The sequence below is a fragment of the Shewanella sp. 5_MG-2023 genome (assembly GCF_030547465.1).
Classification (GTDB): Bacteria; Pseudomonadota; Gammaproteobacteria; order Enterobacterales; family Shewanellaceae; genus Shewanella.
In genome coordinates this window covers 1-57,671 of record NZ_JAUORC010000010.1, presented here as the reverse complement: position 1 = coordinate 57,671, position 57,671 = coordinate 1, and the positions used below count along the sequence as shown (strand labels likewise).

Genomic DNA, 57,671 nt, shown 5'->3' with positions numbered 1-57,671 from the left:
CGTTAACGCTTTAGTGGTGTATTTAGGCTGGTGGCCTGAGGTGTTTAAGGTTGATGTGATTGATCTGTGGTCGCTGCTGGGGATTGTATTGATTGTTGGCGCTGTGTTTACCATGCAACTATGGCCCTTGTATGTGGGCAACAAGCAAAAGCGGCAAGCCCATGTCGAAGGCGAAAGCGTTTAAGACCAAAGCGTTTATCGCAATAACTTTAGCGTTATTAGTGCTTGTAGGATGAGTTTTATTTCAGCCATATAAAATGGAGCCACAAGGCTCCATTTTTATGCGTTAAACCAACGTTAGTTGGACTGCAAGTATTTACTCGCTGTCACGTGGCTTACGTGGACGGTCGCTACGAGGGCGGTCACTACGTGGACGATCACCACGAGGGCGGTCGCTACGAGGACGGTCACTACGTGGACGACGTGGTGCTTCAGCTGGGAAAGAGGCATCACTCGCTTCACGAATGTTTAATGCTTTACCACAAACACGTACTTTTCTTAAGTGGCCTAGTACATCTTTTGGCATGCCGTCTGGCAAGTCAATTGAAGTAACTTGATCAAATAATTGAATTTGACCAATGAACTGGCTGTCAATGTTTGCTTCGTTAGCGATGGCGCCAACGATATTACCTACACCAACACCGTTATCACGACCTACATCGATTACGTAACGGCACATTTTAACATCAGGCTTATCTTTCAGGCCTTCAGCGCTACCAAAGCTTGTTGGCAATGGACGGCTGCCGCGTGAATCACGACGAGGACGCTCACGACCAGCGTCGCGAGGACCACGATCATCACGGTCACGTGAATCACGTTGACGCTCTTGAATCGCAGGAAGTTGTAATGGACGCTCAGCCTGTACTTGTTGAAGTAATGCTGCTGCGAGTAAGTCAGTGTCAATTTCAAGCTGCTGACATAACTGAGCCACTGCATTTTTCATGAAATCTAAGTCACCGTTAACGGTTTCTTGGATTTGCTCACCTAAGCGTGATAAACGACGCTCAGCAACAGTTTCAGGGCTAGGTACTTTCATTGGCGAGATACGGCTGTTCGTTGCACGTTCGATAGTGCGAAGCATACGCATTTCACGGTTGGTAACGAAAAGAATTGCCATACCAGTACGACCAGCACGACCTGTACGGCCAATACGGTGTACATAAGCTTCTGAATCATATGGGATATCGTAGTTAACTACGTGACCAATACGTTCAACGTCAAGACCACGGGCCGCAACGTCAGTAGCAATTAGGATGTCTAACTTGCCGCGTTTAAGTTGGTCAACAGCACGTTCACGAGCTTGTTGGTTCATATCACCGTGTAATGGTGAAGATGCATAGCCACGCGCTTCAAGTTTTTCAGCAAGTTCAACACAGCTGTTACGGGTACGTACGAAGATGATAATACCTTCAGTATTTTCAACTTCTAAAACACGTACTAACGCTTCAAGTTTGTTGTGTTGTGATACTTGAACATAACGCTGATCAATTGACTCAACAGTAGTATGGCTAGCAGCAATACTAATGTGAACAGGGTTGTTTAAGTGCTTGTTCGCAACGCGCTTGATTTGCTCTGGCATAGTCGCAGAGAAAAGGGCAAGTTGACTGTCTTTTGGTTTGTGCTCAAGAACCCATTCGATATCATCGATGAAGCCCATTTTTAGCATTTCATCAGCTTCATCAAGAACAAGTGCTTGTAGTGCATCAAGTTTAAGAGTGCCACGACGCATGTGGTCCATTACACGACCTGGCGTACCAACAACAACTTGTGGGCCACGACGTAGCGCACTTAATTGTTGATGCATGCTTTGACCACCATAAATAGGTAGTACATGGAAGCCTTTCATGTGTTTAGCGTAGCTACCAAATGCTTCAGCAACCTGAACAGCAAGTTCACGTGTTGGTGCAAGCACTAGGATTTGAGGAGCATTCAGCTTTTGGTCAACATTACTTAGTAAAGGCAGTGCGAAAGCACCTGTTTTACCTGTACCTGTTTGAGCTTGGCCTAAAATATCTTTACCTTCCATTAAAGGATCGATACTAGCAGACTGAATTGGAGTTGGTTTTTCGTAACCTAGATCGTCAAGGGCACGAAGCAAATTCTCGGATAAACCAAGTTCGCGGAAAGTTCTTTCATCGGATGACATTGAGTTGTAGCCTTGTGGATGCGTACGAAGTTATTGGCATTCGTACTAGAGTTTCACAGACAGAAAATCAACCCCGTGTCGATTTCCCGCGTCAAAGGGGCGATATTATAGCAAGCTTTGGCCTCGTTGACTATCTAATTTTAACAAATAACTAAAATTGGCCTGATTATTGTAGCGCTTACTGAGCGATTAACTAAGTAACTTTTGACGTAATTAAATCAGAAACGGTTATTTTATGGCCGTGATTCATTTAATCCATTTTTTTATAGCGGATAAACAAGCCTTTTCGCAAATGCAGTTGCAGTAATCGCCTTAGTGCTCAATTTCTAGCGCTTTACAATGATGCGCTGTTTATCCAGTTTAAGTAGCGTGAATGCCGTTTCAGTGACTGCTGCTAAAAAGTTAATATCGATAGTATCTAAGGTGTCTTCAACAGTGTGATATTGCTTATGGGTTGGCACGCCTAAATAGAGCCAAGGAATACCAGCTTTGTGGAACGGGTAATGATCTGATGCTCGCAGCCAATTAATTTTGAGCATACTGCCATCATTTAGCCTTGAACGACTCTGTCTCACACATAGATTATTATAGTCTTGGAGCTGGTGTTTTATCTGCTTAAATTGAGATACATTTTGCTCCCCTTCAATATAAATGGCTTTGGGTCTAGAAGGGTGGCCAATCATGTCTAAGTTTAGCGACATTTCTAGCTGCATATCTGGCAGTGTTAACAGTTGCTGAACTAGCGCGTATGAGCCAAATAACCCCGGCTCTTCAGCATCGGTGGCAACTAGCATTAAGTTAACCGCCGGATCGCCATCTTGCTGCCATTGCTTTGCAATCGCTAACATTGCAGCAATGCCTGAAGCATTATCATCAGCCCCAGCAAAGACTTTACTGCCACGACTGCCTAAATGGTCATAGTGGGCGGTAATAATGCGCCAGCGCTGGGATGCTTGCTTTGATTTAATCGTGGCAATGAGGTTAATACCCTGTTTATCAGCAAAGTTTTGCCGATAAACAAATGGCAGCATAAATTCTTTTTGCCAAGGTGATAACCCCAGTTCAATAAAGCGCGCACTTAGGTATTGGCGGGTTTTTTCTGCACCTATGGTATTGGTTTTACGGCCAGCCAAATCATCACTGGTTAATATGCGAATATCTTCGATGAGTTGATTTTTATCAGCCCATTGACTGGAAGTGTCATTTCCACAGTTTTGCGAAGCGCAGCCGCTTAGCAAAAAACACAATGCCACTGGCGTCAATCTAATCGATACAGTGAAACAGGGTGGTTTTTGAACATGATATTTTTGCAGAAATGATGCTAATACCGAGGATAAATAAGCCAGAGTATTTTGGTAAAATTCCATTTATATCCCTCTGGCTTGATGAGTAAACTAACTCAATGGTGCGCATACCGCAGCAGGTGTATTCTGTGCAATTACTAACAGTGTAATCGCTATTTGGCTTTAGTGGCCTTCTTTGCTGGAGTTTTCTTCACGCTACTTTTATTGGTGACACCTTTATTAGCGACACCTTTTGGGGCCGCAGCCTTCCTGGTCAATAGCGGCTTTAAAAAGCGTGCAGTATGGGAGGTTTTATGTTTTGCCACCTCTTCAGGGGTTCCGCTTGCCAAAATAGTGCCGCCGCCGGAGCCGCCTTCAGGGCCTAGATCCACTAGCCAATCTGCCGTTTTAATCACATCAAGATTATGCTCAATGACCACTATGGTGTTGCCTTTGGCTTTTAAGCGATGCAGTACATCTAGTAGCAGCTGAATATCAGCAAAGTGCAAGCCTGTAGTGGGCTCATCAAGAATGTATAAGGTTTTGCCGGTATCACGTTTGGATAACTCTTTTGCTAACTTCACTCGTTGAGCTTCACCACCGGACAGTGTTGTCGCACTTTGACCTAAACAAATATACGCCAAGCCTACATCCACTAAGGTTTGCAGTTTTCTTGCGATCGCAGGGATTGGATCAAAGAAAACACGCGCTTCTTCAATGGTCATTTGCAGCACTTCGTGAATATTTTTGCCCTTGTATTTAACATCTAAGGTTTCGCGGTTATAGCGTTTACCTTTACAGGAATCACAAGGCACATACACATCTGGTAAAAAGTGCATCTCAACCTTGATTAAGCCATCACCCTGACAGGCTTCACAGCGGCCACCTTTAACGTTAAAAGAGAAGCGACCCGGTAAGTAACCGCGGCTTCGAGACTCTTGAGTTGCAGCAAATAATTCACGAATAGGGGTAAATATGCCGGTGTAAGTAGCAGGATTTGAACGCGGTGTTCGCCCGATTGGGCTTTGATCAATATCAACCACCTTATCGCATTGCTCCATGCCGGTAATGCTTTTATGGGCTGCTGGCTCATCAATGGTAGCGCCGTTTAGCATTCTGTGGGCAATTTTATAAAAGGTGTCGTTAATTAAGGTTGATTTACCCGAACCTGATACCCCAGTAATACAGGTAAATAAACCAATAGGAATGGTTAAGTCGACATTTTTAAGGTTATTACCAGTGGCGCCGCATAGCTCAATGACTTTTTTCGGATCCATTGGGGTGCGTTTATCACTAATGTGGATTTGCTTGGTGCCAGAAATATATTGGCCAGTGACAGACTCTTTACAGTCGAGAATGGCCTGCAGAGGCCCAGAGCAAATGATTTCGCCGCCGTGAACGCCTGCGCCGGGGCCAATATCAATCACATGATCAGCCATGCGAATTGCGTCTTCATCATGCTCAACCACAATCACGGTATTACCGAGATCACGCAGGTGTATTAGCGTTTGCAGTAAACGTTCGTTATCGCGCTGATGCAAGCCAATTGAAGGTTCATCCAGCACGTACATTACGCCCACAAGGCCGGCACCAATTTGACTGGCTAAGCGAATACGCTGGGCTTCACCCCCTGATAAAGTATCTGCTGAGCGGTCTAAGCTTAGGTAGTTAAGGCCGACATTGACCAAGAAGCCTAAACGATCGCCAACTTCTTTAAGAATTTTTTCAGCGATCTGCGCTTTTTGCCCTTCGAATTTAATCTCAGTGAAATAGCTCATGGCTTCACCGATGGACCACTGAGTCAGCTGCGGTAAGTTTAACTCGCCAATAAATACGTTACGGGCTTCTTCACGCAAACGCGAGCCGTCACAGCTTTTACAGGATTGGGTATTAATAAACTTTGATAGCTCTTCACGTACCGAGTTACTTTCAGTTTCGCGGTAGCGGCGATCCATATTATTGAGGATCCCCTCAAATGGATGATTACGAATAACCACATCACCACGATCGTTAATGTACTTAAAGGCAATGTTTTGCTTACCTGAGCCAGATAGAATAATTTTTTGTACTTTAGCGCTTAACTGCTCAAAGGGGGTTTCGACATCAAATTTATAATGTTCAGCTAAGGAGCTGAGCATTTGAAAGTAATAGAAATTACGTTTATCCCAGCCTCTAATCGCCCCGCCTGCTAATGACAGCTCGCTATTGGCAATCACTCTTTCTGCATCAAAGTACTGCTGCACACCTAAACCATCACAGGTTTGACAAGCGCCAGCGGGATTATTGAATGAGAAAATACGTGGCTCAAGCTCTGCCATGGAGTAGCCACAATATGGACAGGCAAAGTTAGCCGAGAACATCAACTCGTCTGCTTCTCCGGCCATGTCGGCAATAATAGCAATACCGCCTGATAACTCTAACGTCGTTTCAAAAGACTCTGCTAAGCGCTGCTTTAAATCATCACGCACTTTAAAGCGATCAACCACCACTTCAATGGTGTGTTTAACATGTAGCTCAAGGGTTGGCGGATCGGATAAATCACAAACCTCACCGTCAATTCTGGCGCGCACATAACCTTGAGCAGCCAAACTTTCGAGTAATTTTACATGTTCACCTTTACGGGCTTTGACCACGGGAGCTAATAGCATTTGGCGACTGCCTTCAGGCAGTTCCAATACTTTATCTACCATTTGGCTGACCGTTTGCGCGGTTAATGCTTGGCCGTGGGTTGGGCAGCGCGGCTCACCAACACGGGCAAACAGCAGTCTAAGATAATCATAAATCTCAGTGATGGTACCCACGGTTGAGCGTGGATTATGGGATGTGGATTTTTGCTCAATTGAAATTGCAGGACTTAAGCCTTCGATATGATCCACATCAGGCTTTTCCATCAAACTTAAAAACTGGCGCGCATAGGCTGATAGTGACTCAACATAACGGCGCTGGCCTTCGGCATATAAGGTATCAAAGGCTAACGATGACTTACCTGAGCCAGATAAACCTGTGATGACAATAAGTTTGTCTCGGGGGATGGTTAAATCAAAGTTTTTAAGATTGTGGGTTCGTGCACCGCGAATTTCAATGGTATCCATTCATCACTCTAGAGGTTGTTTTAGCTACCTTGTCAAAGTAGCAAAATTTGAGTTAGCTTAGTAAATAGCCGTTAGTGTATCGTTAATTAACTAGCTTATACAGTGTTTTATACAGTGTTGGTGACACTAAATGTACCCAGGGAGCCAGACTAATAGCGGCTGAAACCATAAAAAAACGACTGGGATATAAAACACATTATAACCTGTTTGTTTAACCTTATTAACAAATACGACAAACAGTTGCCTGTTGGTTCATTATTCCTTTTGAGCTAAATTAGAACGCTGTGATAATATGCGCAACTCGCATTTTTCTATAGATACACAATTTAAGGGCAACTGAATGGCCAACAATGGATTATCAGGCATTGAGAAGAAAGTCGCGTTTTCGTTAGCCAGCGTGTTTGGTTTACGAATGATGGGCTTATTCATGATCATGCCCGTATTCGCGCTTTACGGCCAACATTTAGAGGGTTTTTCACCTCTATGGGTGGGTATCGCTATCGGTGCTTATGGCTTGACCCAAGCGGTGTTACAAATTCCCATGGGCATGTTGTCAGATAAATATGGCCGTAAGCCGATTATTTTGGCTGGGCTGGTGGTGTTTGCTATAGGTAGCGTGGTTGCTGCAATGTCAGATCATATTTATGGGGTTGTGCTTGGCCGAGCCATTCAAGGGATGGGTGCCATTGCCGCTGCAGTGTTAGCGCTGGCCGCCGATTTAACCCGCGATGAGCAACGCACTAAAGTGATGGCTATTATTGGCATGTGTATTGGTTTCTCGTTTGCATTGTCATTGCTTGCAGGGCCGATAGTGGCCCAATATGCAGGTTTAGAAGGGCTATTCTTTTTAACCGCTATCTTAGCGGTAGTGGGCATGATCATTGTGCAGGTGTTGGTACCTAACCCAGTCTCACAAGCGCCCAAAGGCGATACTGTTGCTACGCCCACTAAATTAAAGCGTATGTTAATGGACCCGCAACTGTTCAGACTCGATGCAGGGATTTTTATTTTGCATTTAGTGCTTACCGCCGTATTTGTGGCCTTGCCATTAGATTTAGTGGATGCAGGTTTAGTAAAAGAAAAACACTGGATGCTGTATTTCCCTGCCTTTATCGGCGCGTTTTTCTTAATGGTGCCGTTAATTATTATTGGTGTTAAACGTAACAACACTAAAACCATGTTCCAAATATCACTAATGATCATGATGCTGGCATTGGCAGCTATGGGATCTTATGCTGATAACCTCTGGGTATTAAGTGCCGCTGTGGTGTTATTTTTCACTGGTTTTAATTATCTTGAGGCGTCATTGCCTAGTTTAATTGCTAAATTTTGTCCGGTGGGCGATAAAGGCTCAGCTATGGGCGTTTATTCCACTAGCCAATTTTTAGGGGCATTTTGTGGCGGTATGCTAGGTGGCGGAGCTTATCAGCTGGTTGGCGCTGCAGGGGTATTTTATGTGGCACTTGGACTGATGTTTATTTGGTTATTATTAACCATAGGCATGGAAAAACCCGTACTGCTAAAAAGCTATACCCTTGAGGCACAAGTTAAAGATAGAAATCAGGCGAAAGACATGGCAACCCAGCTATCACAGCTATCTGGGGTAGCAGAAGCCATTGTCGTCATGGAAGAGAGAGCAGCTTATTTGAAAGTTGATGATCAATTCGATTTGAGTGAAGCGCGAGCTGTGTTAGGCTCTGTCAATTAGATCGTTTTGATCGCTCAGTTTTGTAATTTAGATTAGATAATAGATAAAATCGCAGGAGATTTTCGATGGCCAGTCGTGGTGTAAATAAAGTAATTTTGGTTGGTAATTTAGGTAAAGATCCTGAAGTTCGTTACATGCCAAACGGTAATGCCGTAGCCAACTTTACTGTAGCTACAAGTGAAACTTGGAAAGACCAACAGGGTCAGCAGCAAGAGCGCACCGAGTGGCACAATATCGTCATGTACCGTCGTTTAGCTGAAGTTGCTGGCGAATACCTAAAGAAAGGTTCTAAAGTTTATTTAGAAGGCAAATTGCAAACCAGTAAATGGCAAGATCAGACTACAGGTCAAGATCGCTATAAAACTGAAATCAATGCGATGGAAATGCAAATGCTTGATAGCCGCGGTCAAGGTGGTGGTCAGCAAGGTGGCATGAACCAAGGTTACGGTAACGCGCCGCAACAAAGTGCTCCTCAGCAAGCTCAAGGTGGTTATGGTCAGCAGCAACAAGCTCAAGGTGGTTTCCAACAACCAGCTCAAGCGCAAAAGCCTGCTTACACGCCTAAGCCTCAAGCGCCAGCTCAGCAGCCTGCCCAACAAGCACAAGGTGGCTTCCAACAAGCGCCAGCTCACCAACCTGCACAAGGTGGATATCAGCAAGCTGCTCCTGCGCAGCAGCAAGGTGGTTTTCAACAACCAGCTCCAGCACAGCGCCCAGCGCCAACGCCACAGCCACAAAATACTACACCTGATTTAGGCGGTGATTGGGATGATGATATCCCGTTCTAATTCACAGTAAATGTAAAAGTGTTAAATTAAACACGTATTTTACGAATTATTATGAGGAACCCAGCATTTTTGCTGGGTTTTTTATTGGCTGCGATAGCTATTTAGAGGTGACGAGTCACAATCTTGAGTGATCAACTGGCATTGTTAACCATGCCTTTTAAGACAATATTGTTATAGGTGACAAAGCCAATAATATTGCCTTGTTCAATGACAGGAGCTTTGTTGATCTGGAATTGATCAAATAAGCGGGCGGTATAGCGAATATCCATATCTGGGCATACTGACATCACAGGCTTTATCATGATTTCATAAACATTAACCCGCTCTGGTGACTTATCAGTGGCTAATACTTTTCTGGCAATATCACTGAGTAACAATATGCCGTATTCATCATGCTCATGGCGTTTGTTAATCACTAAAATAGTGACGTTTTTTGCCATCGCAATATTAATGGCTTCACTGACGGTAAGTAGGCCATCAATCATGGCGTAATCATTCATCAAAATATCACGGTTTTTTATTGGCGTTGATGGTTTCATATTTGATCCTTTATATCATCAGTGAGTTTTGCAACTTGGTGAGCAACACCAACGGCATCTTCAACATCAATTTGAATTGCTATTCCTTGACCTGGGTGAGTATTAAAGCCGCCCACCTCACAGATCGTTTCTAAAATATGTCGGCTCATATGCTCTTCAACTAGCCATAAAATGACGTCCCGTTGTACATCTAAGCCTAGCCCCATGAAGGTTTTCTTTTTAGTTAGTCCTTCACCGCGAGCATGGTTAATTACAGTGGCACCTGTGGCACCAGCTTCTCTGGCGGCATCCAGTACCGCTTCAGTACTAATATCATCAACAAAAGCGACAATTAATTTAAATCGCATGGGTTACTCCTTGGCGGATTTTCGTTGGTCAACAAAGGCTACGATTTGGGCGTAGCTCATGACGGCAATGATTGGAAATAAGCTAGCAAAGGCAATTAAGCCAAAACCATCAATAAGGGGATTGCGGCCTTCAACATTAGAGGCAAGCCCTAAACCGAGTGCGGCCACGAGGGGCACAGTCACGGTAGAAGTGGTGACGCCGCCGGAATCATAAGCTAAAGGAATAATCGATTTCGGCGCGAAAAATGTTTGAATTACAACTACCACATAGCCAGCCATGATGTAGTAGTGAATAGGATCACCAACCACAATACGAAAACAACCTAGTGAGATCCCAAAAGCGACCCCAATGGCCACAGAAATTCTCAAGCCTTGAATACTAATGGTGCCACCAGAGACTTCATTGGCTTTTATCGCCACCGCAATTAATGACGGCTCAGCAATGGTGGTACTAAAGCCAATGGCAGCTGCAAACACATAAACCCACAGGTAATCTTGCCAAATGAACGGTCCAGCGGAGCCATCAGGGTGCAAAATACTGGGGGAGGTGAGTTGATCCGCTAAGTTTTCACCAATGGGAAATAGCGCTAACTCTAAGCCGACCAGGAAAAAGCTTAAGCCTAAGATCACATACACAAAACCTAAGACCACGGTTTTCCAATTGGCAATGGGACGCTTGAGTACACCCAGTTGAAAGCCAAATAAAATTGTCGCAATTGGCACCACATCACGCATGGTAAGCAGTAAGGTTGCCAATAGCTGGTTAATCCACTCCATAATACTCCTTGTAGGCGCAGCTTTGATTTATTACAACGTCAGCTAAAACAGGGCTGTTGCGGAATGTCATTACAGGATCATCCCGTAAAGCAGTACAAAAATAACTGGGGTTAAACTGGCAAAGGCAATCAGCCCAAAGCCATCAAGCATGGGATTACGTCCTTTAATCACAGTGGCTAAGCCAACGCCGAGAGCCGTTACCAGCGGTACAGTAATGGTTGACGTGGTGACGCCACCAGAGTCATAGGCGATACCAATAATATTTTCAGGGGCAAAGCTGGTGAGCACCATCACTATGATGTAGCCGCCAATGATCAAATAATGAATTGGCCAGCCTTTTACAATGCGAATAACCCCTAATAAAATCGCTAAACCTACTGACACCGCTACGGTTAATCTCAGTCCCATCGCATAGCTGTCCATGGCAGCCTCAGTGGCCTTGATGGCGCCACCATCTGCTGCAACTTGGGCTGCTTCAGCGGCGACAGCGGTTAAGGCGGGTTCTGCTAAGGTGGTGCCAAAACCTAATGAAAAGGAGAAGGTCACCAGCCAGAAGGTACTGCCTTTACGGGCGAGTGCGTGTGCCAATGATTCACCAATGGGGAATAAGCCCATTTCTAAACCAAAGACAAAAAAGGTTAGCCCAAGAACAATAAATACTAAGCCTACAAGAATGGAAAATAAGTTATCGGGTGCTTGTTGGAGGATAAATATTTCAAAGAAACTCACCACGACTATGATGGGAATAAGATCTTTAAAACTGCCGAGCATGGATTGTAAAAGCTTAACTAACCCTGTCATTCCTTCTCCTTTGATTGCTAAATACTAACCGCCAAACAGCGTGTTAACTTGCTAGCCTAAAAGGTTTATTTATTGCTTTTAGCTAGTTCCAGTTTGCCTGTTTATAGTTGTAAGGCAACATTAAATTAACACAAGTTACAATATCTTTGAGCTAGATCAATTTGTCTAAAAAAGATCCTAGTAGGAGAGGATTAAAGAGGGACTTTTTAAGGGTTATAAACTTTTTTAAGGCTAAAGAGTTTCTTTTCTACCAATAAAAAAGAGACCATATAGTCTCTTTTGTCAGCGATTAATATGTCAGTGTTGCGTGCTGCATAAGGCCTAGCAGATCCACTTAGGCGACATCTGTGTCTAATGCTAAGTGTTGCCATTTGTTATCGGTGCTGATATGCATTACTTTGACTTGTTTGTTGTGCTCAACATTAATATTGCTCAATTGGCTGGGACACAATGTTAACTGATTGGCGATTTTGATGTAAAAGCCCACCGACTTGGGATCGTTGCCGATAACGCTTTTTGCTAGCGTGGTTTGTTGGTAAAGCCATAGGTAGTCACCTTTGATTTCACAATTTAGGTATTCAAGCTGCAATAATTGCTGATTGTTATCTGCAATGTGAAAGTTTGTCTGCACGTAGTCAGCAAACGCTTTTCTGCTTTGTGGGTTTTTGACTAAATCGCTATCAGCCCCAAGGATGCGTTTAGCTGTTTGCTGGGCATCAGCTAAATAAAAGCAGTGTTGAATAGCGACATTCCCGCTTTTGGCATTAAACAGCACATTGGTATAGCTTTCTTTTTTTCTATTAGCAGAAGCCTGAAAATTAAATAATAACAAGCCTGCAAGGGTGATAAACCATATTAGAGCAATAATTATCCAAAACATTATTATATTCCTTTATTGCTAGCTGTTTAAAAAGCAGTGTTGAGCTGCTGCATGATTTGAGCCTGTTGGTAATTAATAAATATTGATACGCGGAAAATAAGCTGGCATTAACAGCAAATACTAATTAAATACCATAGGTCAATATATAGTATTAGTAAAATCTATTATCAAAGTTTTTAATGTTAAATAGGAGGTTAGGCACAGCTTGAACGCGGTTATCGCGAATTGATTATCTGACTATGATTGAGGCTCATGGCCGGTATTGACTCGGGCTAATATAAGCTGAATGCTTATTGGTGAATGTCTAAGTATATGGTTTATAAAGTATGTTGTTTAAATGGCTTTGGTTAAATTTAATCATTAAAGGCCTAATGGCGGCATATTTTCAGGTGCTTTAATTTGGTATTTATCTAAAATTTGTTGAAACTCACCAGAGCGCTTTAATTTAGCAATACCTTGAGCATACACATCTGCGATACGGCTTTGATTAGGATTAAAGCCTACATATAAAGGCGTTGGCTCACCATATGAACCGGCGTATTTGATTTGATTAGCTACATCATTTTTGTATGCAGTATATTCAATAGCGACTTTATTACCCAGTATCACATCAAATCGACCATTTACGAGGCGCTTAATGTTCAACATCATGGGTTGCTCTCCCGTGGCGGCGTAAAAGTCGGTTGAACGGCTAATTTTATCATTGAGCTGCTCGCCGTAGTCATAACCTCCGATAATCCCCACTAGCGCACCATCAAGACTGTCTAATTGCTGAAATGACCATGAAGCGTCTGCGCGAGTATAAAAATCCGTGCTGGTATAGCCAACAATCAGTGTGTCGGTATATAAATTAAATTGTTCAATATGGGTTGGTGTAACTGCAAGAATGGCATCGATATTACCAATTTTAACTTCCTTTAAAGCGCGATTAAAAGGTACCGCAATAAAATGCACCTGTTGATCCATGACTTCAAATGAGCGCCGAGTCAGTTCAGTGACATAACCGGTGTGATCTTGGCAAATATAAGGGCACCAAATATCCGATGCGATCAATACAGGCTTGGCTGCAAGGGATGAAGAAACCAGTAGTAGTAGAGAGATAATATATTTCACGGTAGTGTTGGCCTCAATAGAATAAGTGCTAATGGCGCAGCCTTACTTAGCTAGTTTTCACCGCACTATGCTCCGCTATTAAACCTAGTGCTTGCTTAAATTCAGTTAGTTGAATTAAATCTAGCCACTTTCAGTAAATATAGTAACCTAAAACGACAGTTTGCTAGCGAAAAGTTAATTTTTTTGTGACGCAATAAATAATATGGACGGGCCAAATGATCGTAAACAGCATAAAGCATGTGATTTACAATGAAACGGGCGCAGCTGAAGTGATGCGCTTTAACCATTCAGCATTACCTAGGCTTAAAGCTGGGCAAGTGATCATAAAAGTACATGCTGCAGGGGTTAATGGCCCAGACATTAAGCAGCGAGAAGGCGCATATCCGCCGCCAAAAGGTGCTAGCCCGATATTAGGCTTGGAAGTGGCAGGGGAAGTCATTGCAATGGCTAAAGATGTCACGCAATGGCAAATCGGCGACAAGATCTGTGCCTTAGTGCCTGGCGGTGGCTATGCAGAGCAAGTGATCACTTACGCCTCACATTGCTTACCGCTCCCCAAAGGCTACAGCTTTGTACAAGCGGCGGCCTTACCGGAAACCTGTTTCACGGTTTGGGGAAACTTGGTTAATCGCGCCAAGCTTAAAGCCGGTGAAACAGTGCTGATCCACGGCGCCTCTGGCGGTATTGGCACCACCGCCATACAAGTTGCCAAAGCCCTAGGCGCTAAAGTGTTTGTTACCTCAGGTAGCGATGAAAAATGCCAATATTGTCTCGACCAAGGGGCGAGTATGGCGGTTAATTACCATAAAGATGATTTTGTTGAGCCTATCCTTGCTGCAACACAAGCTGAAGGGGTCAATGTGGTGCTAGATATTGCGGGTGGTGATTTCATCAACCGCAATTTAAAGGTATTGGCTTTTGATGGCCGCATGGTATCAGTGGCAACCCAGCGCGGCGCTAAAGCAGAAGTGAATATTTTTAGCATTATGGCCAAACGCATTCAATGGACTGGCTCAACGCTTAGGCCGCAAAGTGTCGAGGCTAAGGCTGACATCGCCGCTGGATTATTAGCACAGCTATGGCCATTACTGGATGCTAAACAAGTGCAGATCCGGGTTGATAAAGTGTTCCCGTTTGATGAGGTCGTAAAAGCGCATCAATATATGGAGTCAGGTCAGCATAGAGGCAAGATTATTCTGCAGCTAGGCGAAGCCTAAACCTAAATGAGCAAAACCTAAACAAGTAAGATGTAAACAAACAAGACCTAAGCAAGAATTAGGCAATAGTAAGGCATCAAATTCAAAACAGTCTTTTTATCATAGCTGACTTGAAGGCTGTCATATTTGAACTAAATTAGAGCTTGCAGCGCCGCTAAATTACACTGGGTGCATAACACCTTGGGAAAATCATAACTCAGATGATTTGCAGCATAAGACGATGGCGATATGGCACTGGCAAAAAATGGCAAAAATATAAAAAACTTCATTAATAATATATTGATTTTTTCATAAGTTTTTGATTAATTATCCTCAATAATCATGCGCGTTGCGTAGAGGTTAGTAAATAAACTGTGTGCTGCTAAAATGCACATTTTTTAGGTATGTGTTGATTTAAGGGCATTAGCATATATGTATAACACTGCAAAAAAACAAGTTTGGTATGGTGAGCTTCGTACTCCACGTGGCACCTCAATTGTCGTCCATGACAACCGACTCCCCGATGCGTCTCCCGGTCGAATCTACTTATTTAATGTTAGTCGTAACACGATTGGCGAGTACGTAGAGGATATCGTTAAGGTTAACCTGCATGAGCTGGAACCCCAGCAGTTAACAGCCGCCAAAGCTGAGCATGAAGCAGCATGGCTTGCTGCTAGAGCTGAGTTTATGGCAAAACATGAAGCGCATATCGAATTATCTTCAGTGCCAGACTCTGCGCCAGCCTCAAAAGCCAAAAAAGTTGCAGCGGTGGATGAGATTATCGATGTCGATGACAGTGAAATGGAATTTGAAGATGCTGATGCCGACTTCGGTATCAGTGATGACAGTGACGATTAGCATAAAGCGCTAAAGACAAAAAATGGAGCATGATAATAAATCATAGCTCCATTTTTATTGGCTGTTTATTAGTAAATCAATCGCTCAACAGTAATCGCTTAGGCTTAAATCACCCCAAACTCGTAACGGCTCACATGGCGATAAACTTGTCCTGGCTCTATCCAAGGCTTACCGGGTAAATCGGCTTGATTAGGTGAGTCTGGCAGCATTTGTGGTTCAATACATACCGCTTGGTGAGACTGGTAAATACGGCCGTCAAAGCCTTTTACGCCTTCAAGGAAGTTAGCGCCATACAGCTGCACCCCAGGTTGATTGGTGTAAATCGTCATGGTGCGGCCAGTTTTAGGGCTTGAAAGACAACCAAATCGACAGACTTGCTCAGCATTGTTAAGCACATAACAATGATCAAAACCATTGGTGGCAGCAAGAGCAGGTCGCTGAGTTTGCACAGCAAATGCAGTGGCTTGGGCTAAATCTAAATCGCTGCCAGTGGTCGCAGCAATTGAAGTTGGAATACCCACTTCATTCATTGGCAAATATTGCTTGGCATCCACTTGGATCAAATGCGCTGCATTAGTTAAGCTATCAGCGCCTTCTAAATTAAAATAACTGTGCTGGGTGAGGCTAATAGGGCAGGCCTTATCGACACTTGCTTGCATTTCAATGAGTAAACTATTGTCAGCCAAGCGATAATCTAATTGCACCGTACAATTACCCGGAAAGCCCATATCACCATCTGGGCTATCAAGGGTTAATCTCACCCCGTCTTCAAGGGCTTGCATATGCCAATGCTTTAAATGAAAACCTTCAGCGCCACCGTGTAAGCAATTGGTCGCTTGGTTTATATCGAGCTGATAGTGGTTGCCTTGATACTGCAACTGACCATTAGCAATGCGGTTAGAGTATCGCCCTGCAATGGCGCCTAAATAAGCCGGCTGGTTTAAATAATCGCTGACGCTATCACAGCCTAAAACGATGTTATCTCGCTGGCCTTGGTTATCTTCAGTCCATAAGGCGTTTATAATTCCCCCTAGACTTAACACTTCAATAGCAACCTTGCCGTTGTCGACTCGAATACGTTCTACCCATCCTCCGCGAGGATCTTGCCATGGTTCAAGTGTGGTGATTTGTAACATTAATGCCTCTTATAGCAATAGAATTGCTTATTCAATTCTGCCTGCGCCGCCACTGGCAGAGCATAAATAGATAATTGGTTCTAAGGATGTTTGTTGTGGATATAGCTGCTCAACGGCATTGACCACAGCATCGGTTAGCTCATGATCAATAAGTGCTACCACGCAACCATCACTCATTCTTACGCCGCCTTTGGTGCCAATGATATCTTTAATTATTTTCACTAAGGCATCAATCTCAGGGGTGCTGATGTCAAAATCATCGCGCATGGATTGTTGTGATTGGGCCATTAATTGGCCGAAACGGGCAGTATCTTGTTGCTCTAGAGCGCGGGCGGCATTCACAGTGCGTTGGTTTTCAGTTAATACATGCTTAGCTCGATGATAAAGTTCATCACCTAAGCTAGCTTTCGCGCTGTTTAGCTGGCCAAGGCTGACTTCCCTTAGTGACTCAACTCCAAGCAATTCATTAATCTGATGACATTGCAGTTTACGGGCATCAAAGCGGTCAATTAACAGCTGGCGATCGATGCTAGGATCGACAATCAGCAAACTTAAGCTGTCAGGAATCGCTATTGCGCGGCCGTCTAACTCTAAGCAGTCAATCAATAAGGCGTGATCGGCCACCGCCAGTGCGCTAATGGTTTGATCCATAATGCCAGATTCTGACTTTATGAACCTGTGCTCTCCACGTTGGGCAATTTGTGCAATGGCTAATGGCGATAAATGCAGTTGGCTGGCGTAGCTAATGGCAGTGCCAAAGGCCACCTCAAGAGCTGCTGATGACGACATGCCTGCGCCCAGTGGCACATTGCCGACAATGGCAATATCCATGCCTTTAGCTTTAAGCCCAGATTGAGCCATTGAGGCGGTAAAGCCTTTTAGGTAATTTCCCCAACTGCCTTTATCTTCAATGGCGTTTTCTTCACCAAAACGCCATTGTTCGATTTGCCCAGCAAAGGCATCAGTCACGGCTCTAAAGGTGTTATCACTACGATGTTTAACCGCAATAACAGTGTGAAAATTAATTGCAGCGGGTAAAACGAATCCTTCGTTATAATCCGTGTGTTCGCCAATAATATTGACACGACCTGGTGCTTGATACAGGTCGTCAGCCGTAGTTCCAAATGTTTGTACAAACAACTTCATGGCTTTTTGAGCAGGATTTGACATACAGTTATAGTTCCAAAGAATGTCTAGATACGAACTAACCTTCGAGATATACAAGAGCTGCATATTTAAATGACAGTGTGATTTATATCACGACTTGCTATTGGCTGTAACTAGTGAAGACTATTTTGATTCAATTAGCTGGTTTAGGTGAGGAGTTTTTAACTAAACGTATGTTTATTGCAGGTTTTTATACCTCAAAAGAGGTATTAGATCGACCGTTAACTTAGCAGACTGTTTTAAACAACGAACAATATTAGCATTTCATTATTCATCTTTTTTAGTGATACGTCGGCTTAGTGCCGATTGGCTAATACCTAACATTTGCGCTGCCGCTGTTTGGTTATTTGCGGTTCGATTCATCGCTTCATTAATCAAGGCTTGGCTCATATCGGCTAGTGTCGGCAGTTGCTGAGGGAAAATAATGCCGTTTTGGCTGAATTCTGCCCGCGCTTTATGTTCCTTTATTGCCTCCATAAAAGGCGATATGTTGAGTTGAAAACCGTCGCTACGACTTACAGCATCAAAAACCATCCCTTTCAGCTCATGCAAATTACCTGGGAAGTTGTAATCTTTTAATTGTTGAGCAAGATTTGAAGGGCACAGCGGAACTGGCAAATTCATTTCGTCTGCAGCAAGGGCGATAAAGTGATTAATTAACATGCCAAAGTCCAATTTACGCTGACGTAGTGGCGGTAAATTAATTTTGTGCGCCCGCAAGCGATACAGCAATTCACGCCTAAACTTGCCTTGTTGGCTGAGTTTAAGTAAATCTTCTTCAGTTGACGCGACAATGCGGCAGTTCACTGGATAAGCTCGGTCGCTGCCTACGGGGTAATATTGTTTATGCTGCAATATGTCGAGCAGTTTGGCTTGTGATACCAAAGGTAAATCAGCCACTTCATTGAGATATAATAAGCCGTTACCGACTTGGTGCAGGGCGCCAGCTTGGGATTTACCCGGTTCAAGACTCAGTAAGCCAAACAGTTGCAGTTCAAAGGCACTTTCGCTAATACCTGCAAGGTTGATACTAATAAAAGCTGCATCAGGGCAGCATAGCTGGTGGCAACTTTTAGCAAATTCGGTTTTACCGGTACCGCTTTCACCAAGCAGTAGAATCGGTTCTGGACTGAAGGCAATGGCTTCGAGATAACGAAATTGATCTAACAGATTAGGCTCGCAAGTGAGAATATTATTAAACGCATTGGGCTGAGTTAGTGTTTTACTCAAAAAGCTTTCTTTAATGCGTTGATAATTACGCTCAAGCCCCACAACCTCAAGTGCTTGCCTAACGGTTAAGGCCAAATCTGCGACGTCATCTGTTTTAATGAAATAGTTATAAGCGCCATGTTTAATGCAGCGTACTGCGGTGTCGACTTCATTAACGCCAGTGACAATGATGACGCGAGTATTGGGAAAGTCTTTACGAATTAACTCCAGCAAGTCTTCACCGGAATGAAAAGGCATGGTTAAGTCTAATAATACCAAGGCATAGTCGGTTCCCTCTAAGCGATTCATCACTTGGCGGCTATCAACACAAGAGTCAATTACCGCTTCAGGGACTAAGCGATTAAGGGTTACCGATAAGGTTCTAAGCCAAGAGGCTTCATCATCCACTAATAAAATATTACGTGCTAACTTCACTGGTTACTCTCCGCTGAGTTTGATCTCTCAATGCTTGTTGCTAATTTTAGCTCTTCATTTATCAGGCTAAACATCAATACAAACTGGCTACCTTGATTCAGGGTTGAGCTAATTTTCATCTCACCATGATGCTCTTTCAAAATTCGGCTACATACTGATAAGCCTAAACCGCTGCCGCCATGGGATCGCCTGGTGGTAAAAAAGGGTTCAGTTATGCGTTTTAAGGTGGCGCTATCCATGCCGCTACCGTTATCAGAGATGCTGATGTAAGCGGCTTTTTTATCTGAATACGTGCTGATTGTAATGATGCCACTGCCAGATTCTATCGCATTACAGGCGTTTTGAATCAGGTTTATCATCACTTGATGCAGCTGCTGGGCGTCACCATTGATAATGGGGCTAGGCTCTGCCAGTGATAACTCAACTTGAAAACGCTTTAATTGGTTTGATGTTAATCGCAAGGCAACGTTTACCACCTCATTAAGATTGGTGGCTTGATGGTGGCTTGATAAATGTGGCAATGCATAGCGTTTTAAGTCGTTTACAATTCTTGAAATCCGCTTAGCGCTTTCTTCAATCACTTCAGTGCTGTGCACCATTTCTGCTACTGCAGCTTTAGACTCTAGCCCCGCGATTAACCAAAATGGATTTTGTTGTTGGTAGTACTCTGCGGCGGGTTGTAAATCTTTCATCGCTTCAGCAAACAAGGCGATAGAGTGGATGATAATTCCGGTCGGGTTATTGATTTCATGGGCAATACCGGCAGATAGTTCACCGAGCGAGGCTAAGCGACTGGCTTCATCATTGGCGCGGCGCAGGTGTTGTTGCTCAGTGTTTTCTTCTAGTATCACCACTGCTTGGTTGTCGGCGATGGGGTGAATTTGCACTTGCCAGTACTGGGCTAGATAGCCCATATCTGCGATCATCGATTTTTGATTTTTTATGACGGCTAATACCCGCTCAGACAAGGTAAATTCAGCGCCATCAAGTGACTTAAACTGGCTGTTAGTGAGTAGCTCATTATTATCATTACTCCACAAACACTGCATATTATTGTCATAAATGGTCATGCCGTGGGGGATACCATCTAATACAGCCTGAAACTGCTGTGACAGTAGCGAAATCTTGTTCTCTGCTTCTTTACGTTGTTGTAATTCCAGCACTAACGCTTCTGAACGATATTTCAAATTGCGACTGACCGAGAAGGTATAGAGCATGCCTATAGCGGAGATGATTGAGATGACAATCGACAGTAACAGCATTTTTTGTTGAGTACTGGTGATATCGACTTTTTCACGGCCCATGCCAAACCACTTATTCACTAAGCGATCATATTCACCCGAAATTTTTAATTGTCTTAAAGCGTCGTTAATCTGTCTGAGCTGTTCAGCATTTTTAGGGTTGCTGACAAAGGTGAATGCACCGAAAATTAACGCATCACTGGCACTACGAACCGAAGGGTATTTGGGTTGTAATCGGCGGGCAACAAAGTTTTCAGCCAGTACCACATCCACTTCACCACTAATAAGCATTTGAAAGCCGGTTTCATATAAATCGACAGTGACTTGGGTAAAGTCCTGTGGCTGCCCAGCTAGAAACACATCAACAAAGGCCTCATTCTTTACGGCAACACGCTTACCTGCCAAATCAGACCAATCATCAATGAAGTCTTTGCCTTGCAGAGTATAAGCTTTGGCGTGGGTAGCATAAATGGGATCAGATTGAGTCAGTCTTCGGCGGACATTGGTTGGGCTAACAACAGCAATGACATCGATATCCGTGTCTGGTTGATGGATATCGGTGAGTAATTTCTGAAAGGTTTTACGCCTAACAACAATGTCTTTATCTAATAACAGACCTATTTGGCCAATCAGTTCCACATGAAAACCTTGATCAACACCATTATCTCGCCACTCTAATGGCGCCGTTGTTGAGTGAACACCAAAGACGATGGTGTCTTTTGCCATTAATGGAAAGCTGAGTAATAACAGCACGAATAAGAGTATTTTCATTAATTTAAAATCAGCTTTTTATGTTGAGACGTTAATAGTCAGTGCGATTGACCCTAGCGGCAAGTATAGGAACCTTAGCAAATGTTAATTTTGTTAACTGTGGCATTGAGCGTAGTTATGAGATAAAAATCTGAAAAATGCTCTTTTTGAAACCGCTATGAGATGAATTTTTGCCAAGATTTCTTGCCATAATCGAATGTGATCTTACTCACCTAGCGCTATGCAAAAATGCATAGCGCTAAGTTAATCCATGCAGTTTTGCATAGCTTAAAAATACAGATGTGATCAGCCTGTAAGTTTGCCAACCTCCTACTCATGTTCGATTGCGAAGGAGAGTGTTTAGCGCCAAAATTTTAATAAATCAGGTTCAGTAGCAATGTGATGTTCAAATAAATTTAACCCTATGAACATCAATCAATAGGCGAATTAGCGCCGTTGCTATTTTTAAGGAGTTATCATGAAACTAACACGATGCGCAGCGGTACTCGCTGTATTACTCGGTTCTGCAGGTTTAGCCGGTGGCGCTATTGCCGCTGACAATTTGGCTGATTTTCACTCTGAAAATCAACAATGCGAAAGCTGTCACTTATCCAGTGGCGAGCTATCAAATGACAATCTAACCTTTGAGAATGAGCAATGTGTTGCTTGTCATGGCACCTTAGCTGAAGTCGCTGAAACTAATACCCGTGAAAATTACAATGCTCATGAATCTCACTTCCCTGGTGACGTAGCATGTACCTCATGTCATAGCGGTCACGAAAAGTCAGTGGTGTATTGTGACTCTTGCCATAGCTTTGATTTTGATATGCCATTTGGTAGCAAGTGGGAACGTTACGAGCCATCGATTGCTGAATTGGCTAAAGACAGCGTTGATCGTAAAGCGGCCTTAGCTGCAGCGCCAAGTGACACTGTCAATGTTGTGGTTGTTGGTTCTGGTGGCGCAGGTTTCTCTGCAGCTGTTGCTGCACATGATGAAGGTGCTAAAGTCATCTTAATTGAAAAAGAACCCGTAATTGGTGGTAATGCCAAACTCGCTGCAGGTGGCATGAACGCGGCTTGGACAGATCAGCAAAAAAGCAAAGACATTAAAGACAGTGTTGAGTTGATGTATAAAGACACCATGAAAGGTGGCCGCGACTTAAACGAGCCTGCATTGGTTGAAGTATTAACATCAAACTCTAAAGGCTCAGTGGATTGGATGACCAATATGGGCGCAGACTTAAGCGATGTTGGCCGTATGGGCGGCGCATCAGTTAACCGTTCACATCGTCCATCAGGCGGAGCAGGTGTTGGCGCCCATGTGATTCAAGTACTTTATGATAATGCCATTAAGCGCGATATCGATATGCGTATGAATACCCGTGGGGTTGAAGTATTAAAAGACGACTCAGGTAAAGTAAAAGGCTTATTGGTTAAAGGCCAATATAGTGGTTACTACTGGGTGAAAGCCGATGCTGTGGTTATGGCTACCGGTGGCTTTGGTCGTAACAATGAACGTGTTGCTGAGTATGACCCTAAGCTTAAAGGCTTTATCTCAACCAACCAACCTGGCGCAACTGGTGACGGACTTGATGTGGCTGGTAATGCTGGCGCAGGTATGACCGATGTTAAATACATTCAAGCGCATCCAACCTTGTCAGTTAAAGGTGGCGTGATGGTGACTGAAGCGGTACGCGGTAACGGCGCAATCTTAGTGAACAAAGAAGGTAAACGCTTCGTCAATGAAATCACCACTCGTGATAAAGCGGCTGCAGCGATTCTGAATCAAACAGGGAAAGTGGCTTACTTAATCTTTGATGATTCAGTACGTAAATCACTGAGTAAAATTGATAAGTACATCAAACTCGGTGTGGTGCCATCAGCTGATTCACTTGAGAAATTAGGTAAATTAGAAGGTATTGATGGTAAAGCGTTAATAGCCACAATTGCTCAGTACAACAAGCTTGTTGCTGCAGGTAAAGATACTGACTTTGAACGTGCTAACTTGCCACGTGCACTTAACGAAGGTAACTACTACGCTATCGAAGTAACACCAGGTGTTCATCACACCATGGGCGGGGTATCAATTGATAACAAAGCAGAAATACTCACAGAAGATAACAAAGTCATTCCAGGCTTATATGGCGCAGGTGAAGTGACAGGTGGTGTTCATGGTGCTAACCGCTTAGGTGGTAACGCAATTTCAGACATCATTACCTTCGGTAGATTAGCGGGCGAACAAGCTGCAGCCTACTCTAAGAAGTAAGAAGTAAGAAGTAAGAAGTAATCACTAACGAATAAATAGCAGTTATTCACTGTTGTTCTTCGACATAGTCAATAATAAAAAGTGAGCCAATAGGCGAATGCCGATCAGTTAAGGCCAATATGATCGGTTGACCGATCTTTAAAAGGCTTCAAAATCCAGTACAGACTCTTGTTTGTACTGGATTTTTTCATGGAACTTTCTGAAGCTTTAGCGCGTACCTCTATCAACCGACTTACCGAGTTCGACAGTCTTGGTGAACTTCTCTGCCCAGAGCTTATTCAACATAGTCTACAATCCAATGGTGTAGCCACGCTTCGTAAGCGAAAATTACCTATGGAATCTATGATTTGGGCTGTTATCGGCATGGCCTTATTTCGGGGTGAGTCCGTTAGGCAACTGATTAATAAATTGGATATTATCCTCCCAAATGAAGTCGATTATGTTGCTCGAAGCGCTGTCACTCAGGCAAGAAAAAAATTAGGAAGTGACGTTGTAGAAGATATTTTTAGACAGACTCAGCAGCAGTGGAACATGCAGGCTGAACACCCACAATGGTGCAGCCTTAATCTTTATGGGGTTGACGGTGTCGTCTGGAGAACCCCCGATACTCCTGAAAACGATAGTGCATTTTCTCGCACGAGTAATCAATCGAATAATGCTTCCTATCCCCAAGTTCGCATGGTGTGTCTAATGGAGTTAAGTAGCCATCTGTTAGTCGACTCCTCTTTTGCGAGTGTGGCTGAAAATGAAATGACATTAGCGGCTAATCTTATCAACAACACGCCGGATAACAGTTTAACCCTGTTCGACCGGGGCTTTTACTCGTTGGGGTTATTACATGACTGGTCACAAGCGGGAAGTAATAGGCACTGGTTAATGCCATTGAAAAAGAATACACAATATGAAGTGATACGTTCTTTAGGGCGACAGGACAAGCTTATTAGGCTAACAACCACGCCTCAATCGAGAAAGAAAAGGCCTGATTTACCTGAGTTTATGGAAGCCCGTTTACTGACTAAAATAGTGAAGGGAAAAACGCTGCAAATCATCACTTCACTCACAGAGCCAATGCGTTATCCATCAGGTGAAATTGTTGATTTATATGCACATCGATGGGAGATAGAGCTGGGGTACAGAGAGATGAAGCAGTACATGCTTGAAACTAGGTTTACACTCAGAAGTCAGCTTCCGGAATTAATTAGGCAGGAGTTGTGGGGAGTCCTTCTTGCGTATAACTTACTGAGATATAAGATGGTATTGATGGCGCACTCATTAAAAGGGGTCTTCCCTAACCAATTGAGTTTTAGAGAAGCGTCATCGCATATTATTTTTAAACTATCCCAGCTTCCTAGTATGTCTCCAGGCAATATCCCTAAGGTAATCTTTGATATAGAAAAGAATGCAAAACAGTTTGTTTTAGAAGCAAAAAGGGAGCGTAGTTACCCTAGAGTGCTGAAGTGTTCGAATGACCGATACCCCATAAAAAAGAAAGCCGTTCACGTTAAGTGAACGGCATTAAGCCAATAGGCTCACTTTTTTTGTTGGTCTTCATCGATAATGCAGTCATACCAGAAGCGATAACTGCATAAGCAAATAATTTAAGGTTTACTCAAATTCGGTGTAATTTCAACGGCTGGACTAGCCTTATCAACGCTAGCTTCTGCTTCTTCCTCTTCCTCAGTGTTTGGTTCAAGTAATTCATGAATGACATTATCAACAAAACCAGCACCCGCTGCTTCATAGAGGTTATAAACACTGTTAACCCCTTGCTCTTTTAACGATTCAGCATCTTCTGAATATTGTACGATAGCGCTGATTTTACCTTGGTAATCGAGCTTTTTAAGCTGCTCTACCGCAAACATATTACCAATATGATGTGGCATGGCTAATAACACTAATTCAAGCCCCGGCGCCCGCTCAAGCTTCTCCCAAAAATCGGTATCGCTAGCATCGCCTTGCACCACATTACGGCCTTCAGAGCGATGAAAATCCACCAGTTCTTGCTTGTGTTCAATCCCCAGTATTTCGCCTGAGTATTTAGCGCGCAGCTCATCGTAAGCACCTGAGCCAATCCGGCCCATCCCTAAAATCAAAAAGCGCGGATTACCCACAGGAATTTGTCTATCCTCAGGGTGTAGCGGGTGTTTTTCAAGGGTGATAAAGGTTTTATGGTAGCGCTGATAGAACTTGTTGACCGCCGCATTAAGGGGCGCAGCAATTAAGAAACTGATGCTCAAGGCTACTGCTAAAATGATTAACCACTCGGCAGGTAACCAGCCTTTTGATGCGGCTACCGCAGCAACAATCAAGCCAAACTCACTGTAGTTACCTAGATTGAATGAGGCAAATAGCGAGGTACGAGAACGCAACTTAAAGCGGGTCAATAATATAAAGAACAGCATGATTTTAAACGGCACTAATAGCACCAGTAACCCAGCTAGGCCCACATCGGCAATGGTTGGCAAACCATTTAAACCAATGGTTAAGAAAAACGCGACTAAAAACAGCTCTTTAAAGTAGTAAATTGATTTAGAAAGCTCGGACGCTTTAGCGTGGCCTGCCAGTAAAATACCAATAATCAATGCGCCTAGATCCGGCTTTAAGCCAACGGCTTCAAACAGCCAAGCGCCCATGACTAATGCCATAGTCAGGCCAAATAAAATCAACATTTCGCCGTGGCCAACGCGGTCGAATATTTTATAAATTAGTGGTTTAACTAGTGGTAACAGCAATAAACCTAAGGCGTAAATGGAGGGGAAATCACCCTTTGAAATGGTGAGGAATAGCACTGCGAAGATATCTTGCATAATCAAGATACCAATGGCGATACGGCCATACAAGGCTTGGCTATCACCGTTTTCATCCAGCACTTTGACGGCAAATACGGTACTTGAAAAACTTAAGGCAAAGCTCAGTAGTAACAGCTGATCAATATCTAAATCAACTAGCCTGTCTAGCCCTACTAATCCCAGCAATTTTAAGATGGGTAAAAAGAATAATATCGAGCCAATTAAGTGCAAACTGGAACTGGCCCACACCTCAGATTTGAGTAAACTTTTGACATCTAATTTAAGCCCAATAGCAAACAGCAGTAACATGACGCCGAGGTCAGCTAGTTCCTGCAGCAGTGGCAAGCTTTCATCTTGGATCCCAAAAATAAACAGTAAAAAACCTGCTGCAAGATAACCAATTAGTGGTGGTAAACCGACTCGACTAACAAGCATGCCACATAATAGCGTAACAATGAGAATTGCGGGTTCCATAAGGCCTTATTCGATTTGTTGAAACTAGGTTGTAGGTAAGTAGATTGTATAAGAAAAGAATCAACTTGGTATTAAAAAATAGCTCAGGATTAAAAAAATGGCCAATCTAATAAATAAATTGACCATTTTCAATATCTTAGTTGAGAATAAATTTATTTATTCAGCAATAAATCCAAGTGCTCAGCAAAGGGTTTAGGCCCCATAAAGCCGGTTACGCGTAAATCTTCACGCTGATTGCCATTTTCATCGAACATTAATAGGGTCGGTAAGCCTAATACGTTGAAGTGCTCAAGTAGTTCAATATCAATGGCATCACTTTTAGTGACATCGGCTTGCAGTAACACCATTTGATCTAAACGCTCTAATACTATTGGATTAGCAAAGGTAATCGCCTCAAACTCTTTACAGGCCACACACCAGTCAGCGTATAAATCTAGCATCACGGTTTTACCGCTAAGGCTGGCTTTATCTAACTCAACTTCTAAGTCTTCTAGTGACTTAATTTGAATGAATAACTCACCATGGCTAATTTGCTTGCTTTGGTTAGTCTCATTGCTGATTGATGGCGCCTGATGGCCCAATGCAGTCATTACCGCTTGGAAACCATAAGAGAAACTGGCGAGTAAAGTCAGCGTCAGTATGATGCCACGGGTGGTTTGCTTCCAGTTAAACTCTGATAGTTTGTTCTGGTGTATGAGGTAGCCCGTTAAGCAAATCCCCCAAATTGACCACAATACATCAGATACCAGTCCTGGCCAGATGCGGCCAATCATCACGATTGAGACAGAAATCAGCAAGAAGCCAAAAATGGTCTTAATGATATCCATCCATGCGCCGGCGCGCGGCAGTAATTTACCACCAGAAGTACCAATGATCAGTAATGGCACCCCCATACCCATGCTTAATACATACAGCGCCAAGAAGCCCTGTAGTAAGTCGCCACTTTGGGCCACATAAATCAGCGCACCAGACAGCGGCGCAGTGGTACAAGGCGACGCCACTAAACCTGAAATAACGCCCATAAAGAACACCCCAACAAGGTTGCCACCTTTTTGGTTATTCGACAGGGTATTCATCTTGTCTTGGAATTTGCCCGGCAGGCGTAATTCATACATACCAAACATAGATAAACTCAGCAGTACAAACATTACCGCTAAGAAAATCAAAATAGCAGGATGTTGCAATGCCGCTTGAAATTTCATGCCCGCAGAGGCAACCACTAAACCTAATAATGAATAGGTAATCGCCATACCTTGAACGTAGGCCATTGATAGTGTGAAGGCTTTAGCGGTAGATAACTTTTTCCCTTGCCCCACAATAATCCCTGACAAAATCGGGTACATAGGAAACACACAAGGGGTTAAGGCTAAACCAATACCTAAACCAAAGAAGATAACTAAGGTCCACATTAAGCTATCGTTGGCCAGCATTTGGCTTAAGCTGTCTTGTTGGGTGATAGGCGTTGTCGCATTGCTTGCGGTTGCTGGTTCAGCTTGAGCTGGCACATCACCAATAATGGCTTTTTTGCCCTTTACCTTGCCATCGTTAGCAGCAACAGCATCTAGCTTAACATCACGTTTGGTAGGCGGATAACACAGCTTGCCTTCAGCGCAACCCATAAAGGTCACTTGTACTAGGCTGCCTTGGGCGGCTTCTTTAAGGGCTAACGGCAGCTCAACAAAGGTGTAATACACTTCTTGTTCGCCAAAATATTCATCGTTATGAACCTTGCCTCGGGGTAGGTCTATATCGCCAATCACTGCGCCGTCGGCAGAAAACTGCAACTTGTCACGGTACATGTAATAACCATCGGCAATCACAAAGCTAATGGCTAATTGATTATCTTTTTGCTGATAATCAAATACAAAAGCCTCTTCAACAGGCATTAACTCTGGCTCGCCCTGAAGGAAGCTGAACTTATTACTGCTAAAAATGCCTTCACTGTGAGCTAATGGCGTTAGCAGGAGTAAAGAGGTAAAAATAAGCGCAAATATTTTTTTCATGATTGGGAAGTTTCTTCTATCCATTTTAAATAATTTGGCAAGCCTTGAGTAATAGGCATAGCGATTAATTCAGGTACTTCATAGGGATGCTGTTGGATCACTATTTGTTGAATTGCATCATAATTTTTAGCAATACATTTTATGTGTAAAGCGACTTCACTACTATGACAGACCTCATCATCCCACACATAAACTGACTCTATTTGTGGAATTAATTGCACACAAGCAGCCGCTTTAGTTTCCACTAGCGTTGATGCAATGCGTTTTGCACTGGCGTTATCAGGGCAAGTTGTTATAACTAATAAGTAAGTTGCTGGCATTGGAATGCTATCATCTATTGGTTGCCTTAAAGTTAGCTTAAGCTTAATAACATAAACTGCGGTTTATCTTTATTGTTGTTGCTAATGTTATGTTTATCGCGATTTCAATAGTGCAATACTGTACGTTTTTTCGTAAGCGCTTGCATTAGTCATTGATGATAATCGTGACACGTCTTGAATTAAGACCGGATAACCCCCATTTAGTTTTCATAGCCAGTGAAAAAATTGAGGCCCACATGTTATTTGTTTTATTGTTTGTATTTATTATCGTTCCGACCATTGAGTTGTCAGTATTAATTTCTGTGGGCGATGTGCTTGGCACCTGGAATACCATCGCATTAGTGTTTTTCACTGCGATTGTGGGAGTATCACTAGTGCGCAGCCAAGGCTTAAGCACCTTAATGTCAGTGCAATCTAAGCTTGAGCGCGGTGAAGCGCCGGGTAAAGAAATTGTCGAAGGCATGATGCTCGCCGCGGCAGGCTTACTGTTATTGTTTCCGGGCTTTGTGACTGACTTTATCGGTTTGTTATTGCTAACCCCAATTACTCGCTCACCGATTGCCAGCTATATCTTTAAACGTATGCAAATGCGCGTGGTTGCTGGTGGCGGTTTTCAGGGCGGCTTTGGTCCACAAGGTCAACCAGGCCAAAATCCATTTGGGCAAAATGGCCCATTTAACCAAGGCGGCAATACCTTTGACGGTGATTTTGAACGCAAATTTGATCCAAATGATTTAACCCCTGAAACCCATCAGGTAGAAATTAAAGATATCACCCCACAGGATGAGCCTCGCGCAGATAGTGAGCAAAAGGGCGAGCAAGATAAGCCCAAAAAAGACTAATTGTTAGCTTGGTGACTCAATGAAAAAACGCTAGCAAGGCTAGCGTTTTTTATGGCTCAAATAATTCAGCTGCTTGTTTACGGCATTAACTTAAGGTGCGAGAGTCGAATCCTTTGAAGGTTTGTCTAGCTGCTCAGCCATCCAATACGCGCTAACCGTACTCCCAACCCAGCAAATAAATAACACCCAAGTGGCCATCGATACTGAAGGGGGTAAATCAAGGGTCACGCTGTCGTGCACTGCGGCATAAAGACTGTTGAAGTCCAGCGCAATATTTCCCGCGACAATATCATCAGCCACCGCTTGAGCGCGCTGCATCAGCACGGTCATGATGGCGCATAAACTGATAAAACAAGCCAGAATAATGCCCCAACCTATGGCTTTTTTACCTATGTATAAGTGCCCTGTACCCGGGCACACAAAAGCTGACAATAGCGCGGCGTTGATTGATCTTTTCATTGTGTATTAACCCTTGTGCATCCCTGTTAATTTATGGTGTTAATTGACTCAGTGGCCGTTGACGCGGTAACGGACTCTGGCTCAGTGATCCGACTGGCCATCACATAGCAGGCAATGCCCATAATGGTATTGGTTATTGGCAGCGCAATTAATAAACCTTTTACCCCGCCAAAGTATAAGCCAATGGCCGCCAATGGCAGCATTAAAATAAACAGCCTGACTAAGTTAATCACTAACGACTGGATCGGTCTATGGTAGGCATTTAAACAAGTGGCGAAGATAATCACCACTGCTAATGGCCCATAGGCTGCGGGTAAGGCTTTAATATAAAAGCTCAACCAATCGATCACCACAGCATCATTACTGAATAACTGCGCAATAAAATCAGCACTCAAAAAGATAGGCAGATACAGTAAGGTTTGCAGCACAAGAGCAAACCGCAGTGACAGCATCATGGCATCTTTAGCCCGCTGATGTTGCCCCGCCCCCAAGTTTTGCCCCACAAACGGCATTAAACTGGAGTTAAGGGCCATGATCCCCAAAATAAATAAGGTTTCTAAGCGCACCCCTGCACCATAAGCCGCCACCGCAGCTTGATCGACTCTGGCAAGCATGGCCAAAATAATGCCGTTGGCAATAGGGTTAATCATATTCATTAAAGCCGCAGGGCGGGCAATATGCCCCAGCTTGCACCAGTTTTTGATAATCCGGTGCTTACTTAATTTGGTGAAGACCAAAATTTGTTTTTTGAATACCAAGATATACACAGCCACAGAGGCTGAAAATAACCAGGATATTGAAGTGGCAATGGCCGCGCCTTGAATACCCAGCTCAGGGAAAGGCCCAAGACCAAAAATAAGTAAAGGGTCGAGTATAAGGTTGATAATTGCTGCCACCGACATAATGATCGCAGGGGAGTAAGTATCACCGGTGGCGCGAATGCCCTGATTGCCCACCATCAATAACACCAATAATGGCGCCCCTAAAAACCACACCAGCATATAATCATGAATAAGTGGCAAACTTAACTCATTAGCGCCCAGTAGGGTGAATAGCGGGTCAATGGCCATAATCCCGATGCACACTAACGCGCTCACCAATAAAAATGTTAGCAACAAGGCATCAAACAAAAACGCTTTAGCTTGGGGTTGATTACCTGCGCCAATTAAGCGGGCGAGGTTAGTGGAAACCGCCGCGCCAATGCCAATGGCAATACTGGAAAAAATAATCGCCACCGGAAACGTAAAACTTACCGCAGCTAATGATTCAGTGCCCAAAAGACTGATGAAATATGTATCTATAAGGCTGCCACCATAAATGGTGAGAATACCGATAAGGTTGGGGAGGCTCATATTGAATAGCACACGACCTATTGGTGCGTTAAGCAACCCATGTTTATCTTTCATCTATCTCGACTTAAACACGAAAACGGGAGCCAAATTCTAGCAGCATTCAAGATGGTTTAAATATTAGCAGCCACAAATTTTACAATTAAATCGCAGTTTTTTTTAAAATACACTTGGAACTGCCAACATCGACCCCCATATATCATTCATCAAAGGGGTAATGCCCTTATCATTTTGTTAAAACCGCCTCGTTTTAGGGCACCAAATCATTAGGAGAGTCCGTAGATGAATATTCGTCCATTACATGACCGCGTAATCGTTAAACGTTTAGAAGTTGAATCAAAATCAGCTGGTGGCATTGTATTAACTGGTAGCGCTGCAGAAGTATCAACTCGTGGTGAAATCCTAGCAGTAGGCAATGGTCGCATTTTAGAAAACGGTGAAGTTAAAGCCCTTGACGTTAAAGTTGGCGACGTAGTGATTTTCAACGAAGGTTACGGCGTGAAAAAAGAAAAGATTGATGGTGAAGAAGTCCTTATCTTATCTGAGTCAGACCTAATGGCTGTTGTAGGTTAATTTTAAACATTAACCCTTTGCAATCATCAACAAATTTGAAGGAACATAACAATGTCAGCAAAAGAAGTATTATTTGGTAGTGACGGTCGCGTTAAAATGCTTAACGGCGTCAACATTCTTGCTAACGCAGTAAAAGTAACATTAGGCCCAAAAGGTCGTAACGTCGTTTTAGACAAAAGCTTTGGCTCACCGCTAATCACTAAAGATGGTGTATCGGTAGCGAAAGAAATCGAACTAGAAGACAAGTTCGAAAACATGGGCGCACAAATGGTGAAAGAAGTTGCTTCTAAAGCCAATGATGCTGCTGGTGACGGTACAACTACTGCAACCGTATTAGCACAATCAATTGTGGTTGAAGGCCTTAAAGCAGTCGCTGCTGGCATGAACCCAATGGATCTTAAGCGTGGTATCGACAAAGCAGTTATTGCAGCCGTTGCTGAGCTTAAAGCACTTTCGCAAGAATGTGCAGATTCTAAAGCCATTGCTCAAGTAGGTACTATCTCTGCTAACTCTGATGAATCAATCGGTGAAATCATTGCAACAGCAATGGAAAAAGTAGGCAAAGAAGGCGTTATTACCGTTGAAGAAGGCCAAGCCCTTGAAAACGAATTAGACGTTGTAGAAGGTATGCAGTTTGACCGCGGTTACCTTTCTCCTTACTTCATCAACAAAGCTGAAACAGGCAGCGTTGAGTTAGATTCTCCTTTCATCTTATTAGTTGATAAGAAAATCTCTAACATCCGTGAATTATTACCAATCCTTGAAGGTCTAGCTAAAACAGGTAAGCCACTGCTTATTGTTGCAGAAGACGTTGAAGGCGAAGCATTAGCAACATTAGTTGTCAACAACATGCGCGGTATCGTTAAAGTAGCTGCTGTTAAAGCACCTGGCTTTGGTGACCGTCGTAAAGCAATGCTACAAGATATCGCTATCCTAACTGGCGGTACTGTTATCGCTGAAGAAATCGGTCTAGAACTTGAAAAAGCAGCCCTAGAAGACTTAGGTACAGCAAAACGTGTTGTTATCACTAAAGACAGCACCACCATCATCGATGGTAACGGCGAGCAAGCGCAAATCTCTGGCCGTGTTTCGCAAATCAAACAACAAGTTGAAGAGTCAACATCTGACTACGACAAAGAAAAACTTCAAGAGCGTATGGCAAAACTTGCTGGCGGTGTTGCAGTAATCAAAGTTGGCGCAGCAACAGAAGTTGAAATGAAAGAGAAAAAAGCCCGTGTTGAAGATGCATTACATGCAACACGTGCAGCCGTTGAAGAAGGTGTGGTTCCTGGCGGTGGGGTTGCACTAGTACGTGTAGCGTCTAAGATTTCTGAAGTTGAAGTGATCAACGAAGACCAAAAGCACGGCGTAATCATCGCACTACGTGCAATGGAAGCACCACTTCGTCAAATCGCAACCAACGCAGGTGAAGAAGCCTCAGTTGTGGCGAACACAGTTAAAAACGGCAGCGGCAACTACGGTTACAACGCTGGCAACGACACTTACGGTGACATGTTAGAAATGGGTATTCTTGACCCAACTAAAGTAACCCGTAGTGCATTACAGTTTGCAGCATCAATTGCCGGTCTAATGATCACCACCGAAGCAATGGTAGCTGAAATTCCACAAGAAGCTGCAGCGCCAGATATGGGCGGTATGGGCGGTGGTATGGGTGGAATGGGCGGCATGATGTAATCTAGCTTGTCTAAATTGGTGATAACTGCGTTGCTTCACCACTCGTTTAGCGTACTAAACGTCGTGGTAAAGCGCCTTGTTCTAACCTATTTATACAGCGCTATATGCACTGCTGATCTGAAGCCTAAAAGCTAAAGCCAAACTTCTTGTAAAAGAATTGAAAGCCCCGATACCTAACGGTATCGGGGCTTTTTAGTGGCTTTAAATTTTGTTATAAAATACTTATTTTTTGCAGGCGACTACACGCATCCACAGTTAATGGCTTTGAGTAAAAGCCGTGAGAGTTATACCAAGGTTTATGGCATACTGGTTTGCATGCTATGGATCATTCTAATTATTGTCATTGCGGGCTGCGTATTCTTGCCTGGCTTGTGGGTCAAGCACATCATGAGCAAGTACCAACAGCCCACTGATCGCTACCGTCATCAAGGTAGCGGTGGTGAACTTGCTCGCCATATTCTAGATCGTTTTGGCCTGAATGACGTTAAGGTTGAAGAGACGCCTGACGGCGATCATTATGATCCCGACGCTAAGACTGTTCGCCTTACGCCGGATAACTATTCTGGTCACTCCCTGACTGCTGTGACGGTAGCTGCCCACGAGGTAGGGCATGCGCTACAGGATTCTCGCGGCGAGTCTTTGTTTTTGATGCGACAGAAGCTCGCTAGAACCGCTATGGTCGGTGAGCGTATTGCCGGCATGATGATGTTCGCGGCGCCAGTGGTCTTTATGCTCACTCGTATACCGCAGGCTGGCGCGTTGACCATATTAATTGGCGTGCTGTCGATGGGGTTGAGCACTGTTGTGCATCTGGTGACCTTGCCGGTGGAGTTTGACGCCAGTTATGGCAAGGCGCTGCCCATACTCAAAGAGGGCAAGTATCTGCATGACGGTGACCTAAAGCATGCGGAGAAGATTCTCAAAGCGGCGGCGCTGACCTACGTTGCTGGCTCGCTAGCAAGCTTGCTCAATCTTGGCCGCTGGATAGCGGTGCTGCGTCGCTAATAGAATAAGTGGGGATTCGTCAGGGTCAGAGTAAATTTTTTTCAAATTCATTCCTTGCTTCATAGCCTAAACTCAATCGCTAATTTAGCGATTAGATACAAAAAATTGCTGAAATATGGCTTAATAATCAATAACGCAACTGCTGGTTGACAGAATAACAAGCTGGCTTGCTAGTGAGCAACTGCCTGATTTCTTATGCTTGCTGCTCAATTATTGATTAAAAGGACTCACTAATGATACTTGCAGATAAGATTATTAGATTAAGGAAGAAACTGGGCTGGTCGCAGGAAGAGTTGGCGGAGAAAATGAATGTTTCTCGTCAGTCTGTTTCTAAATGGGAAGGGGCAAATAGCATTCCTGATTTAAATAAAATCATTATGCTTTCACAGATTTTTGATGTGTCTACAGACTTCTTACTAAAGGACGAGAACGAGGAATTTGAAGTTGCTACTGAAGCCAAAGAACTAGGCATTAACCATATTACCCTAGAGCAAGCGACTGAGTATGTTGAGCATAAAATCGCAATGACGAATCTTGTTTCTAAAGGCGTGGTTTTGTGTGTGTGTTCTGCAATGCCGTTGTTTTTCTTTATGGCTATGGCGGAAACGAATCGATTTAACATGACGGGTGATATAGCAGCGGCATTGGGTATTGTGAGTGTGTTGATTTTGGTGTCAGTTGGAGTGAGCTTTTTTATCAAGACAAACCAATATCAAGATGAAATAGCGGCGATAGAAGATGAACCATTTGAACTCGCTTATGGTGTTCACAGCGTGTTTCATGAAAAGCGTAAACAGTTTAGGCCAGCTTATAATTTGCGCTTATCTGTAGGTATTTTCTGTTTTATTGTTAGCTTTGTTCCGCTGCTGTGCGTGAGTATTTTTTCTTTTGAGCAAGACATTGTTTTATTAATGATAGATGTACTGCTTTTTATTATTGCGGTTGGTCTATTCATTATTTTACCGGTTTCTGCAAAATATGATGCCTATAGCAATGTATTGAAAGAAACAGTGAAAGAGACAGAAACAACTAGACGTACTAAACGAGCCGAGAAGTTGGCTGGATTTTATTGGCCCTTGCTCATTGCTATCTATCTTGGCTGGAGCTTTTGGACAATGGCTTGGGGCATCACTTGGATTATTTGGCCTGTTGGTGCCGTGCTGTTTGCCGCACTCGTTGGCTTGATGGAATTACTTCACAAAGACACGCCTTAATTAATACGTGGGAAATAAGACGTGTGAAATCAGGGTGCGAAGTTAATGCGCCCAAAGAAACTCGGAGTAAATCGCCAAGCGATTTTTTTGCGAACAAAGAGTGCTTAGATTGCTAGGCGGTAATTCACTCGCCGCGCTTAATCGGTTTTATCTCGAACAAAACTCAACCCGCAATGAACAACACGCCCTAGTTAACACTTCCGGTTTTTTATTCTGTTAGTTGAGGTTTTATTGATTTAATCATCCATTGCTTATATTGGTTTTGCAGTAAAGTGCGCGCAATTATGGCTTGGGAGGATTTATGGTAACAATTGAGTTAGTGGTGGTATTAGCTGCCATCTTTATCGGCGCACGAATAGGCGGCATTGGTATTGGCTTTGCTGGTGGTTTTGGTGTGTTGGTATTAACTCTTGGGTTAGGTATGACACCTGGCACTATTCCTATTGATGTGATTTTGATTATTATGTCGGTCATCGCAGCTATTGCGGCGATGCAAGTTGCAGGTGGTTTGCAATATTTGGTGAATATCGCTGAGCGTGTTTTACGTAAAAATCCTAAGCAGGTTACTTTTTTAGCTCCGATTGTCACTTACACCATGACACTGTTTGCAGGTACGGGCCACACCGCGTTTTCGACCTTGCCTGTCATCGCTGAGGTGGCGAAAGAGCAGGGCATTCGTCCTTCACGGCCATTAAGTATTGCAGTTGTTGCCTCTCAAATTGCGATTACGGCTTCACCTATTTCAGCTGCGGTTGTGCTAATGAGCGGCATGCTTGAAAGCAAAGGCGTGGGCTATATCAGCTTATTGATGATTTGTATTCCCGCTACTTTTATTGCTTGTATGGTCGGCGCTTTTGTTGCCCAATTTATGGGTAAAGAGTTGAAAGATGACCCCGTTTATCAAGACCGTTTAGCTCATGGCTTAGTGAGCAAACGCGAGGTGAACAGCACTGAGTTACCAGCAGGGGCTAAGCGTTCGGTGATGGTTTTTCTGGTAGCAATTGTGGCAGTGGTGTTTTACGCCACCGCGATTAGTGATGCTGTAGGTCTTATTGATAATCCGACATTGCCGCGAAATGAAGCGATTATGGTGTTTATGCTAACGGCAGCCACGGCGATTACGCTGTTTTGTAAAGTGGATACAGCTGAGGTGCTTAATGCGGCGACCTTTAAATCGGGCATGAGTGCGTGTATTTGTGTATTAGGTGTTGCGTGGCTAGGTGACACCTTTGTTGCTGGGCATTTAGAAGAGATTAAAGCGCTATCGGGTGGCTTGCTAGAAGAGCATTCGTGGATGTTGGCGATCATTTTGTTTTTAGCCAGCATGTTGTTGTACTCGCAAGCCGCAACCACAGCGGCGTTAATGCCATCGGCATTTATGCTAGGGGTTAGCCCTGAGGCTGCTATTGCTTCTTTTGCTGCGGTGAGTGCCTTATTTGTATTGCCAACGTATCCAACCTTGTTGGCGGCTGTTGAAATGGATGACACAGGTTCTACCCGTATTGGCCAGTGGGTATTTAACCATCCTTTTGTGGTACCCGGTGTGGTGACGATTGTTAGCTCGGTGATGATTGGATTTGTATTAGCTGAGATTATTTTGTAGGTGTATTTATTGTCTGCTTAAGGCGTTTCTTTGGATCAATAATGCAGCATGCTTTCAGGTGTCAGCTTTAATGCCGACAAACTGCAAGCCGAAAAAAGCCCCGATGCTTAACCGTATCGAGGCTTTTTTTTATTTGGATTTGCAACTTAAGGTCAGCAGCTACTTTGTGCGACTAATTTTATCCAAGTAGCCCATGGCAAAGGCCGATAATACAAAGGTAATGTGGATCAGTAAGTACCACATGATTTTGTCGTTATCGATATTTTCGGCATTCATAAAAACTTTAAGTAAATGAATTGACGATATGGCCACAATTGATGCGGCTACCTTGTTTTTAAGTGAGCCTGAATCCATTTTTCCAAGCCAGCTTAGTTTGTCACTGTTTTCGCCCACATCGAGTTGGGAAACGAAGTTTTCATAGCCTGAAAACATCACCATCACCAGAAGACCGCCCACTAAAGTGATATCGATTAGCGATAGTGTAATCAAGATCAGGTCAACTTCTTTCATCTCAAAAATCATCGGTAGGATGTGAAAAATCTCTTGAAAGAACTTAATACCTAACGCAAATAGGACCAGGCTTAAACCTAAATAAATCGGTGCCATGATCCAGCGTGATGCATACATTAATTTTTCAAACACTTTTTCCATATATAGTTAACCTTTCAGATAAAAAACGCTGCAATCAATCAAGTTGATGATTGTTAAATCAAAACAGAGTGCACTTTAACTGTGCTTACCTATACTAGCAAGCGAGATCATCTCCCCACTTACCCAACTTGTACATTATCAAACAGGCTTAATCATGTTTAAGGCTGACTTTTCGGCGCCGCAGTGACACTTGCGGTCAATTAATAGACACTCCTGCATTCGGTTGCTACTTTTTATTAACGGTACACAGCGATTAATAAAGAGTTGTCTATGTTACGTCGTAATTTTTTAAGTCGAATGGGTTTAGCCTTAGCTGGAAGTGTCATTGGGACAAGCATAGGCAATGCAGCTGATGCCGCTGCTGAGGGCAATAAAGCAGCGTTAATGCCTGATAATATCAATGCTGGAGATTGGACTGCGCTGCGACAGCTTTTCCCCTTAACTGACGATTACATTCACCTTTCTACCTTTTTGTTGGCTTCTCACCCTAAACCTGTGGCAGATGAAATTGAGCGACACCGCAAAGGCTTAGATGCCAATCCTTCAGATTATTGGCATAAACACTTTGAAACCATTGATGGAAAAATATCCGCTGCGGCAGCAAGCTATATGGGTGGTGAAGCCGAACAAATTGCCCTCACTGACAGTACAACGATGGGGTTATCTTTGGTATACAGCGGGCTTAAATTACGCCCTAATGATGAAGTAGTGCAAACCGTACACGATCATTACTCTACCGATCTGTCTTTAAAACTGCGTGCAGAAAGAACAGGGGCTAACGTGCGCCGTATTACGTTATATGACACCCCTGCCACAGTGACAAGCTTGCAAGTTATCGATAACTTGGCAAAGGCCATTAATCAAAAGACTAAGGTGGTGGCTGTGACTTGGGTTCACTCTTCCACTGGGGTTAAATTACCTATCCGCGCTATGGCAGATGTGATTGCCAAAGCCAACAGCTCACGTTCTGAAGCTGATAAAATCCTATTTTGTGTCGATGGCGTACATGGCTTTGGCATCGAGGATGTTGATGTGAGTACATTAGGCTGTGATTTTTTTATTGCTGGCACTCATAAGTGGATCTTTGGCCCACGTGGCACTGGCATTATATGGGGCTCAAAGCGCGGCTGGAATAACTGCAGCGCAGTGATCCCAAGTTTCAGCCTATCCTACGATGTGTGGCTAGGTAATAGCACCCAAGCGCAAGTACCAATGGGTGAACATATGTCACCAGGAGGCTTTCACTCCTTTGAACATCGCTGGGCATTGCCTGCAGCGTTTGAGCTACATATGCGTTTGGGTAAAGCCAATGTGCAACAGCGTATTCATCAGCTCAATACCCAAACCAAGCAAGGCTTGGCAAAAATGTCACATGTCACCTTGTATACGCCAATGGCCACTGAACTATCATCGGGGCTGGTGTGTTTTGATGTCGATGGTTTGTCACCGCAACAGGTGGTAGAGCATATGCACACTAAGGGGATTATTATGAGCTCGACGCCTTATCGTGACTCATTCGCGCGTTTTGCGCCGAGCTTAATTAATAACGAAGCCGAGATTGATAAAGCACTCTCTGAGATACAAGCGTTGGCATAAGGTTTTGCTTTTAAAAAGTGTCATAAGTGCAAGTCAGTGTAATAACGGGGGGCCAGAATCCACGGTTGCTAGCGAGCCATAACATATAGGCTCCAGCAGCTACTACATGAACAAGGGAGTGAACATGAGCAGGGTTTATGTGATGCTGCGCTTGCTATGGTGGTGTTATAAGTCATCTTGAGTGACAGCTTAAATGTTCTCATCTACACTGCAGGCTAAGGTTAGCGAGTTGTCTGAGAGCATTTTGTGCTTACAAGGCAGCGAATAAAATGAAGCATTATTTTAAAGAGCGAGTAGTAAACACAATGATTAAATTTAAGCTTATGTTTAGTGTGTTACTCCTTGCTATGGCAACAGGCTGTTCATCACGAGTGCCCATCGATGCTTCTAAAACAACACAATATTCAACATCTCATGTGCTAGCAGGGCAAGCTTCTTGGTATGGCAGTAAATTTCACGGCAGACTGACGGCAAGTGGTGAAAAATACAATATGAGAGCCTATACTGCAGCCCATAAAACCTTGCCATTTGGCACTATAGTGAGGGTGACCAATACCGGCAATAATAAAAGCATCGATGTAAAAATTAACGATCGCGGCCCATTTGTTAAAGGCCGAGTGAGCGATCTTTCTCAAAAAGCGTTTCAACAAATAGCCAGTGTTGATCAAGGGATTGTAGCGATCAAAATTGACATTCTGGACGACAGCAATACCTTTAGATACAAACATTAATCTTGCCATCGCGAGCCACTATTTGACTCTGTTTAACTAGGCTCAACATCTTAGTTAATCTCTCTGTTCTTTATGACCTATCTCGCGTCATTTGTTTAAAGCTCTTCTCTTTAGCATTCAACATTTAGCATTTAGCATTTAGCATAGCCTATCAAAATAGGTTTTTTAGCTGACTAAATCGAGATTGCTGAGTCCGCGCTTATGCGCTTATGCCACCCAATATGTTGGGCATCGGCAAACTGTGTAATAACTTCTTCTTATAAATCGCCCTAAAAACGATCAAACGCATGAAATAACAGTAAAAAGCCTGATAGGCGAACGCCTTGTGCATTTAGTTTTCTTACAGTATTTACATAATTGTCGATAGTTCTTTTCATCTTCATAAAATTAGAGTTATTATTCTAATTTGTATGGGATGTAACCGCGTTACTGATTAATCAGCTTAAAAATACACTAGATCTTGGCTGCGAATAGCTATGTTTAGTTAGCGCTGCGGTATCTGTCTGCAATTGCTGATGCATTTAACTCGGTATAAAAATTTTTAACGGTATTAATTGATAAAAGCGCAAACGCCAGCAGGGTGTTTGTAGATGTACTTCAACATAAAAATGGATATGTATGAAAAAAATAATAATTAGGATCTTAGTGATCGTACTGGTTGTACTTTCTCCCATTCTGTATCTCGCAGGCACATTTGTTTTTACAGGCCCGATGCCAGATGATGAATTTCAGCAACAACTACCTACGATAGTAAAAAACCTTGAAGTAAAAATGGATGGTGAGGGTGAAGAGACCATAGTCATGATCCACGGTTATCCTGATAGTTTAGAGCTGTGGGACAAGCAAGTTGAATATTTAAAGCAAGACTATCGGATTGCTCGATTTACTTTGCCGGGGTTCGAGCTAGAAGATAATGGCCAAAGACCCGATTACAATATTCAGCAAATTCGCATGATTATGGATGCCTTTATCGAAAGTTTAGATAGAGATAAAGTGACTGTACTCGCTCATGACTGGGGCGCGTCTTATGCTTCACATTATCTTGCGCAAAATGACTTGGTCGACAGACTTATTCTTTTAGACATTGGCAGCTATGGTAACGAAAAATCACCAAGCATTAATGTTAAATACACCTTTGCCCTTGCGCTTGCTTGGGTTTTACCTGAATTTCTCGGTGAAAAATTAACGCTTTTTACTGCGGAAAACATATTAAAACTTGAACAGAATGTAGACGCGAATAAAAAAGTGGCTAATTTACGTTCTGATGCGCGTATGACTTACCCATACTGGCATTTATGGAACGCTATTTTATCAAAAGATTTACCCCAACGTGTTGCGGTGGAAGATTTTGGCACGCCTTTTCTTTTCATCTATGGCAAAGATAAGAATGTGTGGTTCCATGGTAAAGAGTGGTTGCAACAGGTTGTCGATTTGAATAAGGGTCAGGTTGAAGTGGTACCGGGCGGTCACTGGTTTATGGAGTCTTCTGCTGACTTAGTGAATCAAACTGTCGATGATTGGATACGTGCTAATTAAAAATAATAGTAATTGGTTAGCTATCACTAAGCCGATAGCGCCAGTAACTTAGTCACTGTGTTAAGAAAGGGGATACTTGTTGAGAGTATCCCCTTTTTTAGCATTTAGCCTGCGTCGATGCTGATACTTAGGTGGATTTAAATTTTGTTAAAACGTGCAGCTGGGATCTTGCGGCTTTATATCAGCGTTTTAGTTAACCTTGTGACCGCGCTTTAAAAGCGTAATTTCGTTTTAAGATAAAACTCAGTTAAGTTGATTACAATGTGAGACGATAAAATTATTGTCATGAATTGAACACTTAAAGAGGGTTTTATTATCAAAGATAATCACAGTTCAAACTCGTCTAGCCGTAAGCCTTGGGTGACTCTCGGCGTTATTGTATCCATAGTGATATTGTTTGCGGTGGTGTTTAATGTCATGCCCAAAGGGTTTAAAACCACCCATGAACAAATTGGCACAGGTAAGCCTGCATTTGTATTTGTTTATGATCCCAACCTTGCGGTGAGCAATAGCCAAACTGAACAAATGAATGAGGCTCGCGATCAGATTAGTGAGCAAGCGTTTTTTTTGATCGCCAGAATAGGCACCCCAGAGGGTGATCAATTGATTGCCAAATACCGTGCTAGCCCTGCTGAAGTGCTATTATTTGATCCCGCTGGTAACTTGGTTAAACGACAGTATGCATTGAGAACGGCTGCAGAGTTAATGCAGTGGGTTAACTAAATCAACTAGTAAGCTAAAGTAAGGCTTAAATCAGCCTTATTTTTACATATTAAAAAGCCTTGATAGCAAACACTATCAAGGCTTTGTTGTTTCTAGCGAGTCATTTGGCTTTATTAGCTAAACCTTACTGGCTTACTGCTTATAGACTTGACCGTCTTTCATCACAAAGGTCACGTTTTCCATTAAGCTGATATTGCTGAGCGGATCGCCATCAACGGCAATAATGTCAGCTAAAAACCCTGCTTTAATCTGCCCGAGGTTGTCTTGCTTGAGTAAAGCGGCGCTATTGATGGTCGCAGCTTGTAAGGCTTGGGCTGGGGTCATACCAAATGTCACCATACGTGAGAACTGCTTACCGTTATCACCATGGGGGTAAATTGCCGCATCTGAGCCAAATACCATGTTAGCACCAGCTTTTACCGCTGCTCTAAAGCTATCTCGCTGGGCTTGCGATACTAACTTTTCTTTATTGATGTTTGCTTCAGGTACACCATTAGCTGCGCCATAGGCGAGGGTGTATTCAGTGTTGTAGATATCACAAGAAAGGTAAGTACCAGCCTTTACAGCCATTTTTATTGCTTCTTTATCCATGAAACTACAATGCTCAATACTATCGACGCCCGCTCTGATTGATTCTTTAATGCCATTGGTACCATGGGCATGGGAGGCAACCACTAAGCCACGCATGTGGGCTTCATCAACGGCTGATTTTATTTCTTCATAGGTTAACTGCTGCACGCCGACTTTAGTGCCCTTAGAAAATACCCCGCCAGTGGCACACACTTTAATCGCATTAGCGCCATACTTGATATTTTCACGTACTTTAGCGCGCACAGCCCAAGGTCCATCAGCGACCCCTTGCGATTTTGATTTTTTTTCTGGGGATGAAAAGTTATCGTCGCAATGCCCGCCTGTAATACTAATCGGATGGCCAACAGCCCAAATTCTTGGCCCTGCAATTTCACCGGCATTAATGCCGTCGCGGGTGGCAATAACGGCGTAACCTGCAGCGCCTAAGTCCCGCACCGTGGTAAAGCCTGCCATTAAGGTTTTTTCGGCATTTTTAACCGCTTTAACGGTTTGGCGTGGAATAGAATAATTTTGCGAGGCTAAAAAATTATCCTCGGCATCACCGCTAAGGTGAACATGCATATCCATCATCCCAGGAAGTAAGGTTTTACCGCTTAAATCGATAAGCTTGTAATCATTATCTGTAGTGATTTTGGCTTGTTGGGTGACTTGGGTTATTTGATTGCCATTAATGACAATGGCCACGTCATTAATGGTTTTGCCTTTTACTACATCGACGTATGCATCAGCGATTAATAAGGTTTGTTGTGCCAGTGCGGGCAGGCTTAGCGTCAGCGATATTGCCGCTGCGAAACTGAATTTTGTTAGACCTTTTAATTGTTTATTTGGCTTTACCATCTGCGTGGTTTTCCTGTTTATTGTAGGTATAAGTAAGCGAGAAAACCATCATACGACAATTGTTAAGCTAGTGTTAATGCTTAAGGCGATTGAATTGTAATGACTAATGTAGAAAATTATTGCCACATCTATTGTTGATAGTTATTGCCACCCCCCGCTTTATATTGATGGCAAATATCTGCCTAATCCCGTGTGCAGTAGTTTTGTGCTGCCATACTTCTTGTATAGTTAATACTAGCTTTCGCATTCAAGGTAAGGTTTATATGGCCACTCTTTCTGACAATGACTTAATGGCTCAGCTAAAAGATCATTTATACGATCACTTAGAGGATCATTTAGCGGATCACTTTGAAAAAAGCGCAGTGGTGTTATCAGCGCAGGCAGTAAGAGACGCCGAGCAGTATTGGGCATCAAGCCATAACAATAGTACTTGGCCCTTAATGGTTAAGGCTGCTAGCAGTTTTGTGCAGCGCTTTGGCAGCGCTTTTAATACATCGCAAGCAATATTGGTGGTTGTGGGTCAGGGCAACAATGGTGGTGACGGTTATTACATTGCCAAATTATTACTGCAACAGGGTAAAAAGGTCGTGGTTTATGCGCCTTTTGGCGCGCCCAAAGCGGGCATCGATGCGCAGCAAGCCATGAATGAATTTTTAGCGGCTGGTGGTAGTGTTCATACCACTAAACCTAGCGCATCTTATCCGATCATTATTGATGCGCTATTTGGCAGTGGTTTAACCCGAACACTATCTGCTGCGGCGATAAAGGTTATTGATGACATTAATCAAACTGCAGAGCAGGTTTACGCGGTTGATGTGCCCAGCGGTTTAAATGCCGATAGCGGCCAGCCTGAGCCGATTTGCGTTAATGCCACTGCCACCCATAGCTTTATTGCTTATAAGCCGGGGCAACTCACTGCATATGGGCCAGCATCTTGTGGGGCACTGTCGTTAGACTCTTTAGGGCTTGAGCCTATTGCTGGTACAACAAAAGAGAATTGGCGCTACGATCCAAGGGTAAATATGCTGCCATCACGCAGGGGTAATACCCATAAAAGTCATCATGGTAATGTCAGCGTTATTGCAGGTCTTGGCAATATGGCTGGCGCTGGCATTATTGCTAGCCGCGCAGCCTTAAATGCTGGCGCTGGGCGGGTATTTTTACAGTGTGAGCCAAGCCATTTTGTCGCCTGCTTAAGCCAATCTCCTGAGATTATGTTTTCTGATAGTACCGAAAACACCTTAAAGCAAAACGCCGTGCTGGTGGTCGGCCCAGGTCTTGGCCGCGGCCAACAAGCGCAGCAAATCATGCAAACGCTATTAACCCTTCAACCCAACTCTGGCGTTGATAATAAACGCAGCCTCGGGGTGTTAGATGCGGATGCGCTGCGTTATTTGGCAAAGCATCAGCAAACGGTAACGCCTTGGGTGCTAACTCCCCATGAGGCAGAGGCCGCTGGCTTGTTGGGCATATCTGCCACTGAAGTTACAAACGATCGCGTTGCCGCTGCGCTGGCACTACATAAAAAATATCAAGCAGTCGTGGTATTAAAAGGGGCTGGCACACTAGTCGCCCATCAAGGTGGAGTCAATTTTTGCCATTCTGGCTCAGCAGCTATGGCCACACCGGGCATGGGCGATTGCTTAGCAGGTATTATTGCTGCACTTATCGCCCAAGGGCTATCGGCGGTTGATGCGGCTATTACAGGGGTGAACTGGCATGCCACACTAGGCCATCAACTTGGCCAAACTCAGCGAGTGGTACTGGCCAGTGATATTTGCCAGCAGCTGAAATTAGGCCGTCATTAACTCACAATAGCGTAGTGGTTTTAGTATTTATTTGCTGTAGCGCTGTGAACTTAGGCTGTCTAAACAAATTCTAATGCTGAATAAATATGCATTTGGATGCAAATAGAAGTGGTCGGATGAGTACCTAATTGGCCACCAATAATCTTAACATTCAAAGATCAATTATTTGACGCTAGTTGTCTGTGACTAAAGGCGCGAACCTAATACATTATAAATTGATGCTAAGACGATATTGTAAAACACTGGCTTAACTAAGCCATATAAGTGTTTGTGGGTGATTGGCGGCAGCTGTTGATTATTTCTACGCTCCCTATCGTCAATTATATGACAAGTCAAATATTTATTAAATTTGTTAACTCGTTTTAATCTTGAGTCTATATTGCTGTAAATAATAGTTTTTTTGACGTGCTGTCGTTTTATTGGCTCTGTTGTCTTATGGTTTTTTTTAATTATGATGTAGCGCGAACAGACCACTGTTGGTTATTTATATTCATCCATTATCGCCCTTGAGTCTGCAGTCTTCTTTTACGTCATAACTAGAGATATTTACATGAAAACCAATAAGTTTTTCGGTGCCGTCGCTGCTGTGTCAGCAATGTACATCTTAATACCTAATCAAAGTGCTCATGCCCATGGTTGGGCTGAATTTCCTGAAGCAAGACAATCAATTTGTTACGAGCAAGGTGGCTTGTGGAGTGGCACACCACCTAATGCGGCTTGTGCACAAGCCAAAGCGATTTCTGGTACTTATCCATTTATTCAGCGTAATGAATTTGCCATTAATATTCCTGCACCGACATACAATGATATGGAAGTGGTAAAAGCGGCTATCCCTGATGGCAGCTTATGTTATGCCAATGATGCGCAAAAAAGCGGTATGGGTGCTGAGCATTCACAGTGGACCCGCACTGAGTTACCAACAGGCACTTTTGAGTACGTGTTTAATGCAACCGCGCCTCACAACCCTTCATTCTGGCAGTTTTATTTAACCAAGCCTGGTGTTGATGTGTCTAAGCCACTTAAATGGGATGACTTAGAGTTAATCCAAGAGTACGGCAATGTTGCTGTGGATGCCGATAAAAAATACCGCATGGACATTGCGATCCCAGCCGATCGCTCAGGTGATGCGATTTTGTTTACTCGCTGGCAGCGAGATGACACCGTTGGTGAAGGATTCTATAACTGTAGTGACATTACCATTTCAGGTGATTCACCGGTTGAGCCTGTACCAAGCGAGCCATACTTAGAGCAAGGCGATGCCTTTATTCCTGCTGATATCAGCCTTAATACCCCTCAGCTTGGTGAGTCGGTTAATTATAAAGTCTTTAGTGACAATGGTGATATTCACTCTAGCTTTTCGTTAGAAATTACCGCAGACAATCAACTCGATTGGGATCGCTTATTAGCCTCACAAGTCAACGGTTATTACGAGACTCAATATAGCGGTAACGTGTTTATTGGCCGCTGGCATGCAGAAATGAATCACTATATGTATTTCAGAAATGAGCTACATAATAACTTCTTTAATGCCAGTAATGGACAGGCTTATGGAGAGTTCAGTATCACAGCAAACAATGAGTTTGTTGAAGCTGTGATTACGCCAACAGTGTTAAAAGAAATTACTAACGCTAGCGTTACCCATGGTGAGTACGTGGTATTAACGCCAGCAAGCAGCAAAGGCGATATTGAACAAATCTCTTGGGTGCAAGTGGCAGGTTTGCCGATTGAAACCGCTATTGGTCAAAATGATGAGCTAATTATCAACACTGTTTTGCTTGAGAATGTCGCCCAAGAAGTCAGTTTTGAGCTTACTGTTTCAGGTCAAGGCGAAGAAGATAAAACGGTTTATAGTTTTACTATTACCCCAACTGACGTAGAACCAGGACCAAGCCCTGAGCCATTGCCTGGAGAGCAATGGAGTGCATCTGCTGTTTATAATGGCGGTGAAAAGGTGATGCATAATAACCAAGAGTGGACTGCTCAGTGGTGGACTCAAGGTGAAGAGCCTGGTACTACAGGTGAGTGGGGCGTGTGGCGTTAATAGCCCTCATGCTTGTTTGCTAAGGTTTTAAACATAATCGCAGTAAACCCTAACGGCCAATCATTGATTGGCCGTTTTTTTATGCTATATCTAAAATATGATCTGGCCAAATGCGCTTTATAAATGTGTTGGTATTTTACTCTATAGAATGTCGTTTTAGTTAATTGAATTGGTGTGATGGTAGATAAAGGACTGCGGCCATTAACTAGAACTTACTACTGAAATTGGTATTTTGGTGGGGAGAACGCTTGTATTGTTTTTATATACAATCAGTTATATAACGATGGAATTATATAAAGATATTTTGCATGATTTAATTGTTATCTAGTTGCTGAATATGAAGGTATCGGGGATACCATATTTAATTAACTAAAAATAAAGGCCGTATTTAAGGGCCGTATTTAAGGATTAAATTTAACGGTCTCATGTTAGCGACCAGCGAAAAGGAATCCCATAACGATGAATTTAAATATTGTCAGCGCCGAACAGGCTGCGCAGCAAAAGTATGAATTAATAATTATTGGTTCTGGTTTTGGCTCTTCATTTTTTTACTTGAGGCGCTAAAAAAAATTAATGGTAATATTCTGGTGCTGGAATGGGGCGATTATCATTCGTGGAATTGGCAATTATCCCAAGGTAAAAATTCGGCTGCTGATCCTGCCGATACCTTTAAAAAAAATACAGCTGAAAAAGAATGGAATTGCACCATTGGTTTTGGTGGTGGAATGAATTGCTGGTTTGCCCAAACCCCTCGATTTCATCCTGCAGATTTTAAAACCGCCTCTTTGTATGGGGTCGGCAATGACTGGCCGATTTCCTATGACGATCTTGAGCCCTATTATTGTGATGTCGAAAGCATTATGTCGGTGTCAGGCGACCCTGATATGCAAAGCATGTTTCCTCGCTCAAAACCTTATCCCCAGCCGCCCCATAGACCCACTGCCATTGATCGCATCATGAAAAATGCCAATATGGACAGCCACTTTATCATGCCAACGGCCAGAGCAAGGGTGTCAACTGATACACGGGCGGCCTGCTGCTCTAATGCCAAATGTAATTTATGTCCCATTCAGGCCAAATTTACTGTGCATAATGGTTTTCAGCAGGTGTATTCAGACCCAAGAGTGCATACCTGTTTAAACTCTGAAGTAAGGCATATGCAGCACAGTGATAGCGCGGTTTCTAGCGTGGTTTTTATCAACAACAATCAAGAATATACCGTCAGCGCCGACAAGTTTGTTTTAGGCGCCAACGCCATACAAAGCCCTGCGATATTGCTACGATCGAAAATGGATTTTGGTGACACGGGCCTAGGGCTACACGAGCAAATTGGGATAAAAGTAGAGGTGTATTTAGACGGTTTAGAGAACTTTGATGGTAGCACTATTACCACAGGGCTCAATTATGCCTTGTATGATGGCGAGTTTAGAAAAGATCACGCTTCTTGTTTGATTTACTTTGAAAATCGTTGGCCTTATGGCTTTAGAAAAGAAGTGGGTCGCTGGCGAGAAACCCTGCCATTAGTCATTGTCGCTGAAGATCTCCCCCAAAAATCCAATAATGTCACTATTGATGCTACTACAGGGCAGGCGGTAGTGAGCTATACCGGAGAATCTGAGTACGCCCAAAAAGGTATTGAGCAGGCTTTAGCGCAATTACCTAAGGTACTTGATGCATTACCTGTGGAAGCGATTCATTTTCGTGGCTGGCGGCCGACTGAATCACATTTACAGGGCACCTTGAGAATGGGCAACATTGATGATGGCTCAGTGGTAGATGCAAACCTTATTCATCATCAATACCGAAACTTATTTGTGGTGGGCACATCAGTATTTCCAAGCTGTTCTTGTGCTAATCCTAGCTTAACGGCTGCAGCATTAGCAGTGCGCGCAGCGAGAATGGGGGTTTAATATGAGTGGTACTAGTCTTTCTCGGCGCTCGTTTCTTAAAGTTGCAGCGGTTGGCGCAGGGCTGGGTGGGGCGGTATGTTATGGAGTGCATACATTAAATACCCAAAATTTTATCGTTTCTAGCCTTGATCGTTTACTGGGTAAGCTAAATATTAGCGATGAAAACCTGCAATTGTTTTGTGATCATTTTACCGCTGAATATGGTGAGATGAAGCTGCGTGCCATTATTATATTAGATCAATCTTCAATGTTTGATTTGGTTGTTAAAAAGCGTGCTATTTGGATTGATAAGTATGAGCGAAAATTAGTCACTGATTTTATGATGTCGACCAATTATTTCCAAGTCAGTAACCCTGCCACAGAGGCGCTGCAATACTACGGCGCTAATCGGCCTTGTTATAATCCCTTTGCCCGCTTTGACGTCGGTTGATTGCTGTTGATAAAACCATAATACCCTGTCAGTTATGCCTTTCATAAAATAGTGGCCTTTGACTTTAACAAGTGAAACTTGTTAAGCCAAAGGTCATAATCTTGCAAAATCTCCATTAAAGTTTTCCCTCAATAAGTCGATGTCTATATACAGGTCTAATCGTGTACTACACGAATATTAGAGGCCAATGTTATTGAGTCATGTTATTAAGTACTTTAATGCTCAATAAAGGCTGTTTAAGAGTAATAACCACTCGCCAAACCCCATACTGACAACTGAAATAACTTGATATTCAGGTCATTAATCACGGTGAATTTAAGCTAATTCCTCCGATTTATATTTTAAAGTAGGCTTAATCTTTAAAGGTAGTTATATGAGTATTGATGTCTCAATTAAGAGAATGCTTCAAATTACAATTTCGTTATCATTATTGGCTTTAATCGTTTTAGTTTGGGTGAGCAATGCCCAGCAATCTTCTATTTATGAAAGTGTGTTAAATGAAGAAAAACAGGTTAATACTATTTTTGCTTTAAAAGATACTCGCTATGATGTTGTACAAATTCAGCAGTTTTTAACCGATGTTGGCGCAACAAAAAGTGATGAAGCCAAAGCCGAAGCGTTAGCAAGTTTGCATGCCGCTCAAGCAAATATGGATAAACTTATCAGTTCGGCACCGGAATATACTGCAAGAGCTCAATCGATTAAACGTCAAATTAATCAATTGCATGAATCTGGTGTGAATATGGCAGATGCTTACCTAACTCAGGGGACCGATGCTGGTAATTTACTGATGAAAGGTGCTGGTGGCTTTGACCAAGCATCGTCAGAGTTAGCTGATAATTTAGATGAATTAGCCCAAGAGTTAGATGGTAAATTTACTGTTGCGGTACAAGAAACCCTAAATTCCACCATGCAAGCTGCCAGTGTGCAATTGTGGGGCAGTATTGGCATTGGTGTGTTTATTATCATTATTTTGTCAGCCCTTTACCGCAATATTTTCACTCCGCTTAACGCTTTAGATAATTCCATGAGTAATGTGGCTTCAGGCTCTAAAGATCTTACCGTGGCGCTAGATGACAGTGGTAATAGCGAAATTAATCAGGTCGCTGGCAACTTTAATGTATTTGTAGGTAATATTCGTGAGTTAATTATTGATTTTAATGGTAATACTCAGCAGTTAGGTACGGCAAGTGTGCAGCTTAAATCGGCCAGTAACGAAACCTTAGCGGGCATGCAGCGCTTACAAGGTGAAACCGAACAAGTTGCTACAGCGATGAATCAAATGCAAGCAACCGTGGTGGAAGTAGCTAATAATGCCGAACTAGCGGCGCAAGCAGCTAAAGATTCTGATACCCAAGCGGTCCATGGTGACATGATAGTTCAGCAAACGATCGCTTCGATCGATAACCTCTCTGGCGGGGTTGAACAAGCTGCCAATGCGTTACAAAAATTACAAAACGATGCCGATAATATAGGTAGCATTTTAGATGTGATCCGCAGTATTTCAGAGCAAACTAACTTACTGGCACTCAATGCCGCCATCGAAGCTGCCCGCGCGGGCGAGCACGGGCGTGGCTTTGCGGTAGTGGCAGACGAGGTCAGAACCTTGTCTAAACGAACTCAAGATTCAACTAATCAAATTCAGCAAATGATTGGACAATTACAAACGGGTGTTAAAGATGCGGTATCGGTAATGGACTCAAGCCGTGAGCAAGCCGATAAAAGCACCGTTCAGGCAGCACAAGCGGGTGAGGCCTTAGCTAAAATTACCGAATCGGTGGCGATGATTTCTAATATGGCCACCCAAATCGCCACAGCAGCAGAAGAGCAAACCGCGGTCAGTGATGAAATTAATCGTAATATTGTCAATATTAGTGATGAAGCCAGATTAACGGCCAGCAATGCCGACCAATCACATAGTGCCAGTGTGCAGGTTAATCATTTGTCACAGCAATTAAGAGAACAAATTGGTCAATTCAAGACAAGTTAGTGAATTATTTTTAAACAAGCTAGAGTCAATGTGACAGTTTTGCCACTAAAATATCCGCTATTTAGAGGCTAATGCTGTGTTATAGCATTGTGCTAAAAGCACTGTGGTGGAGACCTAAGGGAGATAGACCCATTCCCTTAGGTTTTTTCATCAATACCAAGCGATGTAAGTTATCATTATCCCAATAAGCTGATGTATCATTCTGCGCTATATCCAGCTCGCCAGTTGCTCTTTAGTGGGCTTACTGCCTTTATGAACCACTTTTTCATCCACCACCACAGCAGGTGTGCTCATTACACCATAAGCCATAATTTGCGCCATGTCGGTGACTTTTTCTATTGTGACAGTAACGGCTTTTTCATCGGCAACTGCTTGGGCAAGTTCTGCTGTTTCAAGACACTTTTTACAGCCGGAGCCTAATATTTTAATGGTTCTCATGATAAATCCTTATTTATTGAGCTGTTAAATCACCGATGTTTTTTACATCAGTAAAATCATAAAAATGGCGTAAAGGCATTAAACAGCCAACCGACTAGGGTAAACGCCACCAATAGCAGGCAGAATAATATTGCCAGTAAGCGCCACTGCATAACCTGTTTTAGTAAGATAAATTCTGGGAAGCTGGCAGCAACGGTGCTCATGCAAAATGCCAGTGTGGTGCCTATGGGTAGGCCATTAACAATTAAGCTTTCCATCACAGGAATTACCCCGGTGGCGTTTGAATACAGCGGGATCCCCAGTAGTACTGCAGCAGGTACTGACCACCATTGGCCATCGCCTAAATGGGCCTCAATCCAACCATCGGGTACAAAGCCGTGCAGCGCTGCCCCAAGGCCGACACCAATAATGACCCATTTCCATACTCGGCCAAAAATATCGAACATCTCAGTTTTGGCAAATTGATGCCGCTGTGACATTGATAGCGCTTGGGTTTGAATATCGTCAGGGTTATTAGCAGTGCTATGTTGTTGACCGCGTTTGAGGGCTTCAGCGGCAAAAGATTGTAGCCAGCGCTCAGCTTTTATTGCATCGAGAAAAAAGCCGCCTAACATGCCGACACTCATGCCAACCACGACATATAAAATGGTGAATTTTATCCCCAGTAGGCTCATGAGTAGCAAGATGGCTACTTCGTTGATTAGCGGTGAGGTGATCAAAAAGCTCATGGTGATCCCAAGGGGGATCCCGGCTGAGGTAAAGCCAAGAAATACCGGAATACTGGAGCAAGAACAAAATGGTGTTACCACCCCAAATCCAGAGCCCATCAAGTAACCTAAGCCCTTGGGTTTACCAGCTAAATAGTCTCTGACTCGTTCAACATTTAATGAGGCTCGCATTAAGGCTATGAGGTAGATCATCACCAGCAGTAGGGCAAAAATCTTAGTTACGTCTTCAACAAAAAAATGCAGTGCATCCCCAAGCTTTGTCTGCGCTGACAAGCCCAATAAATCGTAAATTAGCCATGATGCAAAATCAGTGAAAATTTGAAACATAGGTTAATGCTCAAAAAAACGTCTTATAGCCAAGATAGCGGATTTTTAGCAATGAAAATAAGCGCTAGCTCTCGCTTTTGCATAAAGGGCTGGAGCGTAAAGGTTTGTCACAATATCGGTTAAATAAAGCTAAAACACCACTTAAGCTTGGTGCTTACAGAAGTTATAACTGAAGGGGTTTGAAACTGAAAACCAGCCTCGCATTTGGGGTAAACCTTAATGCGAGGCTGTGGTCTAGATATTGTGAAGTGGGATTAAGTTAATGATTAAATTGTACTTAATTTTTTCTACTTCATGATAATTTCTCTTAATCGGTATTCTCCGGTTAAGGTTCTTACATTGGGATAAGTTTTAGTGATTTTACGGCTATTGTCTTGATTGGCTTGGCCCCAACTTTTCATGAAGTTTTTATACTTTTCCTGATTGGGTTCTAAATCGGCACTATTTTCAAACATCACCATTAGCACCATATTGAATTCGCCACTTTGTGGTAATTCACTGGCAAAAATTTTCCAATCTTTAATATAACCCAGCTCTTTTTGTAACCGTACCGCTTTAACCCAACTTTCTCTTAAGCCTTCTAGGTAAACGTCTTCCATGTTGGGATCGATCCTCACCGTGGTCATTGAAGTCACTTCTTTTCCAATGTCATAGTCTTTATAAATCTCAAGCTCAGCCTGAGAAGAAACGGCAAAGAGTAAGCTGCATAATCCGATTATTAATACGATATATTTCATCTTAATCTCTCTTAGGTTGTTAAAAAATTAACACCGAGAAGTATAGTGACGAATGGGTTAATAGCGAGTGGCTAAGGCTTAATGAAGACTTTCTATTTACGCTTAGCAGCTTTTAATAGCGCTAAAAAGAGAGGGAGAGGATGGGTTTAAATCTGAGTGGAACAAGCGGTGAAGGGAATGATTGTTTTATCGCATCGTTCCCTTCGCTGGGTCTGGTTTGGTACGAATTAGTCGTGATGGGCTTTTAGCTGTTGGAATAGCACATCTTTTAAATTAGCCCGCTGCACTTTAAGTTGGTGCATGTGTTCGTCATCGGTTGGGCTGCCATCAATTTCTAACTGACGGATTTCATAATCCAGTAGATGGTATTGCTTTGATTGCTTTTGAAATGCTTCATCTTTATGTGTTAAATCAACAATGTCTTGCTTAAATTCTGGAAAGTCGAAAATTAGTGCGTGATTCTCATTTAACATAGATAACCCCTAAATGGTGAACAGAAATTCAGTATTTTGGAACTGAGTTCACTATAGCATTATGTTGTTTAAAAATGGGGAGCTAGTTAACAAATATTAATGACTTTTTTTCTAAAAATAGAATTGATTTGAGTGAGTTAGGATGGGTTATTTATTATCTTAACCCACCCATTCAGTTACTCATATTTCTAGCCGTTAGCTTGCACATGTTTAAGGGCGGCTTGTAAGGCTTCATAGCGGAACAAAAAGGTGTTTTCAGTTGGCAGCGAATCAATCACATGAAACTTCTGCAGCTGATCTTTGGTTTGCAGGTTAGGGCACAATAAAAATACTTCACAATGGGCATCTTGGGCATCTTTAATGGCATTTTCTAGCGCTAGCCCAACAGTCACATCGATCATCGGCACGTCAGTAAGATCGAGGATCATCGCTTCATAATCACTCACACTGGTATGTTGGCGAGAGATCGCTTTTGATACGCTGAATATCATTGGCCCTGACAGATAGAAAAACAGCACTTTACCATTGGCTTGATCCAGCAGGCCGCGTTCGCTTTGAGTCAGCGGCACATCGTTTTGATCGGCATCACTAATGGCTTTTACTTGCCTTGCTTGCTGCTGGCTTAATTGTTCAATGATAATAATGTTAGAAATAAATACCCCAAGGCCAACGGCAACAATCAAATCGACAAATACGGTTAAGATCATCACCCCGTACATAATAGCCATGCCTTGCATACTGACTTTGTGAGCCCGTTGAATGAAGCTCCAATCAAGAATATTAAAGCCCACATAAACCGCAATACCAGCTAAAACGGCCATAGGTATTGGCTCTGTTAAGCCGCCAGCCACAAGTACCACTAATGCCAGCATTAGCGCGCGAACCATACCAGAAACAGGCGAGCGGGCGCCTACCTGAATATTGGTCACTGTACCCATAGTAGCACCTGCGCCAGGCAGGGCGCCGAATAAACCTGAAATCATATTAGCCAAGCCCTGACCCCGTAACTCTTTGTCTGAGTCGTGCTCTTTACGGGTCAATGAGTCTCCGATAACGGCGGTGAGTAACGTATCGATACAGCCTAAGGTGCCTAACACCAAGGCATCAATCACCATGGTAATAAAAATATCCGCATTTATGTGCGGTATCACTAAAGAAGGTAACCCAGCAGGAATAACCCCAATACGGCGAATGCTGTCACTATCAAATAAAATCACTGACAGTAACGTGATGGCGACTAAGGCAACCAGTTGCGCAGGGACGTATTTACGATAGCGCTGAGGAAACAAAAATAATGTCGCTAAAGTCAGTAAGCCTAAAAATAGTTCAGCAAACTTAATATTGCTTAAGGTGTCTGGGAGGGCTGATAAGGTGCCTAACACACCACCTGCAGGAGCGGCATGACCTAACAATGGTGACAGCTGTAAGATGATTAAAATCACCCCAATGCCTGACATAAAGCCTGAAATGACACTGTATGGCATTAAGGTGACGTATTTACCTAGCTTGAGCATGCCGAGTAAAAATTGAAAACCGCCTGCCATCATCACCACGGTAAAGGATATTGCCATTCCTGATTCAGGGTATTTGGCCACCATGCTGGTTAAAATGGCGGTCATAATCACTGTCATAGGGCCGGTCGGTTCAGATATTAAGCTTGATGAGCCGCCAAATAAGGAGGCAAAAAAGCCCACTAGTATCGCGCCCCATAATCCGGCTTCGGCGCCAGCGCCAGAGGCAACACCAAAGGCCAGTGCCAAGGGTAGGGAAATGATGGCTGTGGTGACGCCACCAAACAAATCGCCTTTAAGATTGACGTCTTTGAACCGTTCCTTAAACAAAATGCTAACCTCTTAGACCATAATTGGCGCAACTTTATCAAAAAATTAACTATTTTGTATAGATAAGAGGCGGTTGTTTATATCGATAAGCAACTGAATAGCGCAGCTGTAGAGGCAAATGTTTAACTATTTTGTATAGATAAGAGGTCGGTTGTTTATATCGATAAGCAACTGAATAGCGCAGCTGTAGAGGCAAATGTTTAACTATTTTGTATAGATAAGAGG

General features: G+C 43.2%; 47 protein-coding genes (1 of these 47 running past the window's edge). 22 read left to right on the top strand and 25 right to left on the bottom strand.

Translation table 11 applies throughout. The features are described 5' to 3' along the window. Nucleotides 1-184: the 3' portion of a DMT family transporter gene (locus Q4557_RS07540; RefSeq protein WP_102475503.1), read on the top strand. It extends 752 nt beyond the left edge of the window; the window shows 184 of its 936 coding nt (coding positions 753-936); its start codon lies beyond the left edge, outside the window; its stop codon occupies nt 182-184. Between the two features lie 132 nt (nt 185-316). Here the strand turns inward: Q4557_RS07540 and Q4557_RS07535 are convergent, their stop codons facing one another. The 3 genes from Q4557_RS07535 to uvrA form a co-directional block, all read right to left on the bottom strand. Continuing rightward, complete coding sequence (locus Q4557_RS07535) at nt 317-2,146, bottom strand: DEAD/DEAH box helicase (protein ID WP_102439978.1); 1,830 nt, start codon at nt 2,144-2,146, stop codon at nt 317-319. A gap of 326 nt (nt 2,147-2,472) precedes the next feature. Continuing rightward, entirely contained in the window at nt 2,473-3,513 is a 1,041-nt protein-coding gene (locus Q4557_RS07530; protein WP_102475471.1) for a M20/M25/M40 family metallo-hydrolase, read from the bottom strand. A gap of 89 nt (nt 3,514-3,602) precedes the next feature. Continuing rightward, nucleotides 3,603-6,521 (bottom strand): excinuclease ABC subunit UvrA, encoded by a 2,919-nt coding sequence (gene uvrA / locus Q4557_RS07525; protein WP_303411846.1) that lies wholly within the window; start codon nt 6,519-6,521, stop codon nt 3,603-3,605. Between the two features lie 340 nt (nt 6,522-6,861). On the opposite strand from uvrA, the gene Q4557_RS07520 reads away from it, so the two are divergent. Continuing rightward, entirely contained in the window at nt 6,862-8,229 is a 1,368-nt protein-coding gene (locus tag Q4557_RS07520) for an MFS transporter (RefSeq protein WP_102439975.1), read from the top strand. 65 nt (nt 8,230-8,294) lie between these two features. Then, nucleotides 8,295-9,017: a single-stranded DNA-binding protein gene (locus Q4557_RS07515; RefSeq protein ID WP_102439974.1), complete on the top strand. Its 723-nt coding sequence runs from the start codon at nt 8,295-8,297 to the stop codon at nt 9,015-9,017. Nucleotides 9,018-9,148: 131 nt separating this feature from the next. Here Q4557_RS07515 and Q4557_RS07510 read toward each other — a convergent pair whose 3' ends face one another. The 6 genes from Q4557_RS07510 to Q4557_RS07485 form a co-directional block, all read right to left on the bottom strand. Continuing rightward, a complete protein-coding gene (locus Q4557_RS07510) occupies nt 9,149-9,556 on the bottom strand; it encodes a CBS domain-containing protein (RefSeq protein ID WP_102439578.1) in 408 nt (135 codons plus the stop codon). Next, nucleotides 9,553-9,903 (bottom strand): P-II family nitrogen regulator, encoded by a 351-nt coding sequence (locus tag Q4557_RS07505; protein ID WP_076538613.1) that lies wholly within the window; start codon nt 9,901-9,903, stop codon nt 9,553-9,555. The genes Q4557_RS07510 and Q4557_RS07505 overlap by 4 nt, the downstream gene beginning before the upstream one ends. Nucleotides 9,904-9,906: 3 nt before the next feature. After that, the gene (locus tag Q4557_RS07500; protein WP_102439577.1) at nt 9,907-10,680 is read right to left on the bottom strand and encodes a DUF1538 domain-containing protein; all 774 of its coding nucleotides are present in this window, start codon (nt 10,678-10,680) and stop codon (nt 9,907-9,909) included. A gap of 69 nt (nt 10,681-10,749) precedes the next feature. Beyond that, a complete protein-coding gene (locus Q4557_RS07495; RefSeq protein WP_076538618.1) occupies nt 10,750-11,481 on the bottom strand; it encodes a DUF1538 domain-containing protein in 732 nt (243 codons plus the stop codon). A 334-nt stretch (nt 11,482-11,815) separates the two neighbouring features. Continuing rightward, nucleotides 11,816-12,361, bottom strand: coding sequence for a DUF6702 family protein (locus Q4557_RS07490; protein ID WP_102520467.1), 546 nt, complete (start codon nt 12,359-12,361; stop codon nt 11,816-11,818). A gap of 360 nt (nt 12,362-12,721) precedes the next feature. Beyond that, nucleotides 12,722-13,474, bottom strand: coding sequence for an ABC transporter substrate-binding protein (locus Q4557_RS07485; RefSeq protein ID WP_102475474.1), 753 nt, complete (start codon nt 13,472-13,474; stop codon nt 12,722-12,724). Nucleotides 13,475-13,689: 215 nt separating this feature from the next. On the opposite strand from Q4557_RS07485, the gene Q4557_RS07480 reads away from it, so the two are divergent. Together Q4557_RS07480 and Q4557_RS07475 are read left to right on the top strand one after the other, a co-directional pair. Beyond that, nucleotides 13,690-14,691 (top strand): NAD(P)H-quinone oxidoreductase, encoded by a 1,002-nt coding sequence (locus Q4557_RS07480; protein ID WP_102439574.1) that lies wholly within the window; start codon nt 13,690-13,692, stop codon nt 14,689-14,691. Nucleotides 14,692-15,102: 411 nt separating this feature from the next. Next, nucleotides 15,103-15,528: a hypothetical protein gene (locus tag Q4557_RS07475; RefSeq protein ID WP_102439573.1), complete on the top strand. Its 426-nt coding sequence runs from the start codon at nt 15,103-15,105 to the stop codon at nt 15,526-15,528. Nucleotides 15,529-15,632: 104 nt separating this feature from the next. Here Q4557_RS07475 and Q4557_RS07470 read toward each other — a convergent pair whose 3' ends face one another. The 4 genes from Q4557_RS07470 to Q4557_RS07455 all read right to left on the bottom strand — a co-directional run bounded on the left by Q4557_RS07470 (nt 15,633) and on the right by Q4557_RS07455 (nt 21,487). Next, nucleotides 15,633-16,664 carry an aldose epimerase family protein gene (locus Q4557_RS07470; RefSeq protein ID WP_102439572.1) on the bottom strand — a complete coding sequence of 344 codons (1,032 nt, stop codon included), beginning with the start codon at nt 16,662-16,664 and terminating at the stop codon, nt 15,633-15,635. 27 nt (nt 16,665-16,691) lie between these two features. Then, the gene (gene galK / locus Q4557_RS07465) at nt 16,692-17,834 is read right to left on the bottom strand and encodes a galactokinase (protein WP_102531477.1); all 1,143 of its coding nucleotides are present in this window, start codon (nt 17,832-17,834) and stop codon (nt 16,692-16,694) included. Nucleotides 17,835-18,098: 264 nt separating this feature from the next. Beyond that, a complete protein-coding gene (locus Q4557_RS07460; RefSeq protein WP_303411834.1) occupies nt 18,099-19,475 on the bottom strand; it encodes a sigma-54 dependent transcriptional regulator in 1,377 nt (458 codons plus the stop codon). After that, nucleotides 19,472-21,487: a transporter substrate-binding domain-containing protein gene (locus Q4557_RS07455; protein WP_303411832.1), complete on the bottom strand. Its 2,016-nt coding sequence runs from the start codon at nt 21,485-21,487 to the stop codon at nt 19,472-19,474. The genes Q4557_RS07460 and Q4557_RS07455 overlap by 4 nt, the downstream gene beginning before the upstream one ends. 457 nt (nt 21,488-21,944) lie before the next feature. Here Q4557_RS07455 and Q4557_RS07450 point away from each other — a divergent pair, with 457 nt between their 5' ends. Both Q4557_RS07450 and Q4557_RS07445 read left to right on the top strand, forming a co-directional pair. Then, nucleotides 21,945-23,732 (top strand): flavocytochrome c, encoded by a 1,788-nt coding sequence (locus Q4557_RS07450; RefSeq protein ID WP_303411830.1) that lies wholly within the window; start codon nt 21,945-21,947, stop codon nt 23,730-23,732. 189 nt (nt 23,733-23,921) lie between these two features. Further along, entirely contained in the window at nt 23,922-25,241 is a 1,320-nt protein-coding gene (locus Q4557_RS07445; protein ID WP_303411828.1) for an IS4 family transposase, read from the top strand. An 89-nt stretch (nt 25,242-25,330) separates the two neighbouring features. On the opposite strand, the gene Q4557_RS07440 is transcribed toward Q4557_RS07445, so the two are convergent. From Q4557_RS07440 to cutA, 3 genes are all read right to left on the bottom strand, one after another. Continuing rightward, the gene (locus Q4557_RS07440; protein WP_303411826.1) at nt 25,331-26,995 is read right to left on the bottom strand and encodes a cation:proton antiporter family protein; all 1,665 of its coding nucleotides are present in this window, start codon (nt 26,993-26,995) and stop codon (nt 25,331-25,333) included. Nucleotides 26,996-27,147: 152 nt separating this feature from the next. After that, nucleotides 27,148-28,998, bottom strand: a complete 1,851-nt coding sequence (locus tag Q4557_RS07435) for a protein-disulfide reductase DsbD (protein WP_102439569.1) — start codon at nt 28,996-28,998, stop codon at nt 27,148-27,150. After that, nucleotides 28,995-29,318, bottom strand: coding sequence for a divalent-cation tolerance protein CutA (cutA, locus tag Q4557_RS07430; RefSeq protein WP_102439568.1), 324 nt, complete (start codon nt 29,316-29,318; stop codon nt 28,995-28,997). Before cutA ends, Q4557_RS07435 begins: the two co-directional genes overlap by 4 nt. Before the next feature lie 236 nt (nt 29,319-29,554). Between cutA and Q4557_RS07425 the strand changes: the two genes are divergently transcribed. Then, the gene (locus Q4557_RS07425; protein ID WP_303411823.1) at nt 29,555-30,160 is read left to right on the top strand and encodes an FxsA family protein; all 606 of its coding nucleotides are present in this window, start codon (nt 29,555-29,557) and stop codon (nt 30,158-30,160) included. A gap of 90 nt (nt 30,161-30,250) precedes the next feature. Here the strand turns inward: Q4557_RS07425 and Q4557_RS07420 are convergent, their stop codons facing one another. Then, on the bottom strand, nt 30,251-30,619 hold the full coding sequence (locus Q4557_RS07420) for a hypothetical protein (RefSeq protein ID WP_102475479.1): 369 nt from the start codon (nt 30,617-30,619) through the stop codon (nt 30,251-30,253). 26 nt (nt 30,620-30,645) lie between these two features. Continuing rightward, nucleotides 30,646-32,025 (bottom strand): MATE family efflux transporter, encoded by a 1,380-nt coding sequence (locus Q4557_RS07415; RefSeq protein ID WP_303411820.1) that lies wholly within the window; start codon nt 32,023-32,025, stop codon nt 30,646-30,648. Between the two features lie 225 nt (nt 32,026-32,250). Here Q4557_RS07415 and Q4557_RS07410 point away from each other — a divergent pair, with 225 nt between their 5' ends. The 5 genes from Q4557_RS07410 (at nt 32,251) to Q4557_RS07390 (ending at nt 38,058) form a co-directional block, all read left to right on the top strand. Further along, a complete protein-coding gene (locus Q4557_RS07410) occupies nt 32,251-32,541 on the top strand; it encodes a co-chaperone GroES (protein ID WP_076538652.1) in 291 nt (96 codons plus the stop codon). A 51-nt stretch (nt 32,542-32,592) separates the two neighbouring features. Beyond that, the gene (groL, locus tag Q4557_RS07405; RefSeq protein ID WP_102439565.1) at nt 32,593-34,236 is read left to right on the top strand and encodes a chaperonin GroEL; all 1,644 of its coding nucleotides are present in this window, start codon (nt 32,593-32,595) and stop codon (nt 34,234-34,236) included. Nucleotides 34,237-34,431: 195 nt separating this feature from the next. Then, nucleotides 34,432-35,241: a zinc metallopeptidase gene (locus Q4557_RS07400; RefSeq protein ID WP_303411816.1), complete on the top strand. Its 810-nt coding sequence runs from the start codon at nt 34,432-34,434 to the stop codon at nt 35,239-35,241. A gap of 233 nt (nt 35,242-35,474) precedes the next feature. After that, nucleotides 35,475-36,455, top strand: coding sequence for a helix-turn-helix domain-containing protein (locus Q4557_RS07395; protein ID WP_303411814.1), 981 nt, complete (start codon nt 35,475-35,477; stop codon nt 36,453-36,455). 301 nt (nt 36,456-36,756) lie between these two features. Next, nucleotides 36,757-38,058, top strand: coding sequence for an anaerobic C4-dicarboxylate transporter (locus Q4557_RS07390; RefSeq protein WP_303411812.1), 1,302 nt, complete (start codon nt 36,757-36,759; stop codon nt 38,056-38,058). Between the two features lie 159 nt (nt 38,059-38,217). Here the strand turns inward: Q4557_RS07390 and Q4557_RS07385 are convergent, their stop codons facing one another. Next, on the bottom strand, nt 38,218-38,709 hold the full coding sequence (locus Q4557_RS07385; RefSeq protein WP_102439310.1) for a TIGR00645 family protein: 492 nt from the start codon (nt 38,707-38,709) through the stop codon (nt 38,218-38,220). Between the two features lie 270 nt (nt 38,710-38,979). Here Q4557_RS07385 and Q4557_RS07380 point away from each other — a divergent pair, with 270 nt between their 5' ends. The 4 genes from Q4557_RS07380 (at nt 38,980) to Q4557_RS07365 (ending at nt 43,295) form a co-directional block, all read left to right on the top strand. Beyond that, nucleotides 38,980-40,305, top strand: a complete 1,326-nt coding sequence (locus Q4557_RS07380) for an aminotransferase class V-fold PLP-dependent enzyme (protein WP_303411809.1) — start codon at nt 38,980-38,982, stop codon at nt 40,303-40,305. A gap of 269 nt (nt 40,306-40,574) precedes the next feature. Beyond that, on the top strand, nt 40,575-41,036 hold the full coding sequence (locus tag Q4557_RS07375) for a septal ring lytic transglycosylase RlpA family protein (protein ID WP_303411807.1): 462 nt from the start codon (nt 40,575-40,577) through the stop codon (nt 41,034-41,036). A gap of 618 nt (nt 41,037-41,654) precedes the next feature. Further along, on the top strand, nt 41,655-42,572 hold the full coding sequence (locus Q4557_RS07370; RefSeq protein ID WP_102439312.1) for an alpha/beta fold hydrolase: 918 nt from the start codon (nt 41,655-41,657) through the stop codon (nt 42,570-42,572). Nucleotides 42,573-42,932: 360 nt separating this feature from the next. Further along, the gene (locus tag Q4557_RS07365) at nt 42,933-43,295 is read left to right on the top strand and encodes a hypothetical protein (RefSeq protein WP_303411797.1); all 363 of its coding nucleotides are present in this window, start codon (nt 42,933-42,935) and stop codon (nt 43,293-43,295) included. A 132-nt stretch (nt 43,296-43,427) separates the two neighbouring features. Here Q4557_RS07365 and Q4557_RS07360 read toward each other — a convergent pair whose 3' ends face one another. Beyond that, on the bottom strand, nt 43,428-44,723 hold the full coding sequence (locus tag Q4557_RS07360) for an amidohydrolase family protein (protein WP_303411795.1): 1,296 nt from the start codon (nt 44,721-44,723) through the stop codon (nt 43,428-43,430). Nucleotides 44,724-44,986: 263 nt separating this feature from the next. On the opposite strand from Q4557_RS07360, the gene Q4557_RS07355 reads away from it, so the two are divergent. The 5 genes from Q4557_RS07355 to Q4557_RS07335 all read left to right on the top strand — a co-directional run bounded on the left by Q4557_RS07355 (nt 44,987) and on the right by Q4557_RS07335 (nt 52,902). Continuing rightward, nucleotides 44,987-46,531, top strand: coding sequence for an NAD(P)H-hydrate dehydratase (locus Q4557_RS07355; RefSeq protein ID WP_303411792.1), 1,545 nt, complete (start codon nt 44,987-44,989; stop codon nt 46,529-46,531). A 550-nt stretch (nt 46,532-47,081) separates the two neighbouring features. Continuing rightward, nucleotides 47,082-48,572, top strand: a complete 1,491-nt coding sequence (locus Q4557_RS07350) for a lytic polysaccharide monooxygenase (RefSeq protein WP_303411790.1) — start codon at nt 47,082-47,084, stop codon at nt 48,570-48,572. Between the two features lie 587 nt (nt 48,573-49,159). After that, nucleotides 49,160-50,482, top strand: coding sequence for a GMC oxidoreductase (locus tag Q4557_RS07345; protein ID WP_303411788.1), 1,323 nt, complete (start codon nt 49,160-49,162; stop codon nt 50,480-50,482). Nucleotide 50,483: 1 nt separating this feature from the next. Beyond that, nucleotides 50,484-50,912 (top strand): twin-arginine translocation signal domain-containing protein, encoded by a 429-nt coding sequence (locus Q4557_RS07340; RefSeq protein ID WP_303411786.1) that lies wholly within the window; start codon nt 50,484-50,486, stop codon nt 50,910-50,912. Between the two features lie 373 nt (nt 50,913-51,285). Next, on the top strand, nt 51,286-52,902 hold the full coding sequence (locus Q4557_RS07335; RefSeq protein WP_198590842.1) for a methyl-accepting chemotaxis protein: 1,617 nt from the start codon (nt 51,286-51,288) through the stop codon (nt 52,900-52,902). Nucleotides 52,903-53,109: 207 nt separating this feature from the next. Here the strand turns inward: Q4557_RS07335 and Q4557_RS07330 are convergent, their stop codons facing one another. From Q4557_RS07330 to Q4557_RS07310, 5 genes are all read right to left on the bottom strand, one after another. Further along, entirely contained in the window at nt 53,110-53,340 is a 231-nt protein-coding gene (locus Q4557_RS07330; RefSeq protein ID WP_102475495.1) for a thioredoxin family protein, read from the bottom strand. 56 nt (nt 53,341-53,396) lie between these two features. Then, nucleotides 53,397-54,395: a permease gene (locus tag Q4557_RS07325; RefSeq protein ID WP_303411779.1), complete on the bottom strand. Its 999-nt coding sequence runs from the start codon at nt 54,393-54,395 to the stop codon at nt 53,397-53,399. Nucleotides 54,396-54,682: 287 nt separating this feature from the next. Further along, the gene (locus Q4557_RS07320; protein ID WP_198589337.1) at nt 54,683-55,132 is read right to left on the bottom strand and encodes a hypothetical protein; all 450 of its coding nucleotides are present in this window, start codon (nt 55,130-55,132) and stop codon (nt 54,683-54,685) included. A gap of 227 nt (nt 55,133-55,359) precedes the next feature. Then, nucleotides 55,360-55,605, bottom strand: coding sequence for a YdcH family protein (locus Q4557_RS07315; RefSeq protein WP_303411776.1), 246 nt, complete (start codon nt 55,603-55,605; stop codon nt 55,360-55,362). A 188-nt stretch (nt 55,606-55,793) separates the two neighbouring features. Next, a complete protein-coding gene (locus tag Q4557_RS07310) occupies nt 55,794-57,449 on the bottom strand; it encodes a SulP family inorganic anion transporter (RefSeq protein WP_198589947.1) in 1,656 nt (551 codons plus the stop codon). Nucleotides 57,450-57,671: the final 222 nt, after the last annotated feature.

Bases quoted from the DNA above. Each gene is read 5' to 3' on its own strand.
- Q4557_RS07535 (WP_102439978.1), bottom strand. From the start codon at position 2,146: ATGTCATCCGATGAAAGAACTTTCCGCGAACTTGGTTTATCCGAGAAT.
- Q4557_RS07530 (WP_102475471.1), bottom strand. From the start codon at position 3,513: ATGGAATTTTACCAAAATACTCTGGCTTATTTATCCTCGGTATTAGCA.
- uvrA (WP_303411846.1), bottom strand. From the start codon at position 6,521: ATGGATACCATTGAAATTCGCGGTGCACGAACCCACAATCTTAAAAAC.
- Q4557_RS07520 (WP_102439975.1), top strand. From the start codon at position 6,862: ATGGCCAACAATGGATTATCAGGCATTGAGAAGAAAGTCGCGTTTTCG.
- Q4557_RS07515 (WP_102439974.1), top strand. From the start codon at position 8,295: ATGGCCAGTCGTGGTGTAAATAAAGTAATTTTGGTTGGTAATTTAGGT.
- Q4557_RS07510 (WP_102439578.1), bottom strand. From the start codon at position 9,556: ATGAAACCATCAACGCCAATAAAAAACCGTGATATTTTGATGAATGAT.
- Q4557_RS07505 (WP_076538613.1), bottom strand. From the start codon at position 9,903: ATGCGATTTAAATTAATTGTCGCTTTTGTTGATGATATTAGTACTGAA.
- Q4557_RS07500 (WP_102439577.1), bottom strand. From the start codon at position 10,680: ATGGAGTGGATTAACCAGCTATTGGCAACCTTACTGCTTACCATGCGT.
- Q4557_RS07495 (WP_076538618.1), bottom strand. From the start codon at position 11,481: ATGACAGGGTTAGTTAAGCTTTTACAATCCATGCTCGGCAGTTTTAAA.
- Q4557_RS07490 (WP_102520467.1), bottom strand. From the start codon at position 12,361: ATGTTTTGGATAATTATTGCTCTAATATGGTTTATCACCCTTGCAGGC.
- Q4557_RS07480 (WP_102439574.1), top strand. From the start codon at position 13,690: ATGATCGTAAACAGCATAAAGCATGTGATTTACAATGAAACGGGCGCA.
- Q4557_RS07475 (WP_102439573.1), top strand. From the start codon at position 15,103: ATGTATAACACTGCAAAAAAACAAGTTTGGTATGGTGAGCTTCGTACT.
- Q4557_RS07470 (WP_102439572.1), bottom strand. From the start codon at position 16,664: ATGTTACAAATCACCACACTTGAACCATGGCAAGATCCTCGCGGAGGA.
- galK (WP_102531477.1), bottom strand. From the start codon at position 17,834: ATGTCAAATCCTGCTCAAAAAGCCATGAAGTTGTTTGTACAAACATTT.
- Q4557_RS07455 (WP_303411832.1), bottom strand. From the start codon at position 21,487: ATGAAAATACTCTTATTCGTGCTGTTATTACTCAGCTTTCCATTAATG.
- Q4557_RS07450 (WP_303411830.1), top strand. From the start codon at position 21,945: ATGAAACTAACACGATGCGCAGCGGTACTCGCTGTATTACTCGGTTCT.
- Q4557_RS07445 (WP_303411828.1), top strand. From the start codon at position 23,922: ATGGAACTTTCTGAAGCTTTAGCGCGTACCTCTATCAACCGACTTACC.
- Q4557_RS07440 (WP_303411826.1), bottom strand. From the start codon at position 26,995: ATGGAACCCGCAATTCTCATTGTTACGCTATTATGTGGCATGCTTGTT.
- Q4557_RS07435 (WP_102439569.1), bottom strand. From the start codon at position 28,998: ATGAAAAAAATATTTGCGCTTATTTTTACCTCTTTACTCCTGCTAACG.
- cutA (WP_102439568.1), bottom strand. From the start codon at position 29,318: ATGCCAGCAACTTACTTATTAGTTATAACAACTTGCCCTGATAACGCC.
- Q4557_RS07425 (WP_303411823.1), top strand. From the start codon at position 29,555: ATGTTATTTGTTTTATTGTTTGTATTTATTATCGTTCCGACCATTGAG.
- Q4557_RS07420 (WP_102475479.1), bottom strand. From the start codon at position 30,619: ATGAAAAGATCAATCAACGCCGCGCTATTGTCAGCTTTTGTGTGCCCG.
- Q4557_RS07415 (WP_303411820.1), bottom strand. From the start codon at position 32,025: ATGAAAGATAAACATGGGTTGCTTAACGCACCAATAGGTCGTGTGCTA.
- Q4557_RS07410 (WP_076538652.1), top strand. From the start codon at position 32,251: ATGAATATTCGTCCATTACATGACCGCGTAATCGTTAAACGTTTAGAA.
- groL (WP_102439565.1), top strand. From the start codon at position 32,593: ATGTCAGCAAAAGAAGTATTATTTGGTAGTGACGGTCGCGTTAAAATG.
- Q4557_RS07395 (WP_303411814.1), top strand. From the start codon at position 35,475: ATGATACTTGCAGATAAGATTATTAGATTAAGGAAGAAACTGGGCTGG.
- Q4557_RS07390 (WP_303411812.1), top strand. From the start codon at position 36,757: ATGGTAACAATTGAGTTAGTGGTGGTATTAGCTGCCATCTTTATCGGC.
- Q4557_RS07385 (WP_102439310.1), bottom strand. From the start codon at position 38,709: ATGGAAAAAGTGTTTGAAAAATTAATGTATGCATCACGCTGGATCATG.
- Q4557_RS07380 (WP_303411809.1), top strand. From the start codon at position 38,980: ATGTTACGTCGTAATTTTTTAAGTCGAATGGGTTTAGCCTTAGCTGGA.
- Q4557_RS07375 (WP_303411807.1), top strand. From the start codon at position 40,575: ATGAAGCATTATTTTAAAGAGCGAGTAGTAAACACAATGATTAAATTT.
- Q4557_RS07370 (WP_102439312.1), top strand. From the start codon at position 41,655: ATGAAAAAAATAATAATTAGGATCTTAGTGATCGTACTGGTTGTACTT.
- Q4557_RS07360 (WP_303411795.1), bottom strand. From the start codon at position 44,723: ATGGTAAAGCCAAATAAACAATTAAAAGGTCTAACAAAATTCAGTTTC.
- Q4557_RS07355 (WP_303411792.1), top strand. From the start codon at position 44,987: ATGGCCACTCTTTCTGACAATGACTTAATGGCTCAGCTAAAAGATCAT.
- Q4557_RS07350 (WP_303411790.1), top strand. From the start codon at position 47,082: ATGAAAACCAATAAGTTTTTCGGTGCCGTCGCTGCTGTGTCAGCAATG.
- Q4557_RS07340 (WP_303411786.1), top strand. From the start codon at position 50,484: ATGAGTGGTACTAGTCTTTCTCGGCGCTCGTTTCTTAAAGTTGCAGCG.
- Q4557_RS07335 (WP_198590842.1), top strand. From the start codon at position 51,286: ATGAGTATTGATGTCTCAATTAAGAGAATGCTTCAAATTACAATTTCG.
- Q4557_RS07330 (WP_102475495.1), bottom strand. From the start codon at position 53,340: ATGAGAACCATTAAAATATTAGGCTCCGGCTGTAAAAAGTGTCTTGAA.
- Q4557_RS07325 (WP_303411779.1), bottom strand. From the start codon at position 54,395: ATGTTTCAAATTTTCACTGATTTTGCATCATGGCTAATTTACGATTTA.
- Q4557_RS07320 (WP_198589337.1), bottom strand. From the start codon at position 55,132: ATGAAATATATCGTATTAATAATCGGATTATGCAGCTTACTCTTTGCC.
- Q4557_RS07315 (WP_303411776.1), bottom strand. From the start codon at position 55,605: ATGTTAAATGAGAATCACGCACTAATTTTCGACTTTCCAGAATTTAAG.